Annotated in this window: 49 protein-coding genes, 2 tRNA genes and 1 pseudogene (1 of these 52 running past the window's edge); 31 read left to right on the forward strand and 21 right to left on the reverse strand. The window is 61.5% G+C overall.

The window, feature by feature from the left end; translation table 11 throughout:
• The 4 genes from CQ041_RS17640 to CQ041_RS17655 form a co-directional block, all read left to right on the forward strand.
• On the forward strand, nt 1-362 hold a 362-nt coding region (locus tag CQ041_RS17640; protein ID WP_146116875.1), incomplete at its 5' end, for a DUF4129 domain-containing protein.
• Entirely contained in the window at nt 359-1,516 is a 1,158-nt protein-coding gene (locus tag CQ041_RS17645) for a DUF4350 domain-containing protein (RefSeq protein WP_105523791.1), read from the forward strand. The genes CQ041_RS17640 and CQ041_RS17645, both read left to right, overlap by 4 nt.
• Nucleotides 1,513-2,508: a MoxR family ATPase gene (locus tag CQ041_RS17650; RefSeq protein WP_105523792.1), complete on the forward strand. Its 996-nt coding sequence runs from the start codon at nt 1,513-1,515 to the stop codon at nt 2,506-2,508. The genes CQ041_RS17645 and CQ041_RS17650 overlap by 4 nt, the downstream gene beginning before the upstream one ends.
• A 7-nt stretch (nt 2,509-2,515) precedes the next feature.
• A complete protein-coding gene (locus CQ041_RS17655; RefSeq protein ID WP_105523793.1) occupies nt 2,516-3,847 on the forward strand; it encodes a DUF58 domain-containing protein in 1,332 nt (443 codons plus the stop codon).
• A gap of 45 nt (nt 3,848-3,892) precedes the next feature.
• Here the strand turns inward: CQ041_RS17655 and CQ041_RS17660 are convergent, their stop codons facing one another.
• Together CQ041_RS17660 and CQ041_RS17665 are read right to left on the reverse strand one after the other, a co-directional pair.
• Nucleotides 3,893-4,252, reverse strand: coding sequence for a pilus assembly protein PilZ (locus CQ041_RS17660; protein WP_105523794.1), 360 nt, complete (start codon nt 4,250-4,252; stop codon nt 3,893-3,895).
• A 219-nt stretch (nt 4,253-4,471) separates the two neighbouring features.
• On the reverse strand, nt 4,472-4,846 hold the full coding sequence (locus CQ041_RS17665; protein WP_105523795.1) for a hypothetical protein: 375 nt from the start codon (nt 4,844-4,846) through the stop codon (nt 4,472-4,474).
• 174 nt (nt 4,847-5,020) lie between these two features.
• On the opposite strand from CQ041_RS17665, the gene pyk reads away from it, so the two are divergent.
• A complete protein-coding gene (gene pyk, locus CQ041_RS17670) occupies nt 5,021-6,472 on the forward strand; it encodes a pyruvate kinase (protein ID WP_105523796.1) in 1,452 nt (483 codons plus the stop codon).
• A 162-nt stretch (nt 6,473-6,634) separates the two neighbouring features.
• Here pyk and CQ041_RS17675 read toward each other — a convergent pair whose 3' ends face one another.
• Entirely contained in the window at nt 6,635-7,567 is a 933-nt protein-coding gene (locus CQ041_RS17675; RefSeq protein ID WP_105523797.1) for an iron-sulfur-binding ferredoxin reductase, read from the reverse strand.
• A gap of 217 nt (nt 7,568-7,784) precedes the next feature.
• Here CQ041_RS17675 and CQ041_RS17680 point away from each other — a divergent pair, with 217 nt between their 5' ends.
• The 5 genes from CQ041_RS17680 to CQ041_RS17700 all read left to right on the forward strand — a co-directional run bounded on the left by CQ041_RS17680 (nt 7,785) and on the right by CQ041_RS17700 (nt 14,951).
• Nucleotides 7,785-9,308: a fumarate hydratase gene (locus tag CQ041_RS17680; RefSeq protein WP_016971118.1), complete on the forward strand. Its 1,524-nt coding sequence runs from the start codon at nt 7,785-7,787 to the stop codon at nt 9,306-9,308.
• 152 nt (nt 9,309-9,460) lie between these two features.
• The gene (locus CQ041_RS17685) at nt 9,461-11,227 is read left to right on the forward strand and encodes an ATP-binding protein (RefSeq protein ID WP_105523798.1); all 1,767 of its coding nucleotides are present in this window, start codon (nt 9,461-9,463) and stop codon (nt 11,225-11,227) included.
• On the forward strand, nt 11,221-12,546 hold the full coding sequence (locus CQ041_RS17690) for a sigma-54 dependent transcriptional regulator (protein WP_105523799.1): 1,326 nt from the start codon (nt 11,221-11,223) through the stop codon (nt 12,544-12,546). The genes CQ041_RS17685 and CQ041_RS17690 overlap by 7 nt, the downstream gene beginning before the upstream one ends.
• 293 nt (nt 12,547-12,839) lie before the next feature.
• Nucleotides 12,840-14,159 carry an MFS transporter gene (locus tag CQ041_RS17695; RefSeq protein ID WP_105523800.1) on the forward strand — a complete coding sequence of 440 codons (1,320 nt, stop codon included), beginning with the start codon at nt 12,840-12,842 and terminating at the stop codon, nt 14,157-14,159.
• Nucleotides 14,160-14,318: 159 nt separating this feature from the next.
• On the forward strand, nt 14,319-14,951 hold the full coding sequence (locus CQ041_RS17700) for a flavin reductase family protein (protein ID WP_105523801.1): 633 nt from the start codon (nt 14,319-14,321) through the stop codon (nt 14,949-14,951).
• A 66-nt stretch (nt 14,952-15,017) separates the two neighbouring features.
• On the opposite strand, the gene CQ041_RS17705 is transcribed toward CQ041_RS17700, so the two are convergent.
• Both CQ041_RS17705 and CQ041_RS17710 read right to left on the reverse strand, forming a co-directional pair.
• A complete protein-coding gene (locus CQ041_RS17705) occupies nt 15,018-15,263 on the reverse strand; it encodes a hypothetical protein (protein ID WP_105523802.1) in 246 nt (81 codons plus the stop codon).
• A 41-nt stretch (nt 15,264-15,304) separates the two neighbouring features.
• A complete protein-coding gene (locus tag CQ041_RS17710; RefSeq protein ID WP_105523803.1) occupies nt 15,305-15,646 on the reverse strand; it encodes an antibiotic biosynthesis monooxygenase family protein in 342 nt (113 codons plus the stop codon).
• Between the two features lie 326 nt (nt 15,647-15,972).
• Between CQ041_RS17710 and CQ041_RS17715 the strand changes: the two genes are divergently transcribed.
• Nucleotides 15,973-16,902, forward strand: a complete 930-nt coding sequence (locus tag CQ041_RS17715) for an AraC family transcriptional regulator (RefSeq protein ID WP_105523804.1) — start codon at nt 15,973-15,975, stop codon at nt 16,900-16,902.
• A gap of 41 nt (nt 16,903-16,943) precedes the next feature.
• On the opposite strand, the gene CQ041_RS17720 is transcribed toward CQ041_RS17715, so the two are convergent.
• The 4 genes from CQ041_RS17720 to edd form a co-directional block, all read right to left on the reverse strand.
• Complete coding sequence (locus CQ041_RS17720; protein ID WP_105523805.1) at nt 16,944-18,413, reverse strand: ATP-binding protein; 1,470 nt, start codon at nt 18,411-18,413, stop codon at nt 16,944-16,946.
• Nucleotides 18,403-19,137 carry a response regulator gene (locus tag CQ041_RS17725; RefSeq protein ID WP_105523806.1) on the reverse strand — a complete coding sequence of 245 codons (735 nt, stop codon included), beginning with the start codon at nt 19,135-19,137 and terminating at the stop codon, nt 18,403-18,405. The genes CQ041_RS17720 and CQ041_RS17725 overlap by 11 nt, the downstream gene beginning before the upstream one ends.
• Nucleotides 19,138-19,248: 111 nt before the next feature.
• Nucleotides 19,249-20,205: a glucokinase gene (locus tag CQ041_RS17730; protein WP_105523807.1), complete on the reverse strand. Its 957-nt coding sequence runs from the start codon at nt 20,203-20,205 to the stop codon at nt 19,249-19,251.
• The gene (gene edd, locus CQ041_RS17735) at nt 20,202-22,028 is read right to left on the reverse strand and encodes a phosphogluconate dehydratase (protein ID WP_105523808.1); all 1,827 of its coding nucleotides are present in this window, start codon (nt 22,026-22,028) and stop codon (nt 20,202-20,204) included. The genes CQ041_RS17730 and edd overlap by 4 nt, the downstream gene beginning before the upstream one ends.
• 221 nt (nt 22,029-22,249) lie before the next feature.
• On the opposite strand from edd, the gene gap reads away from it, so the two are divergent.
• The 8 genes and pseudogenes from gap (at nt 22,250) to CQ041_RS26870 (ending at nt 31,193) form a co-directional block, all read left to right on the forward strand.
• Nucleotides 22,250-23,251: a type I glyceraldehyde-3-phosphate dehydrogenase gene (gene gap, locus CQ041_RS17740; RefSeq protein ID WP_105523809.1), complete on the forward strand. Its 1,002-nt coding sequence runs from the start codon at nt 22,250-22,252 to the stop codon at nt 23,249-23,251.
• Nucleotides 23,252-23,441: 190 nt separating this feature from the next.
• Nucleotides 23,442-23,960 (forward strand): RNA polymerase sigma factor, encoded by a 519-nt coding sequence (locus tag CQ041_RS17745; protein ID WP_105523810.1) that lies wholly within the window; start codon nt 23,442-23,444, stop codon nt 23,958-23,960.
• A gap of 61 nt (nt 23,961-24,021) precedes the next feature.
• Nucleotides 24,022-24,990, forward strand: coding sequence for a FecR domain-containing protein (locus tag CQ041_RS17750; RefSeq protein WP_105523811.1), 969 nt, complete (start codon nt 24,022-24,024; stop codon nt 24,988-24,990).
• Between the two features lie 115 nt (nt 24,991-25,105).
• Nucleotides 25,106-27,676 carry a TonB-dependent receptor gene (locus tag CQ041_RS17755; protein WP_105523812.1) on the forward strand — a complete coding sequence of 857 codons (2,571 nt, stop codon included), beginning with the start codon at nt 25,106-25,108 and terminating at the stop codon, nt 27,674-27,676.
• A 134-nt stretch (nt 27,677-27,810) separates the two neighbouring features.
• Nucleotides 27,811-28,419, forward strand: a complete 609-nt coding sequence (locus CQ041_RS17760; RefSeq protein ID WP_105523813.1) for a biliverdin-producing heme oxygenase — start codon at nt 27,811-27,813, stop codon at nt 28,417-28,419.
• 97 nt (nt 28,420-28,516) lie between these two features.
• Nucleotides 28,517-28,918 carry a YbaN family protein gene (locus CQ041_RS17765; protein WP_105523814.1) on the forward strand — a complete coding sequence of 134 codons (402 nt, stop codon included), beginning with the start codon at nt 28,517-28,519 and terminating at the stop codon, nt 28,916-28,918.
• Nucleotides 28,919-29,195: 277 nt separating this feature from the next.
• Nucleotides 29,196-30,335: pseudogene (locus CQ041_RS26865) on the forward strand (HAMP domain-containing protein); the annotation flags it as partial.
• Between the two features lie 102 nt (nt 30,336-30,437).
• A complete protein-coding gene (locus CQ041_RS26870) occupies nt 30,438-31,193 on the forward strand; it encodes a methyl-accepting chemotaxis protein (protein ID WP_371923025.1) in 756 nt (251 codons plus the stop codon).
• 47 nt (nt 31,194-31,240) lie between these two features.
• Here the strand turns inward: CQ041_RS26870 and CQ041_RS17775 are convergent, their stop codons facing one another.
• Nucleotides 31,241-31,798 (reverse strand): NAD(P)H nitroreductase, encoded by a 558-nt coding sequence (locus tag CQ041_RS17775; protein WP_105523816.1) that lies wholly within the window; start codon nt 31,796-31,798, stop codon nt 31,241-31,243.
• Nucleotides 31,799-31,937: 139 nt separating this feature from the next.
• Here CQ041_RS17775 and CQ041_RS17780 point away from each other — a divergent pair, with 139 nt between their 5' ends.
• The 5 genes from CQ041_RS17780 to CQ041_RS17800 all read left to right on the forward strand — a co-directional run bounded on the left by CQ041_RS17780 (nt 31,938) and on the right by CQ041_RS17800 (nt 39,803).
• Nucleotides 31,938-33,365: a di-heme oxidoredictase family protein gene (locus CQ041_RS17780; RefSeq protein WP_105523817.1), complete on the forward strand. Its 1,428-nt coding sequence runs from the start codon at nt 31,938-31,940 to the stop codon at nt 33,363-33,365.
• Nucleotides 33,366-33,396: 31 nt separating this feature from the next.
• Nucleotides 33,397-34,461, forward strand: coding sequence for an imelysin family protein (locus CQ041_RS17785; protein ID WP_105523818.1), 1,065 nt, complete (start codon nt 33,397-33,399; stop codon nt 34,459-34,461).
• 2 nt (nt 34,462-34,463) lie between these two features.
• The gene (locus CQ041_RS17790; RefSeq protein WP_105523906.1) at nt 34,464-35,561 is read left to right on the forward strand and encodes a DUF1513 domain-containing protein; all 1,098 of its coding nucleotides are present in this window, start codon (nt 34,464-34,466) and stop codon (nt 35,559-35,561) included.
• An 82-nt stretch (nt 35,562-35,643) separates the two neighbouring features.
• Nucleotides 35,644-36,774: an efflux RND transporter periplasmic adaptor subunit gene (locus tag CQ041_RS17795; protein WP_105523819.1), complete on the forward strand. Its 1,131-nt coding sequence runs from the start codon at nt 35,644-35,646 to the stop codon at nt 36,772-36,774.
• A 2-nt stretch (nt 36,775-36,776) separates the two neighbouring features.
• Nucleotides 36,777-39,803, forward strand: a complete 3,027-nt coding sequence (locus CQ041_RS17800) for a multidrug efflux RND transporter permease subunit (RefSeq protein ID WP_105523820.1) — start codon at nt 36,777-36,779, stop codon at nt 39,801-39,803.
• Between the two features lie 102 nt (nt 39,804-39,905).
• Here the strand turns inward: CQ041_RS17800 and CQ041_RS17805 are convergent, their stop codons facing one another.
• From CQ041_RS17805 to CQ041_RS17855, 10 genes are all read right to left on the reverse strand, one after another.
• The gene (locus CQ041_RS17805; RefSeq protein ID WP_105523821.1) at nt 39,906-40,133 is read right to left on the reverse strand and encodes a hypothetical protein; all 228 of its coding nucleotides are present in this window, start codon (nt 40,131-40,133) and stop codon (nt 39,906-39,908) included.
• Entirely contained in the window at nt 40,130-40,849 is a 720-nt protein-coding gene (locus tag CQ041_RS17810; RefSeq protein ID WP_105523822.1) for a lipopolysaccharide kinase InaA family protein, read from the reverse strand. The genes CQ041_RS17805 and CQ041_RS17810 overlap by 4 nt, the downstream gene beginning before the upstream one ends.
• 4 nt (nt 40,850-40,853) lie before the next feature.
• A complete protein-coding gene (locus CQ041_RS17815; RefSeq protein ID WP_105523823.1) occupies nt 40,854-41,534 on the reverse strand; it encodes a class I SAM-dependent methyltransferase in 681 nt (226 codons plus the stop codon).
• 186 nt (nt 41,535-41,720) lie between these two features.
• Nucleotides 41,721-42,995, reverse strand: coding sequence for a HAMP domain-containing sensor histidine kinase (locus CQ041_RS17820; protein WP_105523824.1), 1,275 nt, complete (start codon nt 42,993-42,995; stop codon nt 41,721-41,723).
• Entirely contained in the window at nt 42,985-43,668 is a 684-nt protein-coding gene (colR, locus tag CQ041_RS17825; RefSeq protein WP_049711697.1) for a two-component system response regulator ColR, read from the reverse strand. The genes CQ041_RS17820 and colR overlap by 11 nt, the downstream gene beginning before the upstream one ends.
• Before the next feature lie 563 nt (nt 43,669-44,231).
• On the reverse strand, nt 44,232-45,878 hold the full coding sequence (groL, locus tag CQ041_RS17835; RefSeq protein WP_105523826.1) for a chaperonin GroEL: 1,647 nt from the start codon (nt 45,876-45,878) through the stop codon (nt 44,232-44,234).
• A 50-nt stretch (nt 45,879-45,928) separates the two neighbouring features.
• Nucleotides 45,929-46,225, reverse strand: coding sequence for a co-chaperone GroES (gene groES / locus CQ041_RS17840; RefSeq protein WP_071496483.1), 297 nt, complete (start codon nt 46,223-46,225; stop codon nt 45,929-45,931).
• 247 nt (nt 46,226-46,472) lie between these two features.
• Entirely contained in the window at nt 46,473-46,949 is a 477-nt protein-coding gene (locus CQ041_RS17845; RefSeq protein ID WP_105523827.1) for an FxsA family protein, read from the reverse strand.
• Between the two features lie 66 nt (nt 46,950-47,015).
• Nucleotides 47,016-47,747 (reverse strand): HugZ family protein, encoded by a 732-nt coding sequence (locus tag CQ041_RS17850; protein ID WP_105523828.1) that lies wholly within the window; start codon nt 47,745-47,747, stop codon nt 47,016-47,018.
• 105 nt (nt 47,748-47,852) lie between these two features.
• A complete protein-coding gene (locus CQ041_RS17855; RefSeq protein WP_105523829.1) occupies nt 47,853-48,860 on the reverse strand; it encodes a DUF481 domain-containing protein in 1,008 nt (335 codons plus the stop codon).
• 154 nt (nt 48,861-49,014) lie between these two features.
• Between CQ041_RS17855 and CQ041_RS17860 the strand changes: the two genes are divergently transcribed.
• From CQ041_RS17860 to CQ041_RS17880, 4 genes are all read left to right on the forward strand, one after another.
• Nucleotides 49,015-49,377, forward strand: a complete 363-nt coding sequence (locus tag CQ041_RS17860; protein WP_105523830.1) for an MGMT family protein — start codon at nt 49,015-49,017, stop codon at nt 49,375-49,377.
• A gap of 43 nt (nt 49,378-49,420) precedes the next feature.
• On the forward strand, nt 49,421-50,953 hold the full coding sequence (locus tag CQ041_RS17865; RefSeq protein ID WP_105523831.1) for an AmpG family muropeptide MFS transporter: 1,533 nt from the start codon (nt 49,421-49,423) through the stop codon (nt 50,951-50,953).
• 211 nt (nt 50,954-51,164) lie between these two features.
• Nucleotides 51,165-52,880: a proline--tRNA ligase gene (locus tag CQ041_RS17875; RefSeq protein WP_105523833.1), complete on the forward strand. Its 1,716-nt coding sequence runs from the start codon at nt 51,165-51,167 to the stop codon at nt 52,878-52,880.
• 20 nt (nt 52,881-52,900) lie between these two features.
• A complete protein-coding gene (locus CQ041_RS17880) occupies nt 52,901-53,854 on the forward strand; it encodes a hypothetical protein (protein ID WP_105523834.1) in 954 nt (317 codons plus the stop codon).
• Nucleotides 53,855-53,922: 68 nt separating this feature from the next.
• Here the strand turns inward: CQ041_RS17880 and dinB are convergent, their stop codons facing one another.
• Entirely contained in the window at nt 53,923-54,981 is a 1,059-nt protein-coding gene (gene dinB, locus CQ041_RS17885; protein WP_105523835.1) for a DNA polymerase IV, read from the reverse strand.
• A gap of 279 nt (nt 54,982-55,260) precedes the next feature.
• Here dinB and CQ041_RS17890 point away from each other — a divergent pair.
• From CQ041_RS17890 to mprF, 3 genes are all read left to right on the forward strand, one after another.
• Nucleotides 55,261-55,337 (forward strand) — tRNA-Met (locus tag CQ041_RS17890).
• A gap of 198 nt (nt 55,338-55,535) precedes the next feature.
• Nucleotides 55,536-55,612: transfer RNA gene (locus tag CQ041_RS17895), tRNA-Met, on the forward strand.
• Between the two features lie 279 nt (nt 55,613-55,891).
• Nucleotides 55,892-57,671: the 5' portion of a bifunctional lysylphosphatidylglycerol flippase/synthetase MprF gene (gene mprF, locus CQ041_RS17900; RefSeq protein WP_105523836.1), read on the forward strand. The gene runs 863 nt beyond the window's last position; the window shows 1,780 of its 2,643 coding nt (coding positions 1-1,780); its start codon is at nt 55,892-55,894; the stop codon falls past the right edge of the window.

Genomic DNA, 57,671 nt, shown 5'->3' on the forward strand with positions numbered 1-57,671 from the left:
CTCCCCCACCCACCCAACTCTTTGGCCTGAACCTGGGCACCGACACCTTGCCGGATGACATCGCCAGCGTCGTCGAGCAGCTATGGTCGACCCAGCCGCGTGAAGCCCTTGGCCTGCTCTATCGCGGTTTGCTCAACCGGCTGCTGAACGATTTCAACTTGCCACTCACAAACGCCGACACCGAAGGCCAGGTCTTGCAGCGCGTGCATCAACTGCAGCAACCTCAACTGGTGGCGTTCAGCGCCGAGCTGACCCACCACTGGCAAAACCTCGCCTATGGCCACCGACTTCCCGCGGCCTCCGCCCAGCAAAAGCTGAGCGATGACTGGCGCGCCCTGTTCAACTCGAAGGCCATCACATGAACAGGCTTTGGATTGGGATAGGGATGTTGCTGGCGTGCCTGTTGGCAGCAGGCGGCTTTGTCGTCTGGAGCAAAGCCATTCCCTATGACGAAGTCGTGGAACGCGGGCCCTCTCCCGAAGCACAGGCCAATCCCTACCTGGCGGCCGAACACTTCCTGCGCCGGCAAGGCCTTGCGGTCGAACATGCCAGCAACCTTGAGCGCCTGGCGACTTTGCCACCCAAGGGCAACAGCTTGTTGTTGCTGGGTGAACGCAGCTATATGTCATCCCGTCAGGTCGAGCAACTGCTCAACTGGGTCAAGTCCGGCGGCCATCTGCTGCTGGTCGCCGAAGCCCTGTGGGATGAAGAGGCCGGTAAGAGCGGTGACCTGTTACTTGACCGCCTGCCTATCCACCAGACCCTGAGCGACGAACCTGAAGAACCGGCGCCAACACAGAAGAAGAAAAAACCGGACCTCACCAAGCTCTACGTCGACAATGAAACGGCCCCGGCCTACTTCAGCTTCGATACCGACTTCAACCTCACCGACCCTACGCATCTGGCGCAGTTCTCGGCCAATAGCGCAACGTCCAGCCACCTGATGCAACTTGACCTCGGCAAGGGACGGGTGACAGTGATCACCGACAGTGACCTGTGGAAAACCCCGGCCATCGGCAAGCACGACAACGCCTGGCTGCTGTGGTACCTGAACCAGGGCACTGCCGTGACCTTATTGTTCAATAGCGATTTCGACAATCTGCTCACCCTGCTGCTGCGCTATTTCCCTCAGGCGCTGGTCGCACTCTTTGCCTTGGTCATCCTGGTTATCTGGCACGCCAGCTTGCGGAGCGGTCCCCTCCAGCCTCCCGCGCCGAAGGCACGTCGCCAGTTGCAGGAACACCTCAAGGCCAGCGCCGACTTCCTGCTGCGCCGCAGTGGCCACGCCACGCTGTTGCAAGCCTTGCAGCGCGACATTCTGCGCGCCGCCCGCAAACGCCACCCGGGCTTTGAACACCTGGGCAGTGACGAACAGTGGCGCGCGCTTGAGCACCTGACGCGCCAACCCTCTCACGTCATCAGCCAGGCCCTTGGCCCCATCCCGACGAAACGGCTTTCCAGCGCCGATTTCAGCCGGCAGGTGGCTTGTCTGCAAACCCTCAGGAATGCCCTATGACTGATTTTCCAAACACCACTGCCCCCGCCAGCGACACCCTGCAACGTGCCAGCCAGCAGGCCCAGGCCCTGCGCGCGGAGTTACGCAAGGCGGTGATCGGCCAGGACCGGGTGATCGACGAAGTGCTGATCGCACTGATCGCTGGCGGCCACGTGCTGCTCGAAGGGGTTCCAGGTCTGGGCAAGACGTTGTTGGTTCGCGCATTGGCACGCTGCTTCGAGGGCGACTTTGCGCGGATCCAGTTCACCCCCGACCTGATGCCCAGCGATGTCACCGGTCACGCTGTCTACGACCTGCGTACCGAACAGTTCAAGTTGCGCAAAGGACCGGTTTTCACCCATCTGTTGCTTGCTGACGAAATCAACCGTGCCCCCGCCAAGACCCAGGCGGCGCTGCTGGAAGCCATGCAGGAACGGCAAGTCACCCTCGAAGGCGAGGCGCTGCCTATCGGCCAACCGTTCATGGTGCTCGCGACCCAGAACCCTATCGAACAGGAAGGGACATATCCCCTGCCGGAAGCCGAGCTGGACCGTTTCATGCTCAAGGTACGCATGGACTACCCCGATGCCCTGCAGGAGCTGGATATGGTGCGCGAAGTCACGCGCTCATCCCAGGCCGACATGCTGGAGGTGCAACCACTGCGCACGGTGTTGCAGGCTGAAGATGTGGTGCAGTTGCAGCAAGTCGCCAGCGATCTCGCCCTCGATGAACACGTACTCGACTATGCCGTGCGCCTAGCAAGGGCCACCCGTAGCTGGCCGGGACTCGCCATCGGCGCCGGCCCACGGGCGTCGATTGCGCTGGTACGCAGTGCCCGTGCGTGCGCCTTGCTGCGCGGCGGCGAGTTCGTCACCCCGGATGACGTCAAGGGATGCGCCCTGGCCGTGCTTCGCCACCGCGTGCGCATCGCTCCAGAGCTGGATATCGACGGGCTTGAGGTCGATCAGGTACTCAAGCAACTGCTCGATCAGATTCCGGCCCCAAGGCAATGAGCTGCCGATGAAACCGAACCGTCTGCTGTTGATCTGGCTAGGCTTGCTGCTGGGTGTGAATACCCTGTTGGGCGCAGCTGCCGCGTTGCAGTACAAGGTACCCGACACCTTGTATTCGGTGGCTTGGGGCCTGCTCCTGGCACTGATGCTGCTCGCCCTGCTGGACGCTCTGCGACTGCGCCGTATTCCAACCCCGCGAGTACGCCGGCAGATGCCTGGTAGCCTTGCCCTTGGGCACTGGTGCGAGGTACGCCTGACGCTGGAGCATGATTACCCTCAGCCAATGACGGTGCAGGTGTTCGATCACGTCCCGGATGGGCTGGGTGTGGAAAACATGCCTCAGAACATCGCGCTCAAACCTGACGAACACAGCGAGTTGGGTTATCGCCTGCGCCCCTCGCGGCGCGGGCATTTTCGTTTCAGCCGCTGTGAAATCTACCTGCCCAGCCCGCTGGGAATGTGGTCCTCGCGGCGTTTTATCCAGGCCGAGGATGTCACCCGTGTGTACCCGGACTTTGCACGCCTTGCCGGTGCACAACTGCTGGGTGTGGATAACTGGCTAAGCCAACTGGGCGTGCGTCAATACCCGCGGCGCGGGTTGGGGCTGGAGTTTCATCAATTACGCGAGTTTCGCGATGGCGACAGCCTGCGGCAGATTGACTGGAAGGCCACCGCGCGACAGCGTACGCCCATTGCCCGGGAGTATCAGGACGAACGCGACCAGCAGATCCTGTTCATGCTGGATTGCGGCCGACGCATGCGCAGCCAGGATGGTGAGTTGTCTCACTTTGACCACGCGCTCAACGCTTGCCTGCTGCTCGGCTACGTTGCCTTGCGTCAGGGTGACGCGGTGGGGCTGAGCACCTTTGCCGGCGACCAACCGCTCTATCTGCCACCGGCCAAGGGCACCAGCCAGTTGAACGTGCTGCTCAACGCAGTGTATGACCTGGACACCACCCGGCGCGCCGCCGACTACCAGGCCGCCGCGAGCCAGCTACTGGCCCGACAAAAGCGCCGCGCATTGGTGGTCGTGGTCACAAACGTGCGGGACGAAGATGATGAGGCACTGCTGACCGCCGTCAAGCGCATAAGCCGTCAACACCGGGTACTGGTGGCCAGTTTGCGTGAGGAGATCCTCGACCACCTGCGCCACTCCCCTGTGCAAACCGTGTCCGAAGCGCTGGCCTACAGCGGCACGGTCGATTACCTCAATGCCCGCGATGAACTGCATGACCGATTGAGCGCACATGGCGTGGCGGTGCTGGACAGCGTGCCATCCGAGCTGGGCGCAGACTTGGTCACCCGCTACCTGGGTTGGAAGAAAGCAGGCGTGTTTTGAACCGGTGAGGAGCAACGCCCATACCGGCTCGACCACGCAGGAGAATCAGGCCGAAGCCTGCAAGGGATCAAAACTGAAGTAATGCAAGAGGGCGTTGATCAGGTACCCGTACTCGTCGCAAGCCTGCAGTACGCGGAATCCGGAATCGTAATGCTGCGGGTTGATGTCCTCCTGGCTCCACAGGCAGGTCGCCGTAAAGTCGACAGGGTGGTAAGTGCCGTCAGCCTTGGGAATCTTCACGCGCAGTTCAAAATCGACATTCACCATCATGGGCAACTGGCTGATCAACATCAGCCCGTCTTGCGAAACATTGCCCAGGAAACCTAAAGGTTTGTCGGTGAGCCGGTTGAATACTTGCAGGAAACAAGAAAGCTGATGCCGCTCGATCCGTCGCTCGGTAAACATAGTGAGATCGTCATCCTTTGGCCAGGACTCTGGCCGCGCCAGTGATTCGGAACGGGCGACAACGGCCCGCTCTCCCTGGATATCGGTGTGACAACACAGTGCCACTAGACCGCTGCCGAATCCGGGTCCCTCATACGTTCGAACAGAAACTTGTACAAACGAACATTTAAAGGATAGCCCAAGACTGGCAGCGGGCCAGCTATGAAATGACGAATATCATCACAAAGATGCAGGACGCGGCGGGATGGTGCTTGCGCCGCGGTAGTAACCCAGCTGTTGCAGGGTGTCGAGCCTGGCGCGAGCGCGGTAGGCGTACTCACTCGACGGGAATTGGTTGATGATGAATTGGTAGGTCTGTGCGGCGTCGACAAACAGTTTCTGGCGCTCCAGGCATTGACCTCGCAACATCGAAACTTCCGGCTGCACATAGCGCCGCGTGCGGCTTTCACGGTCGACCTGGGACAACTCCAGGGTCACGCGCTCGCAATCACCAACCTTGTAGGCACGGTAAGCGTTGTTCAAATGGTGGTCCATCGACCAACGGGTACAGCCGACAACACTGACGGCCAGGGCAGCAATGAGCAAAATTCGCATTAGGGTTCTCCTGTCTTGTGCAGTGTATCGACCCCTTGGCAAAAATCTTCAAGGTTGTTCGTCATGACGCCGCAACGAAAACAAGTCAATCGTCGATAAGTAGTGCAAACGAACAATGACTACAACGAAAGAGCATAGTAGCCTTCCCCAGCGCTTGAACTCAGGAGTCTGTGCATGTCCGTCCGTCGTACCAAAATCGTCGCCACCCTTGGCCCGGCCAGCAACTCGCCGGAAGTCCTCGAACAGCTGATTCTGGCTGGTTTGGACGTTGCCCGTCTGAACTTCTCCCACGGCACCCCGGACGAGCACAAGGCTCGCGCCAAGCTGGTGCGTGACCTGGCCGCCAAACATGGCCGCTTTGTCGCACTGCTGGGTGACCTGCAAGGCCCGAAAATCCGTATCGCCAAATTCGCCAACAAGCGAATCGAGCTGAAGATCGGTGACACCTTCACCTTCTCCACCAGCCACCCGCTGACCGAAGGCAACCAGCAAGTCGTGGGTATCGATTACCCGGACCTGGTCAAGGACTGCGGCGTCGGTGACGAGCTGCTGCTGGATGACGGCCGCGTTGTGATGCGCGTCGACACCGCGACCCCGACCGAACTGCATTGCACCGTGATCATCGGCGGCCCGCTGTCCGACCATAAAGGCATCAACCGTCGTGGGGGTGGCTTGACCGCACCGGCCCTGACTGAAAAAGACAAGGCTGACATCAAGCTCGCCGCCGAAATGGAAGTGGACTACCTCGCCGTGTCCTTCCCGCGCGACGCTGCCGACATGGAATACGCCCGTAAACTGCGTGACGAAGCCGGCGGCACCGCTTGGCTGGTGGCGAAGATCGAACGCGCCGAAGCCGTGGCCGATGACGAAACCCTCGACGGCCTGATCAAGGCTTCCGACGCGGTCATGGTTGCCCGTGGCGACCTGGGTGTGGAAATCGGCGACGCCGAACTGATCGGTATCCAGAAAAAGATCATCCTGCACGCACGCCGTCACAACAAAGCGGTGATCGTGGCGACCCAGATGATGGAGTCGATGATCCAGAACCCGATGCCGACCCGCGCCGAAGTGTCCGACGTGGCCAACGCCGTGCTCGACTACACCGACGCCGTGATGCTCTCGGCCGAAAGTGCTGCTGGCCCGTACCCGCTGGAAGCGGTGCAAGCCATGGCGCGTATCTGCCTCGGCGCTGAAAAGCACCCGACCAGCAAGACCTCCAGCCACCGCATCGGCAAAGAGTTCGAAAGCTGCGACCAGAGCATCGCGCTGGCCGCCATGTACACCGCCAACCACTTCCCGGGCGTGAAAGCGATCATCGCCCTGACCGAAAGTGGCTACACGCCGTTGATCATGTCGCGCATCCGTTCCTCGGTGCCGATCTACGCGTTCACCCCGCACCGCGAAGCCCAGGCTCGCGCAGCGATGTTCCGTGGCGTGTACACCATTCCGTTCGATCCGGCTTCGCTGGCACCGAACGAAGTCAGCCAGGCCGCCATTGATGAGCTGGTCAAGCGTGGCGTCGTGGAGAAAGGCGACTGGGTCATCCTGACCAAGGGCGACAGCTACCACACCACCGGTGGCACCAATGGCATGAAGATCCTGCACGTGGGCGACCCGCAGGTCTAAGTGACACGCTGAAAAACAAAAAGCCCCGCCCTGTGAATGGCGGGGCTTTTTGCATTTCAGAGTGACCTGCCGGCTCTCAGGGCCTCATCGCGGGCAAGCCCCGCCAGCCCAAGAGTCAGCGCCAGCTGATATCAGTGCTGCAGCGGCTGTAGAACCCGGCGCTCAACCACGTGGCAGGAACACATCGGCCAGCAGTTGATTGCGCGGCAGGCCCGCCAGGAACAAGCGCTTGGAAAACGCCTCGACACTGGCCGGGTGCCCGCAAAGCAACGCCAGCGTCTGCCGCGAAACCACCCGCAGTTGCGCCAATGCCTGGGTCGCCTGCGCCGCCGTCCACAGCTCCACCGTCACGTTGGGATGCTGTGCGGCCAGTTGCGCCAGGGGGTCGGCCAGGTAATGCCCGTCCGCATCATGGGCCAGATGAATCACACGAATGGCGCCCTGATGGTCCTGGCGCAACGCCTCGCGCAACACGCCCCACAACGGGCCCAGCCCCGTGCCCGACGCCAGCAGCCACAACGGCCGGGCTTGCCAGTCCGGGTCATAGTGCAGCGCGCCGCCGCGCAGTTCGCCCAAGCGTAAACAGTTGCCAACCTGCAATTGTCGGGCAAGCGTGCTGAACTCACCGGGTAACCGACAATCGAGGTGAAACTCCAGAAACCCATCCTCCTGCGGCAGGCTCGCCAGGGAATACGGCCGCGCCACCTGCCCCGCCCACAACACCAGATGTTGCCCCGCGCGATAACGCAGGCCACGCTCCGGTTGCAGGCGCAGGCGCAGCACCGACGGGCTCAGCCAATCGGCACCGACCACCTCGGCCGCCAGACCGTCGCGAGCGGGGTCAAATGCGTCAACCCGCAGGTCGCCGCTGACCTGGCACTGACACGCCAGACGCCAACCATCCTGGCGTTGCGCCGGGCTCAGCGCATCCGGCTGCCGGTCAGTAACTTCGCCGTCACATCGCACCAGGCAGGCATGGCAACTGCCGGCGCGGCAACTGTAGGGCACGGCCACACCCGCCTGGTTCAAGGCATCCAGCAGGTTACTGCCGGTGGACACCGACCAATGGCGTTCGCCGACGTACAGTTCAGGCATATAAAGGTCTCAATCACCGGGGACGCGCACAGGGAATCATGCCTGCGACAGTTTGACCATAGTCGGGTGTATCGGCCACCGCGCCGGGTTATACTGCCGCGCCTTTTTAGCGTCGCGCCTGCACCATTTTGGCGTGCCTTGGAAAGGTGGCTTCAGCCGACCGATGCAACACTGAAGCCACCTTTATTGAATGTTCCCTTATAGAGGAGCGCGACTCATGACCGTGATCAAGCAAGACGACCTGATTCAGAGCGTTGCCGACGCCCTGCAATTCATCTCCTATTACCACCCCGTTGATTTCATCCAGGCCATGCACGAAGCCTACCTGCGCGAAGAATCGCCAGCGGCCCGTGACTCCATCGCCCAGATCCTGATCAACTCGCGCATGTGCGCCACCGGCCATCGCCCGATCTGCCAGGACACCGGTATCGTCACCGTGTTCGTGCGCGTGGGCATGGACGTCCGTTGGGATGGCGCCACCATGGGCCTGGACGACATGATCAACGAAGGCGTGCGTCGCGCCTACAACCTGCCGGAAAACGTCCTGCGTGCATCCATCCTCGCCGACCCGGCAGGCGCGCGTAAAAACACCAAGGACAACACCCCGGCGGTCATCCACTACTCCATCGTCCCGGGTAATACCGTGGAAGTGGACGTGGCGGCCAAGGGCGGCGGTTCCGAGAACAAGTCGAAAATGGCCATGCTCAACCCGTCCGACTCGATCGTTGACTGGGTGCTCAAGACCGTTCCGACCATGGGCGCCGGCTGGTGCCCACCGGGCATGCTCGGTATCGGCATCGGCGGCACCGCCGAGAAAGCTGCGGTGATGGCCAAGGAAGTGTTGATGGAATCCATCGACATCCACGAGCTGAAAAAACGCGGCCCGCAGAACCGCATCGAAGAGATGCGCCTGGAGCTGTTCGAGAAGGTCAACCAACTGGGCATCGGCGCCCAGGGCCTGGGTGGCCTGACCACCGTGCTCGACGTGAAGATCATGGACTACCCGACCCACGCCGCCTCCCTGCCGGTGTGCATGATCCCCAACTGCGCCGCCACCCGTCACGCGCACTTCGTGCTCGACGGCTCGGGCCCGGCGTCGCTGGAAGCGCCACCGCTGGACGCCTACCCGGAAATCGTCTGGGAAGCCGGCCCGTCGGCCCGTCGCGTCAACCTCGACACCCTTACCCCGGAAGAAGTGCAGAGCTGGCAGCCGGGCGAAACCGTCCTGCTCAACGGCAAGATGCTCACCGGTCGCGACGCCGCGCACAAGCGCATGGTCGAGATGCTGAACAAGGGCGAAACCCTGCCGGTGGACCTCAAGGGTCGCTTCATCTACTACGTCGGCCCGGTTGATCCGGTGCGCGAAGAAGTGGTTGGCCCGGCGGGCCCGACCACCGCGACGCGGATGGACAAGTTCACCCGTCAGATCCTCGAACAAACCGGCCTGTTGGGCATGATCGGCAAATCCGAGCGCGGCCCGACCGCCATCGAAGCGATCAAGGACCATAAAGCCGTGTACCTGATGGCCGTCGGCGGCGCCGCTTACCTGGTGGCGCAAGCCATCAAGAAGTCCCGCGTTGTCGCCTTCGCCGAGCTGGGTATGGAAGCGATCTACGAGTTCGACGTCAAAGACATGCCGGTCACCGTTGCCGTGGACAGCAAGGGCGAATCCGTCCATATCACTGGCCCTGCCATCTGGCAGAAAAAAATCAGTGAGAGCCTGGCGGTAGAAGTGCAGTAAGCACTTTCCCGGCAAAAAAATGTGGGAGGGGGCTTGCCCCCGATCGCGCAGTATCAGTCAACACATTCGGTGACTGACACTGCGCTATCGGGAGCAAGCCCCCTCCCACAATGGTATGGTGCACTCCCCTCACTGCACCTGCTCATCCCCGTATGATCGTGATCCCCCGCCCCCTGCGCCTGACCTTCTATTCCCTGTTGATCATCGCCGGTGCGGTGCTGGCTGCCGCCCTGGCTACCCGTCATGCCGAACGCCAGGCGTTGGTAGACGACGCCGCTCGCGCCAACCAGCAATTAGCGCTGTACGCCAATTCCCTGCACACCTTGATCGAACGCTACCGCGCCCTGCCCGCGGTACTGGCGCTGGACTCGGAGATGATCAGCGCGTTGAAGGGCCCGCTGGACGCTGTCACCCAGGACGTACTCAACCGCAAGCTGGAGCGCATCAACGGCGCGGCGCAATCTTCCACGCTTGAGCTGATGGACCGCACCGGCCTGGCCGTGGCCGCCAGTAACTGGAACCTGCCCAGCAGTTACGTTGGCCACAACTACGCGTTTCGCCCTTATTTCAGCCAGACCCTGAGCCAGGGCACCGGTCGCTTTTACGCGGTGGGAGTGACCACCGGCGTGCCGGGGTACTTCCTCTCCAGCGCCGTGCTCGATGAGCACGAGCAGTTCCTCGGCGCCATGGTGGTCAAGCTGGAGTTCCCGGAGCTTGAGCGCGAATGGGCCCAGGGCAATGACTTGCTGCTGGTCAGCGACGCCCGGGGCATCGTGTTTATCGCCAATCAACCCGGATGGCGTTATCGCAACCTGCGGCCGCTGTCCGCCAACGATCTGGCAGAGCTCAAGGCCACCCGCCAATATGACAAGAAGCAACTGCAACCTCTGGACACCCAGGCGTTGCAACGTTTCGACGACAACAGCCACTTGGTACGCGTCAATGGCCCCGACGGCAATGCCAATTACATCTGGGAATCCCTGCCGCTCAAAGCCGAAGGCTGGACCTTGCACCTGTTGCGCAAGCCGCAGTTTGCGTTTGAGGACCAGCGCAATGCCGGCCTTGCCGCCGCCGGATCCTGGCTGGCGCTGGTGTTTCTGGCGCTGTTCCTGAACCAACGCTGGCGCCTGGCCAGGATGCGCCAACGCAGTCGCGCAGAGCTTGAGCAACTGGTGGAAGAACGCACCCAGGCCCTGCGCACGGCCCAGGACGGACTGGTGCAATCGGCCAAGCTGGCAGCACTGGGGCAGATGTCCGCCGCGCTCGCGCACGAGATCAACCAGCCACTGACCGCCCAGCGCATGCAGCTGGCGACCTTGCGCCTGTTGCTCGACCACGGTCGTGTCGACGATGCCTACAAGGCCCTGACCCCGCTGGACGAAATGCTCACGCGCATGGCCGCGCTCACCGGCCATCTCAAGACCTTCGCACGCAAGAGCCCCAGCGGCCTGCGCGAACGGCTGGATCTGGCCAGGGTGGTCGACCAGTCCCTGCACTTGCTCGACGCGCGACTGCGTGATGAAGGCATTGGCGTGGTGCTGGACCTGACCCGACCGGCGTGGGTACGTGGCGACGCGATCCGCCTGGAACAAGTGTTGATCAACCTGCTGCGCAACGCCCTCGACGCCATGACCGACAAACCGCGCAAACGCCTTGAAATCCGCCTGCACGCCGACCAACAGTTGTGGCGATTGAGCGTCAGCGACAGCGGCGGCGGGATTGCCGAGGACCACCTCACCAGTGTGTTCGACCCGTTCTTCACCACCAAGCCGGTGGGTGACGGGCTCGGTTTGGGGCTGGCCGTGTCCTACGCTATCGTGCACGAACTGGGCGGACGCCTGACCGCCGGCAACCAGGGCGACGGTGCCGTGTTCACCCTCACCCTGCCTATCGCGCTGGAGACACCCGAGCCATGTTGAATGCGGTGATTGTGGTCGATGATGAAGCGAGCATTCTTACGGCTGTCGAACAGTGGTTGAGCCTGTCTGGGTTTGACGTGCAGGTGTTCAGCCGCGCCGAAGAATGCCTGGCGCAATTGCCCAGGGACTTTCCCGGGGTGATCCTGAGCGACGTGCGCATGCCCGGTCTCGGTGGCCTCGAACTGCTGGCCGAGGTGCAGCGCCGCGACGCCGACCTGCCGGTGATCCTGCTCACCGGCCACGGCGATGTGCCGATGGCGGTCGAAGCCATGCGTGACGGCGCCTACGACTTTCTGGAAAAACCCTTCAGCCCCGATGCCCTGCTCAACAGCCTGCGCCGAGCCTTGGATAAACGCGGGCTGATTCTGGAAAACCGGCGCCTGCATCAACAGGCCGACCAGAAGGCCCAATTGGAATCCAGCCTGCTCGGCGTTTCCCGCAGCTTGCAGACCCTGCGCCGCCAGGTGCTGGATCTGGCGAGCCTGCCGGTCAACGTACTGATCCGGGGCGAAACCGGCAGCGGCAAGGAGCTGGTCGCGCGCTGCCTGCATGATTTTGGCCCGCGGGCGAAAAAAGCTTTTGTGGCGCTCAACTGTGCGGCCATCCCCGAGCAGTTGTTTGAAGCCGAGCTGTTCGGCCACGAAAGCGGTGCGTTCACCGGCGCTCAGGGCAAGCGCATCGGCAAGCTGGAATATGCCCACGGCGGCACGTTGTTCCTCGATGAAATCGAAAGCATGCCGCTGGCCCAGCAAGTCAAACTGCTGCGGGTGCTGCAGGAGCAGAAATTGGAACGGCTGGGGTCCAACCAGAGTATCGCGGTGGATTTGCGCATCATCGCCGCCACCAAGCCGGACTTGCTGGAAGAGGCCCGCGCCGGACGCTTTCGCGAAGACCTGGCTTATCGGCTGAACGTGGCACAACTGCGCCTGCCTGCGCTGCGCGAGCGCCGCGAAGATATTCCGCTGCTGTTCGATCACTTTGCCTACAGCGCCGCTCAGCGCATGGGCCGCAACGTCGAGCCGATGAGCGGCGCCCAACTGGGGCGACTGCTCAGCCATGACTGGCCAGGCAATGTACGTGAACTGGCGAACTTCGCCGAACGCCAGGTGCTTGGCCTCGGCGAGCCGGAGCCGGAGGCGATCGAGCCAGGGCAGTCGTTGGCGGCGCAGCAGGAGGCGTTCGAAGCGCATTGCCTGAAAGGCGCGTTGACCCGGCACAAAGGCGATATCAAGGCGGTGCTGGCGGAGCTGCAACTGCCGCGGCGCACGTTGAATGAGAAGATGCAACGGCATGGGTTGGTGCGAGAGATGTTTCTCTAGGCCAATTTTTTATCGCCTGACAGGCCGCCATCGGGGGCAAGCCCCCTCCCACATTCGACCGAGTTCCAAATGTGGAATACGGTCACGTGTGGAAGGGGGCTAGCCCCCGATGAGGCCGGCCGCCATAAGCGGATTTCCGCTCATCACCCTGTAATCATCAGCAACATTCCGCTCAAAAAAATCTTCCAACCCTTCTAGGCCGGGCCTTCGTCCACCTGGCACAGCTCCTGCTATAGCCCAGCAAGGCTGCGCACGCGCCGCTCCACAAAAACAATTAGATGAAGGATCCTTCAATGGATAACTCCAACGCCCTGCCTCTGGGGTCGGCGGCCGCGCCGACGAAAGAGCGCACCACCTCCAGCCGCATCAAATCGATTTTCAGTGGTTCCGTCGGCAACATGGTCGAGTGGTACGACTGGTACGTGTATGCAGCCTTTTCACTGTACTTCGCCAAGACCTTCTTCCCGAAGGGCGACACCACCGCCCAACTGCTCAACACCGCCGCAATCTTCGCCGTGGGCTTCCTGATGCGTCCGATCGGTGGCTGGCTGATGGGCCTCTACGCCGACAAGGTCGGGCGTAAGAAAGCCTTGATGGCCTCGGTCTACCTGATGTGTTTCGGCTCGCTGCTGATTGCGCTGAGCCCGGGTTATGAAATCATTGGTATCGGCGCGCCGATCCTGCTGGTATTCGCCCGCTTGCTGCAGGGGCTGTCGGTGGGTGGCGAATACGGCACCTCCGCTACTTACCTCAGCGAGATGGCCACCAAGGAGCGCCGTGGTTTCTACTCCAGCTTCCAGTACGTGACCCTGATCTCCGGCCAGCTCATCGCCCTCGGCGTGCTGATCGTGCTGCAACAACTGCTGACCACTGAACAACTGTACGCCTGGGGCTGGCGCATCCCGTTCGCCATCGGCGCCCTGTGCGCGGTAGTGGCGCTGTACCTGCGTCGTGGCATGGAAGAAACCGAGTCGTTCACCAAGAAGGCAAAAGCCAAGGAAAGCGCCATGCGCACCTTGATGCGCCATCCCAAGGAACTGATGACCGTGGTCGGCCTGACCATGGGCGGTACGCTGGCGTTCTACACCTACACCACCTACATGCAGAAATACCTGGTGAACACCGTCGGCATGAGCATCTCCGACTCCACCACGATTTCAGCCGCGACCCTGTTCCTGTTCATGTGCCTGCAACCGATTATCGGCGGGCTGTCGGACAAGGTCGGCCGTCGTCCGATCCTGATCGCCTTCGGTGTGCTCGGCACCCTGTGCACCGTGCCCATCCTCACCACCCTGCACACCATCCAGACCTGGTGGGGTGCGTTCTTCCTGATCATGGCGGCACTGATCATCGTCAGCGGCTACACCTCGATCAATGCGGTGGTGAAGGCTGAATTGTTCCCTACCGAAATCCGCGCCCTGGGCGTCGGCCTGCCGTATGCCCTGACCGTGTCGATCTTCGGCGGTACCGCTGAATACATCGCGCTGTGGTTCAAGAGCATCGGCATGGAAACCGGCTACTACTGGTACGTGACCGGGTGTATTGCGGTGTCGTTGCTGGTGTACGTGACCATGAAGGACACGCGCAAGCACTCGCGTATCACCACCGACTAACTCTATGGGCTTCAGTGGGAGCTGGCTTGCCGGCGATAGCATCATCTCGGCGCACCTGAAAAACCGAGGTGCCTGCGTCGCGGGCAAGCCCGGCTCCCACACAACCATGCTTCCACTTTGGTTATGATGTCTGCTCCGAAATCGAGAGCAGAACCGGCCATGTCCGACGATATCCATTTTTACGAACCCGCCAACGGCCACGGCCTGCCACACGATCCGTTCAACGCTATCGTCGGCCCACGGCCGATCGGATGGATCTCGTCCCACGACAGCGAAGGCCGCCTGAACCTGGCGCCCTACAGCTTCTTCAATGCGTTCAACTACATCCCGCCGATCATCGGGTTTTCCAGTGTCGGGCGCAAAGACAGCCTGAACAATATCGAGCAGACCGGCGAGTTCGTCTGGAACCTGGCAACCCGCCCGTTGGCCGAGCAGATGAACCAGAGCTGCGCAGCGGTTTCGCCCGAGGTCAATGAGTTCGAATTGTCCGGCCTGACGCCAGTGGCTTCAAAGATCGTGGGCGTGCCGCGTGTGGGCGAGAGCCCGGTGTCGTTTGAATGCAAGGTCACGCAGATCATCCAACTGCAACGTGCTGACAAAGCGTTGGTGCCGAGCTGGCTGGTGCTGGGTGAAGTGGTGGCGGTGCATATCGCCAAGTGGCTGCTCAAGGATGGCATCTACGACACGGCCGCTGCCGAGCCGATCCTGCGCGGTGGCGGGCCGGCGGATTATTTCCAGCTGGGGCCAGAAGCGCTGTTCAAGATGTACCGCCCAGGTGCCACTCGCCCCTGACTGAAATGCGATTAAAACTGTGGGAGGGGGCAAGCCCCCCTCCCACATTCGAACGAGTAGTATTTTTTAGAATGTGGCGGGTGCCCAGGAAAGCTGGCCTTCTTCATCCACATCTACTAGCCGCTCCAACTGCAACGTTGCCGCATCATCGGCATCGGATGCCGTCTTGAACCTCTGCCCATCAAGAATCTTGTGAAACCTTGGCGCCCCCATGCCATCCAGTGCCTTGACGGCGACGGCGGCGCTGTAGCCGCCCTCCCCCGGTACGACGGCGGAAACGGCTTCGTGGTGGGCAAATTGTTTACGTGCCATGTTGCAGGTCCTGGCCAATGGAAAGTCGGCCATTCTAAACCCTAACCCGCCAGTTGCAGGTACTCACCATAGGCATTGACGGCCGATGCGTCGGTAAAGGTCTGGAAATCCATGCTGCGGACCACCATGTCGTTCAACAACTCGGTGAAGATCACCAGGGCCGGCGAGTTGAAATAGGCGCTCATGGCCTGCTCGCTGCTCCAGAAACCCGAGACCAGCCACACATCGTCGTCAACCTGGGACTGCTGCAACGAAAACTGCAGGCAGCCAGACGCTTGGCGACCCGGTTCGATCAAACTGCTCAAACGTGCACCGAGTTCGGTGCTGCACCCGGTGCGGGCGCGAATAAAGGCCATATGGCTCGCGGGAATGGGGGTGGACATGTTCGACTCTCCCGTTGAGAAGTGATGCTCGGCAAGCACTGTGAGGGCGTGTTGCCACAGGATCAAAGATACCGGTGCAGTTGCCAGCGCGGTTAGTCGATTCCTGCCGGCTTATTGCACAATCCTGCCAGAAGCATAGTGAGGACGATGGCAGCGCCGGCCCACGCCGAACGCCAAGGCCTTGTATCAGGCACAAGACGGCCGCTGCCCTTGCCTGATTCACGACGAGGCGCAGGATCAGGCAAGGATTGTGCAGAATCGACATAACACTTTTGCACACCCACCGTTAAGCTGGGCCCATCAGAAAAGCCTGCAGAGGACGCCCCATGTCGTCGCCCGAAAAAACGCCCGCGCCCCTCGACGCCGAAATGGAAAAACAGCGCGCCGAACTGGCCAGCATCATTCATCGTCACACTTGGGAAGAGGGTTCCTACGGGACCGCCATCTCCTCGCTGTACCTCAACCGCCACAACACGCCACGGGACTTCATGCCGGTGCTGGTGGAGCCGGCGCTGTGCATCCTGGCCAGTGGCAGCAAGGAGGTGCGCCTGGCGGACGAGATCTTCGCCTACGACCCGCTCAATTACCTGGTGTTTTCGGTCGCCATGCCAGTAGCCGGGCGGATCATCGAGGCCACCCCGGAAGACCCGAACCTGTCGATACGCATCAACATCGACCCGGCTCAGCTCACGGCCTTGATTGCCGAGGCCGGCCCCATGGGTGTGCCGTCGCGGCCCACGTCCCGTGGCATGTACGTCGACCGCATCGACCATCAACTGCTCGACGCCGTGCTGCGCCTCGCACGCCTGCTGGACTCGCCCAAAGACGTCGCCATGCTCGCGCCGTTGATCAACCGGGAGATTCTCTATCGCCTGTTGCGGGGGCCACAGGGCTATCGCCTGTATGAAATTGCCGTGGCCAACAGTCAGAGCCATCGGGTGAGCCAGGCGATCACCTGGTTGAACCGCAATTATGAACAACCCCTGCGAATCGATGACCTGGCCAAGGAAGTGAACCTGAGCGTGTCGACCTTGCACCACCGCTTCAAGGCGATCACCGCCATGAGCCCGTTGCAATACCAGAAGCAACTGCGCTTGCAGGAAGCGCGCAGGCTGATGATTGCCGAAGGCCTGGAGGCGTCGGCGGCCGGGTATCGCGTGGGGTATGAAAGCCCGTCGCAGTTCAGCCGCGAGTACAGCCGGTTATTCGGTGCGCCGCCCCTGAGAGATTTGGCCAGACTGCGCCAAAGCATCTGACCCACCGATAACCAAAGTGTGGGGCTGGCTTGCCTGCTGATTCAGTCCAGCCCGCGGGGTAGTTGCAAGGTCACCCGCAACCCACCCTCACGCAAATTCTGCAAACTCACTTCCCCGCCATGGCTGTGGGCGATGTTGCGCGCAATCCCCAACCCCAGCCCATAACCCTGCTGCTGCCCGGCCAGGCGGAAGTGCGGCTCGAAGACCTGCTCCAGCCGCTGCTCCGGCACCCCCGGGCCTTCGTCGTCCACATGCAGGATGAATTGCACGCCATCGTCCTCGATGTGCAAATGGGCGTTCTGCCCGTACTTCAAGGCGTTGTCGATCAGGTTGCCGATGCAGCGCTTGAGCGCCAGCGGTTTGCCTGGGTAAGGGGTGAGCGCGCGACCGTGCTGGGTCACCCGGCCATTGCCGTTCGGCGCCAGGTAAGGTTCCACCAGGCAGTCGAGCACGTGGTTCAGATCCACCGGTTCGATGTTTTCGTGGATATCGGTGTCTTTCACGCATTGCAGCGCGCCCTTGACCAGCAACTCCAGCTCATCCAGGTCGCGGCCGAATTTGTTTTGCAGGTTGTCGTCTTCCAGCAATTCCACCCGCAGACGCAGGCGCGTGATGGGTGTGCGCAGGTCGTGGGAAATCGCGCTGAACAGCTGGCTGCGTTCGGTGAGGTAGCGGCTGATGCGTTCACGCATGGCATTGAAGGCACGGCCCACCTCCACCACTTCACTGCCGCCACCTTCAGCCACCGGTTCAACATCGGCGCCCAGGGACATGTCCCGCGCCGCCCGCGCCAGGCGCTTGAGGGGCCGGCTTTGCCAGTGCACCAACAGGCCGATGAACAGCAACAGGAAGCCGCTGGTCAGCACGATGAACCACACTTGCTGGGACGGCAGGCCCTGTTCTTCGAGGCTGGTGTAGGGTTCGGGCAGCAACGAGGCGATGTACAGCCATTCGCCGGGGGCCAGCTCGATCTGGGTCACCAGCACGGGCGGGTTCACCGGTTCCAGGGTCAATGCGTAATGAGCCCAGGAGCGCGGCAACTCATCGAGCTTGAGGCCGGCATTGAAGATGCGCAGGTCTTCGGCGCTGACAAATTCCACCGAAATATGCACGTCGGCGCCGAGGGTCTGGCGCAGCACTTCGTCCACGGCCACCAGCACGGCTTGCTTGCGTGGGGTTTCGGGCAACACTTCCATGTCCAGCGGACGGTCGTTGAGGGTCACGACAAAACGCGTCCCGCCCATGCTGCGCAGCTGGTCCAGCACCAACGGACGATAGGCCACCGGCAACGAGCGGAAATAACTCACGCTGGCGGTCATCGAATGCGCCAGGCTGCGGGCACTGGTAACCAGACCTTCAAGCTGAGTGGCGCGCAGCTGCGAGACCCAGATCACGCTCGACAGCGCTTGGGCGAACAGCACCGCCAGCAAGGTCAGCAGCAGCATGCGCCCCAGCAGGGAGCGCGGTACCGGGAAGCGGCGGCGACGTTCGCTCAGGTGGTCAGTGGGCATTGCCGGCAACCACGCTGGCTGCCAACTGATAACCGCTGCCGCGCACGGTGCGGATCAACCGCGGAGGCTTCTCGGTATCGCGCAGGCGTTGACGCAGCCGGCTGACGGCCATGTCGACGATCCGGTCGAGCGGCATCAGGTCACGGCCACGGGTGGCATTGCCGATGGTGTCGCGGTCGAGAATCTGCTGCGGGTGGTCGAGAAACAATTTGAGCAAGGCAAAGTCGGCGCCGGAGAGGATCACTTCCTCGCCATCCACGTGAAACAGGCGGTGGCTGATCATGTCCAGGCGCCATTCATCGAACACCAGCACATCGCTGCTGCCCCGCTGCTCCTGGCCGAACTGGGCGCGGCGCAACAGCGCCTTGATCCGCGCTTGCAACTCGCGGGGGCTGAAGGGCTTGCCGATGTAATCATCGGCGCCCAGCTCCAGGCCGATCACACGGTCGGTTTCATCGGAGCTGGCAGTGAGCATGATGATCGGCACTTGAGCCTGGCGCGGGTGTTGGCGGATCCAGCGGCAAAGGCTGAAACCGTCTTCGTCCGGCAACATCACATCAAGGATGACCAGGTCGCACGGCGCCTCGGTCATCGCTTGGCGGAACCCCGCGCCATCCGCCACGCCACGCACCTGGAAGCCGGCGCGGCTGAGGTAGGTCTGCAGCAATTCGCGGATTTCCTGATCGTCGTCGACGAGGAGAATGGATTTACTGATTACGCTCACGGGGCCTCCTTGTTGTTATGGCGAAGCTTAAGTCATTGGGTGCCCTTGAGGCCTTCATCGGGGGCAAGCCTCCTCCCACAGGGGGCTTGCTCCCGACAGGGCCATCACTGTCTACGCAAAAGCCTGTTCCAGAGCCACACCCGCCCCGGTCAACCCGGAATACGGCGCGGTCACCAACCACACCGGAATCCCCTTGAAGTAGTCACTCATGCAACCTTTGTCCGCGAAGCTTCTGGCGAACCCGCTGGCGATAAAGAAGTCGGCAAACCTCGGTATCACCCCACCCACGATATACACGCCACCGCGCCCGCCGGTGGTCAGCACGTTATTACCCGCCACGCGGCCCAGCCAGATGCTGAACTGGTCCAACACTTCCATCGCCACCGGATCACCTGCCAGCCCCGCTGCCGTGATGGCTTCGGGCGTATCCAGCACCGGCGTGTGCCCGTCCACCGCACAAATCGCGCGATACAGACGCGGCAAGCCGCCGCCGCTCAGGGCGGTCTCGGCGCTGACGTGACCGATTTCAGCATGAATGTGCTGCCACAGCTGGGTTTCGCGCGGGCTGCTCAGGGGCAGGTCGACATGGCCGCCCTCCCCCGGCAATGCGGCCCAACGGCCGCTGCCAAGGTCCAGCAGGGTGCCGACGCCCAGGCCGGTGCCCGGGCCGATCACCACCGCCGGGCGCAACGGTTCCGGCGTGCCTGCGCAGACCACGCGGAATTCGTCGGGCTTGAGGCGGGTCATGCCCAGGGCCATGGCCGAGAAGTCGTTGACCAGCAGCAACTCATCCACCTGCAACGTCTGGCAAAACGCGGTCTTGCTCAAGCGCCAGTGGTTGTTGGTGAACTTGAATTCATCACCGCTCACGGGACCGGCCACCGACAGGCATACCAGGCCGATGGCGCCGATTTCCAGGCCTTCTTCCTTGAGATACACCTTGATGGCGTCCTCAGGACTGGCGTGATCCACCGTGGCCAGCACGCGAATCGAATGCAGTTCCTGGTCCCGCCACAACGCAAACCGGGCGTTGGTTCCACCGATGTCACCGACCAGCGCTAACTTCACTTAAGCGTCTCCAGGGCAGAGGTAAAGGCGCTGGCGCCTTGCTCTGCGGAGCTTGCGGCCAAGCGCATAAATGCAAACAGCTCGCGACCGGCCCCCACGTTATTGCCCAACAGGCCCGTGGCAGGCGCGCGCGCTGCAAATTCTTCGGCGTCCACCTTAAGCTCAAGAGTGCCCTTCACGCCATCGACGCGAATGATATCGCCATCACGCACCCGCGCCAGCGGCCCGCCGCTCTGGGCTTCGGGGTTGACGTGGATCGCGGCGGGAATCTTACCCGAGGCGCCGGACATGCGCCCGTCTGTTACCAACGCGACTTTGAAACCACGGTCCTGCAACACGCCGAGGAACGGCGTCATCTTGTGCAGCTCCGGCATGCCATTGGAGCGCGGGCCCTGGAAGCGCATCACGGCGACGAAGTCTTTTTCCAACTGGCCGGCCTTGAACGCGTCGGCCAGGTCTTGCTGGTCCTGAAACACGACTGCCGGCGCTTCGACGATCTGGTGCTCGAGGGCAACCGCCGAAACCTTCATCACCCCACGCCCGAGGTTGCCTTCCATCACGCGCAGGCCGCCTTCCGGCGAGAACGCACGGGCCACCGGGCGCAGGATGCTTTCGTCGAGGCTCTCGATGGGGCCGTCGCGCCAGATCAGCTCGCCGTCCACTAGGAACGGCTCCTGGGTGTAGCGGCTCAAGCCTTTGCCGGCCACGGTGTTGACGTCTTCGTGGAGCAGGCCGGCTTCAAGCAGTTCGCGGATCAGGAACGACATCCCGCCCGCCGCCTGGAAGTGGTTGATATCCGCCTTGCCGTTTGGATACACGTGGGACAGGGTCGGTACCACCTCGGAGAGGTCGGCCATGTCGTCCCAGGTCAGGATGATGCCCGCCGACATGGCGATCGCCGGCATGTGCAGCGTGTGGTTGGTGGACCCGCCGGTGGCGTTGAGGGCGATGATCGAGTTGACGATGGACTTCTCGTCGACGATCTCGCCGATCGGCATGAAGCTACCGTTGGCCTTGGTCAGGCGCGTGACCTGGTGCGCAGCTTCGCGGGTCAGGGCATCGCGCAGCGGCGTGTACGGGTTGACGAACGAGGCACCCGGCAAGTGCAGGCCCATCACTTCCATCAGCAACTGGTTGGTGTTGGCGGTGCCGTAGAACGTGCAGGTACCGGGGCTGTGGTAGGACTTCATCTCCGATTCCAGCAGCTCTTCGCGGGTGGCCTTGCCTTCGGCGTAACGCTGGCGCACGTCGGCTTTCTGCTTGTTGGAGATACCCGATGGCATCGGGCCGCCCGGTACGAAGATCATCGGCAGGTGGCCGTAGCGCAGGGCGCCCATCATCAGGCCGGGGACGATCTTGTCGCAAATGCCCAGCATCAACGCGGCGTCGAACATGTTGTGGGACAGCGCTACCGCCGTGGACATGGCAATGACTTCACGGCTGAGCAGGCTCAGCTCCATGCCCGGCTCGCCCTGGGTGACGCCGTCGCACATGGCGGGGGTGCCGCCGGCGAACTGGCCGACCGAGCCGACTTCACGCAGGGCTTTCTTGATTTGTTCGGGGAAATGTTCGTAAGGCTGGTGCGCCGAGAGCATGTCGTTATATGACGAAACAATTGCCACGTTGGCGGCATTCATCATGCGCAGACTATTTTTATCTTCAGTGCCGCAACCGGCCACGCCGTGGGCGAAGTTGGCGCATTGCAGCTTGCCGCGCATCGGACCGTCGGTGGCTGCACCGCGAATGAGCGCAAGGTAGGCCTCGCGGGTGGCGCGGCTGCGGGCGATAAGCCGTTCGGTGACCTCAAGGACGCGGGGATGCATGTATAGAACTCCAGGCTAACGGATGTGGCGACCTGAGTGTCTATGCTGATCAAACGCCCGCAGCGCATGGGATGGCAGGGAGTCGTTTGGATCATCGGACCAGTTGATTCAGGTCACTCGTTGTAGATTGAACAAAATATTGCCACTAAAAAGGCTTGTTTTCTATTTTTATGCGAATAATCTTGTAATTCTTACAACAAATCGACGACAGGCACTTTCCAATGACTCTTCGTATCGCAATCAATGGTTTTGGCCGTATCGGCCGTAATGTCCTGCGCGCACTGTATACCCAAGGCTACCGCCAGGATTTGCAGATCGTCGCCATCAACGATCTGGGCGACAGCTCCATCAATGCCCACCTGCTCAAATACGACACCGTACATGGCACATTCGAAGCAGAGGTCGCCCACGATCAGGAAAGCCTGACCGTCAATGGTGACCGGATCGCCGTCAGTGCCATTCGCAACCCGGCCGACCTGCCGTGGGCTGCCCACAAGATCGACGTGGTGTTCGAATGCACCGGCCTGTTCACCGACCGTGACAAGGCTGCCGCCCATATTACCGCCGGCGCGCGCAAGGTGATCATTTCTGCACCGGCCAAAGGTGCGGACGCCACCGTGGTCTACGGTGTGAACCATGACATTCTGCGCCAATCCCACCAGATCATCTCCAACGCCTCGTGCACCACCAACTGCCTGGCGCCGGTCGCCCAGGTACTGCACCGCGAACTGGGCATCGAAAGCGGCCTGATGACCACCATCCATGCCTACACCAATGACCAGAACCTGACCGACGTCTACCACACCGACCCATACCGTGCGCGTTCGGCCACCCAGAACATGATCCCGAGCAAGACCGGCGCCGCCGAAGCGGTCGGCCTGGTGCTGCCGGAACTGGCGGGCAAGCTGACTGGCATGGCGGTGCGCGTACCGGTGATCAACGTATCGCTGGTGGACCTCACGGTGACCCTGAAAAAAGAGGCAACAGCCGAAGAAGTCAACGCGCTGCTCAAGGAAGCCAGCCAACATTCGAAGATCCTCGGCTACAACACCCTGCCGCTGGTTTCCAGCGACTTCAACCACAACCCGTTGTCGTCGATCTTCGACGCCAATCACACCAAGGTCAGCGGCAAATTGCTCAAGGTACTGGCGTGGTACGACAACGAGTGGGGTTTCTCCAACCGCATGCTGGATAACTGCCTGGCGCTGTGCAACGCCGAGTAATCCAGCGGGAGTAGGCTTGTGGGGGGGCTTACCCGCGATAACATCACCTCGGTCTGACACTTAGACCGAGCCGCCTGCATCGCGGGCACGCCCGGCGCCCACAGGGATCTTCTCGACCCTGCAAAGTGGTACTTGCCATTTGCGTTGATGATAAGCATTATCATTTGCTGCAAATCGGTCTGGTATCACTGTGAGCCAATCTCGCTTCAACCATGTCTTTCTCACCCAGCGGCTGATTCTGCTGCGCACCTTGCAGCGCATGGTGAATAACCCCAGCACCGCCGAGGACCTGCTGCAGGAAACCTACCTGCGCGTCACCCGGGCGTTGAGCGAACGGCCCATCGACCACCTCGAACCTTTCGTCTACCAAACCGCGCGCAACCTGGCGCTGGACCACCTGCGTGCCCGCCGGATCCAGGCCCGCACACTGCAGGAAGATGTTCCGCTGGATGTCCTGCAAAGCGTCGCCGCCCCCACCAGCACGCCCGAAGAGGCTACCCAGGCCGAACAAATGCTCGAACACCTGAGCGTTAGCCTGGGCCAGTTGAGTCCCCGCCAGCAGCGAATTTTCATCCTCAGCCGCTTGCACGGTTGCAGCTACCAGGAGATCGCCGATCAGTTGGCGGTGTCCTTGAGCACCGTGCAAAAGGAACTGAAATTGATTATGGCCATCTGCGTAGGTGTGGCCGAAAGGTTGGATCGGCCTTAAGCTTCTACCGATTCAGCTGTAGGAAAGATCAACAGAACGTGGCGAAGACCCGAGGAACACCGTGAAGGACCCGAATAAACTGCGCCCCCATGAGCTGGCTCATGAGGTGTTGCAAGACACGGCCATGGACCAAGCCCTCGACTGGCTGATTACCCTGCAGTGCCCGCAGCCCGGGCAGCAAGCCGAATTCGAACGCTGGTTGGCCAGCGACCCGGCCCATGCCCAGGCCTTCACCAAGGCCCAGGCTGCCTGGGGCGGCGCGCCGGTGCACAGTGCCGCGGTGGCCCTCGCCGCGCCGCGCAAGCCGAGCGCCTGGCGTCGGGTCAAGCCTCATTGGAAACCCCTGGCGACCGCCGCCGTGTTGCTGGTCGGGCTGTTCAGCTTCAGCAACCTGCCGCTGCGCCTGCAGGCCGATCACCTCACGGTGGTGGGCGAACGCCAGCGCCTGCAGCTGGACGATGGCTCCAAAGTACTGCTCAACACCAACTCGGCATTCTCCAGCAGTATCAAGGATCACCAGCGCATCGCCCGTCTCTATCAGGGCGAAGCGTTTTTCGAAGTGCTGCCCACCCCTGGCCTGCCCATGCAAATCGATGCCGGCCCGGTACGCGCCAGCGTGCACGACACCGACTTTGCCGTGCGCTACCTCAATGGCGAGGCCCAGGTGCAGGTCCAGCGTGGCAATGTGGACCTGAGCAACACCTTCGATGATGCCCGCGTACGCCTGAGTGCCGGCCAGAGTATCCGCATCGGGCCCAAGGGCTTCGGCCCGCCGTCCACGTTGGATGCCAACAAGGAACTGGCGTGGGTACAAGGGCGCCTGGTGTTTGAAAACTGCCCGATGGGCGAAGTGCTCGCCGAGTTGCGCCGTTATTACCCGGGCTGGATCGTCAACAACAATGACCAGATCGCCAGCGTCGCTGTCACCGGCAACTACCGCCTTGACCAGCCGCTGGACGTGGTGCGCTCCCTGGCCCACATCACCTCGGCCAGGCTCTCGGAATACCCGGCACTGGTGATCCTGAACTAAATGAGAATTATTTTTACTCGATAGCCTTCGGCGGTACGTCTCGTCTTAGCCAATGCAACTGATTCCCATTTGTTTCAGTTTGCAACTATAAGATTCGTACTCCGGAGCGCTCTCGATGTCCCCTCGTTTCAACCGCCGGTCTTCTTTGCCCGTCCTGTCCATGCTGACCGCTGCCATCCTGCTGGCCGGCGCACCGGTCATGAGCGCCAGCGCCGCCGAGCCGGCCCCGCGCAACCACGGCAACTACAGTTTCAGCATCGAGCAGCAGCCGTTGGTTTCCGCGCTGAATGCCTTCACCCGTGTCACCGGTTGGCAAGTCGGCCTGCCGGCCCAATTGGCCCAGGGCGTCTCGTCCCCGGGTGCACGCGGCGCGCTGTCGCCGGAAACAGCCCTGGACCAGTTGTTGGTGGGGACCAACCTGAGCTACCGCAAACTGGGCGACAACACGATCGTGCTGGAGAAGCGCGCCGCCGGCAGCACCCTCAACCTGCAACAGGTGACCATCAGCGCCACCCGCCACGCGCAGGATGTGACCAGCGTGCCAAGCACCGTCAGCGTGCATGATCGCGAAGAACTCGACCGCCTCAACGTCGGCAACAGCCGCGACCTGGTGCGCTTCGAACCGGGTGTTTCGGTGGGTGGCGCCGGCACCCGTTCCGGCAATGCCGGCTTCAATATTCGCGGCATCGACGGTGACCGCATCCTCACCCAGGTCGACGGCGTTGAGGTGCCTGACCACTTCTCCAACGGCCCCTATGCGCAAACCCGCCGCAACTACGTCGACCCGGAAATCGTCAAGCGTGTCGAAATCCTGCGCGGCCCGGCCTCGGCCCTGTACGGCAGCAGCGCCATTGGCGGCGCCGTCAGCTACTTCACCCTCGACCCGGACGACATCATCAAGCCCGGCAAGGACGTCGGCGCCCGCCTCAAGACCGGCTACAGCTCCGCCGACGAGAGCTGGCTGACCTCCGGCACCGTCGCCGGCCGCGTGCAGGACGTCGATGGCCTGTTGCACCTGAGCCAGCGCAACGGCCACGAGACCGAGACCTACGACGGCAACAACGTCACCGGCCTGAACCGTACCGGCGCCAACCCGGAAGATGCGCAAACCACCAACGTGCTGGCCAAGCTGGGCTGGAACTACGGCGACGACAACCGCCTGGGCTTTACCTACGAGAAGTACAAGGACGACCGCGACACCAACCAGAAAAGCGCGGTAGGCGGCCCCTACAACACCGGGTTCAACAGCAATCTCTACCGTGCACGCGTGGGCAATGACACCATCACCCGTGAACGTTTCGGCCTGGAAAACAGCGTGGCGGTCGACACGCTGTTTGCCGATCGCATCAAGACCAGCCTCAACTACCAGATCGCCAAGACCGACCAGACCACGGCCGAAAACTACGTGTCGGGCGCACGCAATCTGCTGCGCGAGCGCGAGACGCTCTACCAGGAAAAACAGTGGGTGTTCGATGCCCAACTGGACAAGGCGTTCGCCATCGGTGACACCGACCACCGGGTGACCTACGGCACCACCCTCAAGCAGGCCAAAGTCACGGGTTCGCGCACGGGCAGCGCAAGGTGCATGACCGTCAGCGCCTTTTGCCCGGCCGTTGGCGGCCCGAGCACCAACCCTGCGGACCGAGTCGTACCGGCCAGCGACTTCCCGGACCCGACCATCAACACCTACGCACTGTTCGCCCAGGACCAGATCAGCTGGGGCAACTGGACCTTCCTGCCCAGTGTTCGTTATGACTACACCCAGCTCAAGCCCAAGCTGACCGAGGACTTCCTCAACACCACCGACCCCAACCGCGTCTACGCCCACGACGACAGCGACAAGACCTGGCACCGCGTCTCGCCCAAATTCGGCCTGACCTACGCCCTCACCGACCACTACACCTGGTTCGGCCAGTACGCCGAAGGTTTCCGCACGCCGTCAGCCAAGGCGTTGTACGGACGCTTTGAAAACATCCAGCAAGGGTATGTGGTCGAGCCCAACTCGGACCTCAAGCCGGAGAGCAGCAAGAGCTTCGAAACCGGACTGCGCGGCAACTTCGAATCGGGCAACTTCGACGTGGCGGTGTTCTATAACAAGTACCACGACTTCATCAACGAAGACGCCGCGCTGCTGACCCCCACCGGCGTTGCGTTCAAGGCCGGCAACATCAAGCGCGCCATCATCCAGGGCGTGGAAGCCAAGGGGCGCCTGAACCTCGACACCCTCGGCGCACCGCAGGGCTTGTACACCCAAGGGTCGGTGGCCTACGCCTACGGTCGCAACCAGGACACTGGCGAGCCGATCAACAGCGTCAATCCGCTCAAGGGCGTGTTCGGCCTGGGTTACGACCAGGACAACTATGGCGCGCTGGTGAGCTGGACCCTGGTCAAGAAGCAGAACCGCGTCGACAGTGCGACCTTCTTCTCGCCCGACGGCGACACCACCAAGGCACCGTTCAAGACCCCGGGTTTCGGCATCGTCGACCTGACCGGTTTCTACAAGGTCACCCACGACATCACCGTCAACGGCGGCGTCTACAACCTGACCGACAAGAAGTACTGGAACTGGGATGACGTGCGCAGCTTCGACAGCATCGGCGAAGCCGGCGTGACCGCCCCGGCCAACATTGACCGCCTGACCCAACCCGGCCGCAACTTTGCGATCAACGTGGTCTGGGATATCTGACGACAACCGCCTCACCCCGGCGAAACTTCATCGACGGGGTGAGGATTTTTTACTGTGCCCCGTCTTCTTGTTCGTCTAGTTGATAACAGCTCTCTTCAGGGCAACAAGGCGCTCCCCTTCTCAAGGACTTATTCATGACCGCTTCTCCTACCGCAGAACGCCCAAGTTTGCGCTCCCAGCGCCTGAACCAGGTCACCCACGCGCCGCACAGCAAGCTCGATGCCCTGGTCAAGGCCCACGCGCCGTTTGAAACCCAGGCCAACTTCGCCCGCTTCGTGGTGGCGCAATACCTGTTCCAGTCGGAACTGGTGGCCCTGTACAACGATGCCGAGCTGATCAAGATCATCCCGGACCTGGCCGACCGCTGCCGCGCCGACGCCGCCAAGCTCGACTTGGCCGACCTGGACACCGAAGTGCCTGCACCGGTGGCCGGCGCGGTGAACAACCCTACCCAGGCCGAAGCCCTGGGCTGGTTGTTCGTGTCCGAAGGTTCCAAGCTGGGCGCTGCCTTCCTGATCAAGCGCGCAGTGGGCCTGGGCCTGAGCGAAACCTTCGGCGCCCGCCACCTGGGCGAACCGGCCGGTGGGCGTGCTGACGGTTGGAAGCGCTTTACACGCACCCTCGACGGCCTGGAATTCAGCGCTGAAGAAGAAGCCGCGGCAGAAAAAGCGGCGGTCGACGCATTTGTGCGCTTCACCGTACTGCTGGAACAGGCGTACGCTAGCGCCCCTGAACTGGCCTGATACCTATAATTGGAATGCATTCCAATGTGGGAGGGAGCTAGCCCCTCCCACACTTGACCCGGTTCCAACCTAACTTTTTCTCAGTCTGTATACCCTCATGACCGGCAAACCCCAATCCACCTCGAAAATCGCGCAGATCCTGTTCGGCCTGCTGGCCTACGTCAGCTTGGGCATCGGGTTGGTGGCGATTGTCATACCGGGTTTGCCCACCACCGAATTCATCCTGCTCGCCGCCTGGGCCGCCACCAAAAGCTCGCCGCGCCTCAGCGCCTGGCTGGAAAACCACCGCCTGTTCGGCCCGATCCTGTCCAACTGGCGCAATGGCAAGATCATTGCGCGCCGAGCCAAGGTCAGCGCCACGGTGAGCATGTTGCTGTGCGCCGTCCTCATGCTGGTGATGCTCGACCATGGCTGGCCGATCTACCTGGCCATCGTAGGAATGGGCCTGGGCAACCTGTGGATCTGGTCGCGTCCCGAGCAACGCCCACAGCCCGCATGACACGGCGTGCAGGGGTTTGCCTACCGCTCATCGACTGCCTCTCATGAAACGCCTACCTGCGCCGATGCTCAAGACATAGCGCCGAAGGGACTTGGCCGTGCTGTGCACATCAACCAGTCCCTTCGCGAGTGAGCCTATGTTCGACACCCTCTCCATCCGCCTGAAAATCGTGCTGCTCTCCGGGCTGTGCCTGCTGGGGGTGATTGCGCTGGTCATCGGCGTCAATCTCTACCAAACGGACCAGAACGACCGGTTGATCAGCGATTCAAGCTCGCGGATGCTCACCCGCAGCGTGCAGAACCTGCTGCAATCCAGAGCCGCCGAGCAAGCGGTGCAGTTGCAGAAGACCTTTGGCGAAAACCTGCTGGCGGTGACCACCCTCGCCGATCAGGTCAAGGACCTGCGCAACCTGGCGACCAAACGCGGCCTGGAACCCGGCGCATTGCGCGAAGAGCTCAACCAGAGCGTCAAGACCGCCTTCGAGCGCAATCGCAAGGCGCTGGGCATCTGGCTGTCGTTCGAACCCAATGGCCTGGACGGCCGGGACAGCGAATTCGTCGACGACAAAGCACGCGTCTCCAATGAAAAAGGCCGCTTCTCTACCTACTGGAGCCGCGCCGGCGGCGCAGGCGTGAACACCATCATGGTCGAGGACGACCTGACCAAGACCAGCCTCAACCTCAGCGGCACGCCCTACAACATTTGGTATACCTGCCCGCGGGACACGCGCAATGTATGCCTGCTGGACCCATACGCCGACGAAGTCGCCGGTAAATCGATGCTGATGACCACCATATCCCTGCCGCTGATCGTCGACGGCAAGGTCATCGGCGTGGTCGGTATCGACATCGCCCTCGACACCCTGCAAGCCACCGCCGATGCGGCACAAAAAGAACTGTTCGACGGCGCTGCGCACCTGGAAATCATCTCCAGCACTGGCCTGATTGCGGCCTACAGTGGCGAGTCGGGCCGCGTCGGCAAGAACCTGGTCGATACCCTCGGCGCCGAAGGCAAGGACATCGTGCAACTGCTGGGCAACGGCACCCGCACCTTGCGAGAACAGGATGACACCATTCGCACGGTGTACCCGGTCAAGCCGATCCCGGAGGCCAAGTCGTGGGGCGTGCTGATCAAACTGCCCAAGCACGTGATGCTCGCCGATAAGGTCAAACTTCAAGCAGTGCTCGACGAAGCCCAGGCCACCGGCACCCTCCAGGCCTTGCTGGTGGGTGCTGCCGCGGCCTTGCTCGGCCTGCTGCTGATCTGGCTGACCGCCACCGGTGTGACCCGTCCGATCAACAGTGTGGCCGCGATGCTCAAGGACATTGCCAGCGGCGACGGCGACCTCACCCAACGCCTGGCCTACAACAAAAAGGACGAGCTGGGCGAGTTGGCGAACTGGTTCAACCGGTTCCTCGACAAGCTGCAACCGACCATCGCGCAGATCAAGCAAAGCATCACCGAAGCGCGTGGCACGGCTGATCAGTCCTCGGCCATCGCGCGCCAGACCAGCGAGGGCATGCAGGTGCAGTTCCGTGAAATCGACCAGGTGGCCACCGCGTCCAATGAGATGAGCGCCACTGCCCACGATGTGGCCAACAGCGCCTCCAACGCCGCCAGCGCGGCACGCGGCGCGGATCAGTCGGCGCGTGAGGGTTTGTCGATCATCGAGCAGAGTACCCGGGATATCACGACTCTGGCCGAAGCAGTCAGCAAGGCCGTGGGTGAAGTCGAGGCGCTGGCGGTCAACAGCGAGCAGATTGGCTCCGTGCTGGAGGTGATCCGCAGTATCGCCGAGCAAACCAACCTGCTGGCCCTTAACGCGGCGATTGAAGCGGCGCGCGCCGGTGAAAGCGGGCGTGGTTTCGCGGTGGTGGCCGACGAAGTGCGCAACCTGGCCAAGCGCACCCAGGACTCGGTGGAGGAAATCCGCCACGTAATCGAACGCATCCAGAGCGGCACCCGTGGCGTGGTGGCGACCATGCATTCAAGCCAGAACCAGGCCCAGAATAATGCCGGGCAGATTCACCAGGCAGTGCAGGCGCTGGGCAAGATCAGCGAGGCGGTCACGGTGATCAGCGACATGAACCTGCAAATCGCCAGCGCCGCCGAACAGCAGAGCGCCGTGGCCGAAGAGGTCAACCGCAATGTTTCGGCGATTCGCACAGTCACCGAAACACTCACTGGCCAAGCCACCGAGTCGGCGGCGATCAGCAGCCAGTTGAATGCATTGGCCAGCCAACAGATGAAATTGATGGATCAGTTCAGGGTGTAACCCAATCCCCAAAACACCACCCCTCCCACATTTTGATCACATTGAAATTAAAGACCGGTCCAGGCGCTGACTGCCGGTTCTTCCTTCGGCGCGGTACGCGGCGGATTCTGCGGCGTACCCAGATAAAGGAAGCCGATCACTTCCTCGTCTGCCGTCAGCCCCAGGCCCTTGGCGACGTGAGCCGAGTAGGACAACTCGCCAGTGCGCCACACCGCACCGATCCCCTGGGCGTAGGCCGCCAACAAAATCCCATGGGCCGCACAGCCTGCCGCCAGCAGTTGCTCGGATTTCGGCACCTTGAAGTGCTCCTGCAACCGCGCAATCACCACCACCACCAACGGCGCACGCAACGGGCCGTTCTGGGCCTTGTCGATCGCGGCTTGCGGGGCGTCGGCATCTTGCAGGCGGGCGGCCTCGGCCAGCAGCGCGCCCATCTGCTCGCGGGCAGCGCCTTCCACGGTCAGGAAACGCCAAGGGCGCAACTGCCCGTGATCCGGCGCACGCATGGCGGCGGCGAACAGCAGGTCGCGCTGCTCTTGGGTCGGTGCCGGCTCCAGCAAGCGCGGCACGGAAACACGGTTGAGCAAAGCGTCGAGAGCCTGCATTGGCCACCTCCAGAAAAAAATGTGTGGCCATTCTAGCGGGAATGCGTCGCCGCCTACCAAACGATAATTGCTCTTATTCCTTGCGCCCTGCCCTGTTAGACTTTGCGACCTTATTTTTGCCCTTCGTTCAGGAAACGCGATGTTCCGTTGGTTTGTTCGCCTGTCCGCTGCGTCACTGGCCTTGTGCCTGACCGCCTGCGATGACGCGCCCAGATTCACCAAGGCCGAGCCGGGTGAGTCACGGGCGGGCGGCGCTGCGACGGTCAACAAGCGCGACCAGAACGCGTTTTCCCTGCCCTCGGCCAACCTGTCCCCCACCCGTCGCGTGGACTTCAGCGTTGGCAACAGCTTCTTTCGCAGCCCCTGGGTGATCGCACCGTCCACCACCACTGCCCGTGACGGGCTGGGCCCGCTGTTCAACACCAATGCGTGCCAGAACTGCCATATCAAGGACGGTCGCGGGCATCCGCCGTCGCCGGATGCGGCGAATGCAGTGTCGATGCTGGTGCGCCTGTCGATTCCTGATCAGCCTGCCTATGCCCGGCTTATCCAACAGAATGGCGTCGTGCCCGAGCCGGTGTACGGTGGGCAACTGCAAGACATGGCGGTACCGGGCGTGGCCCCTGAAGGCAAGGTGCGGGTCGCGTACACGCCCTTCAACGTGACGTTCAAGGACGGCACCGTGGTCGAACTGCGCAAGCCGCAGTTGCACATCACCCAGCTGGGCTATGGCCCGATGCACCCGGATACGCGATTTTCGGCGCGCATCGCCCCGCCGATGATCGGCCTGGGGCTGCTCGAGGCCATCAGCGATGCCGATATCCTGCGCAATACCGACGCGAAAACCGCCGACAAGGAAGCCATCGTCGGCCGCGCCAACCAGGTGTGGGATGATGCCCAGCAAAAAACTGTACTCGGGCGTTTTGGCTGGAAAGCCGGGCAGCCGAACCTCAATCAACAAAATGTTCACGCGTTTTCAGGTGATATGGGCCTCACCACCCGCCTGAGGCCTTTTGATGACTGCACCGCCGCCCAGGTCGCCTGCCAACAGGCGCCCAACGGCAACGGCCCGGATGGCGAGCCGGAAGTCAGCGAGAACATCCTGCGCCTGGTGCTGTTCTACACGCGCAACCTTGCTGTGCCAGCGCGGCGCGACGTCAACACGCCGCAAGTGCTCGCCGGCAAGAACCTGTTTTTCCAGGCGGGTTGCCAGGGTTGCCACACGCCGGCGTTCACCACGGCCGCCAACGCCGCTGAACCTGAACTGGCCAACCAGGTGATCCGCCCGTACAGCGACCTGCTGTTGCACGATATGGGCGAAGGCCTTGCCGACAACCGCAGCGAATTCAAGGCCGGTGGCCGCGACTGGCGCACCGCGCCGTTGTGGGGCATTGGCCTGACGCAAACCGTGAGTGGCCATACCCAGTTCCTGCATGACGGCCGCGCCCGCAACCTGCTGGAAGCCGTGCTCTGGCACGGCGGTGAAGCACGCGCGGCGCAGCAGCATGTGTTGTCCTTTAATGCCGAACAGCGCGCTGCGTTGCTGGCGTTCCTGAATTCTCTATAAGCTTCGCCCCAATTACAGAAGGGAGCTCGACATGTTCCGTCCCAAGTTGTTGTTCACCAGCCTGGCCGCCCTCGCCCTGGGCGCCTGCTCACCGCAAGACCCGCAGGCCGTGACCTCGGCGGCTATCGCCAAACAGGTGATCCTGCCGACCTACAGCCGTTGGGTCGAAGCTGACCGTCAACTCGCCGTGAGTGCGCTGGCCTACTGCCAGGGCAAGGAAAGCCTGGACACCGCGCGCGCCGACTTCCTCCACGCGCAAAAGGCCTGGGCGGAACTGCAACCGCTGCTGATCGGCCCGCTGGCCGAGGGCAACCGTTCGTGGCAGGTGCAGTTCTGGCCGGACAAGAAGAACCTGGTTGGCCGTCAGGTTGAACAGCTGGTGACCGCCCAGCCGCAGATCGACAGCGCCGCACTGGCCAAGTCGAGCGTGGTGGTGCAAGGCCTGTCCGCCTACGAATACATCCTTTACGACGCCAAGACCGACATCGCCGACGACGCGCAAAAAGCCCGTTATTGCCCGCTGCTGGTCGCCATTGGCGACCGCCAGAAGGCCCTGGCCGAAGAGATCCTGGCGAGCTGGAACAGCACCGACGGCATGCTCGCGCAGATGACCAAGTTTCCGAACCAGCGCTACGCTGATTCCCACGAAGCCATCGCCGATCTCCTGCGCGTCCAGGTGACCGCTCTGGACACCTTGAAGAAGAAGCTTGGCACGCCAATGGGCCGCCAGACCAAGGGCATCCCGCAGCCGTTCCAGGCCGATGCCTGGCGCAGCCAATCGTCGCTGCAAAGCCTCGAAGCCAGCCTCGCCGCCGCGCAGACCGTGTGGGTCGGCGTCGACAACAAAGGCCTGCGCGGCCTGCTGCCGTCCGATCAGAAGCCGTTGGCCGACAAGATCGACGCCGCCTATGCCGCGTCCCTGAAACTGTTTGCCAGCAACCAGCGCAGCCTCAACGATCTGTTGAGCGACGACGCCGGGCGCCAGCAGCTCAACGATATCTACGACAGCCTCAACGTCGTCCACCGCCTGCATGAAGGCGAGCTGGCCAAGGCGCTGGGCATCCAACTGGGCTTTAACGCCAACGACGGTGACTGATGATGCTCAGGCGACAGGCTTTGGCGGTTGGCAGCGTACTGCTCAGCGCCCTCACCTTGGGTGGCTGGACGCTGTTCAAAAGTAAAGACAAGGGCCCGATGCTGCTGTCGGCGCGCGATGATGCCGACGGCAAGCACTATGCCGTGGGCTTTCGCCTGGACGGCAAGCAGGTGTTTGCCACCCAGGTCGGCCAGCGTTGCCACGACATCATCAACCACCCGACGCTACCGATTGCGCTGTTTGTCGCCCGACGCCCGGGCACCGAAAGTTACCTGATCGACCTGCGTGATGGCACGCTGTTGCAAACCATCAGCGCCAAGGCCAATCGCCACTTCTATGGCCACGCGGTTATCCACAAGAGCGGCGACTGGCTGTACGCCACCGAAAACGACACGTCCGACCCCGGCCGTGGCCTGCTCGGTGTGTATAAGTTCGAAGGCGAACGGTTGGTGCATACCGGTGAGATGCCTACCCACGGCATCGGTCCGCACCAGGTGTCGTGGATGCCCGACGGCGAAACCCTGGTGGTCGCCAACGGCGGTATTCGCACCGAGGCGGAAAGCCGCGTGGAGATGAACCTCAACGCCATGGAGCCGAGCCTGGTGCTGATGCAGCGCGACGGCACGCTGATCAGCAAGGAAACCCTCGGGCAGCCGATGAACAGCGTGCGCCACATGGGGATCGCCAGCGATGGCACCGTCCTCACCGGGCAGCAGTTCATGGGGCCGTCCCAGGAGCGTTCCGAATTGCTCGCGATCAAGCGGCCGGGGCAGCCTTTCGTGGCGTTCCCGGTGGCCGACGCGCAGCTGCAGGCCATGGGGCATTACACCGCCAGTGTCGCCGTGCACAGCGAATTGCGCCTGGTGGCGCTGACCGCTCCGCGGGGCAATCGCTTTTTTATCTGGGACATGGACAGTGGCGAGTTGCGTCTTGACGGGCCTCTACCCGACTGTGCGGGTGTCGGCGCGGTCGAGGATGGGTTTGTCGTGACGTCCGGCCAGGGCCGCTGCCGATTCTACGATTGCCGTCAAAAACAGTTGGTAGCCACGCCGTTGGAGCTGCCCGCAGGCCTCTGGGATAACCACCTGCACCTGATCTGATCCGCACTACACTCTGTAGGAGCGAGCCTGCCCGCTCCTACACTAAAAATCGTCTGTCCCAGTTTTTCCAAGGAACCGGAATATGCTGCGTCGTCGCATGCTGATCATGTTGGGTGTCGTCCTGTTGATCATCCTGGTGCTGGGGGGCTACAAAGCCTTTTCCATCTATCAGCAGATCCAGGGCTTCTCCAAACCCAAACCGCCGGTGAGTGTAGCCGTCGCGACTGCGGCCGAGCAGCTGTGGCAGCAGCGCCTGCCGTCGGTGGGTACGCTCAAGGCCTTGCAGGGGGTCAACCTGAGCCTTGAGGTGGCCGGCACCGTCAAGGATGTGCAGTTCGAGTCCGGGCAGAAGGTCAAGGTCGGGCAGCCCTTGGTACAACTCGACAGCGCCGTCGAAACTGCCCTGCTGGAAACCGCCCAGGCCGACTTGGGGCTGGCCCAACTGGACTACGGACGCGGCAGCCAACTGGTGGGCAGCCAGGCGATCTCCAAGGGCGAGTTCGACCGTCTCTCGGCACAGTTGCAAAAGAACAAGGCGACGGTCAACCAGCTCAAGGCATCGCTGGCCAAGAAGCACATCGTCGCGCCGTTCAGCGGCACCATTGGCATTCGCCAGGTGGACGTCGGCGATTACCTCGCCAGTGGCACGGTGATCGCCACGTTGCAGGACCTGAGCAGCCTCTACGTGGACTTCTATATTCCCGAGCATTCGGTGCCCAAGATCGCACTCGGCCAGAGTGTGCAGGTGCAAGCGTCGGCCTGGCCCGGCGAGTCATTCCCCGGCCGCATCAGTGCGATCAACCCCAAGGTGGAGGACACCACGCGCAACGTGCTGGTGCGCGCGACCCTGGCCAACCCCGACAACAAGCTGCTGCCCGGCATGTTCACCAGCCTCGACGTGCTGCTACCCAACCCGACCGCGCACATCGTGGTGCCTGAAAGTGCGATCACCTACACCCTCTACGGCAATTCCGTGTACGCCGTGGCCGAGAAAAAAGCCGAAAACGGCGAGCTGGAAAAAGACGCCGACGGCCAGCCGGTACTGATCGCCGAGCGCCGTTTTGTCGAAACGGGTGACCGCCGAGGCGGCCTGGTGCTCGTGAGCAAGGGCCTCAAGGCCGGCGAGCAGGTGGTCAGCGGCGGCCAGCTCAAGCTGGACAACGGCACGCCCATTGCGCCCAGCCCGGACAAAAACCTGCCGGCAGGGCACTGAGCATGAAGTTCACAGACGCCTTTATCCGTCGGCCGGTGCTGGCCATGGTGGTCAGCCTGTTGATCGTGTTACTGGGCTTCCAGGCCTACAGCAAGTTGCCGCTGCGCCAGTACCCGAGCATGGAAAACGCCTTGATTACCGTGACCACCGCCTACCCCGGTGCCAACGCCGAGACTATCCAGGGCTACATCACCCAACCCTTGCAGCAAAGCCTGGCGAGCGCCGAGGGTATCGACTACATGACCTCGGTGAGTCGCCAGAACTTCTCGGTGATCTCGATCTACGCGCGTATCGGCGCCAACAGCGACCGCCTGTTCACCGAGTTGCTGGCCAAGGCCAACGAGGTGAAGAACAAACTGCCTCAGGACGCCGAAGACCCGGTGTTGAGCAAAGAGGCGGCGGACGCCTCGGCGCTGATGTACATCAGCTTCTCCAGCCAGCAATTGAGCAACCCGCAGATTACCGACTACCTGTCGCGGGTGATCCAGCCCAAGCTCGCCACCCTGCCGGGGATGGCCGAGGCGGAAATCCTCGGCAACCAGGTGTTTGCCATGCGCATCTGGCTCGACCCGGTAAAGCTGGCAGGCTTTGGCCTCAGCGCCAGCGACATCACCGATGCGGTGCGCCGCTACAACTTTCTCTCCGCCGCCGGTGAGGTGAAAGGCGAGTTCGTGGTCACCAGCATCAACGCCAACACCGACCTCAAGTCCGCCGACGCCTTTGGCGCCATCGCGGTAAAAACCGACGGTGACAGCCGCGTACTGCTGCGGGATGTGGCGCGGGTGGAAATGGGCGCGGAAAACTACAACGCCATCAGTTCGTTCGGCGGCACGCCATCGGTGTACATCGGCATCAAGGCCACGCCCAGCGCCAACCCGTTGGACGTGATCAAGGAAGTGCGCAAGATCATGCCGGAGCTGGAATCCCAGCTGCCGCCCAACCTCCAGGCGGAAATTGCCTACGACGCCACGCTGTTTATCCAGGCGTCCATCAACGAGGTGGTCAAGACCCTGTTCGAAGCCGTGCTGATCGTGATCGTGGTGGTGTTCCTGTTCCTCGGCGCCCTGCGTTCGGTGGTGATTCCGGTGATCACCATCCCGCTGTCGATGATTGGCGTGCTGTTTTTCATGCAACTGATGGGCTACTCGATCAACCTGCTGACCCTGTTGGCGATGGTGCTGGCCATCGGTTTGGTGGTGGACGATGCGATTGTGGTGGTGGAGAACATCCACCGGCATATCGAGGAAGGCAAGACGCCACTGGACGCGGCGCTGGAAGGCGCGCGGGAAATCGCCCTGCCGGTAGTGTCGATGACCATCACCCTGGCGGCGGTGTATGCGCCCATCGGGTTCCTGGAAGGGCTCACGGGTGCACTGTTCAAGGAGTTCGCGCTGACCCTGGCCGGGGCGGTGATCATTTCCGGTGTGGTGGCCCTGACCCTGTCGCCGATGATGTGCGCGCTGCTGTTGCGGCACGACGAAAACCCGTCCGGCCTGGCCCATCGCCTCGACCGCATTTTCGACAGCCTCAAGCGTCGTTACCAGAGCCTGTTGCACGGGACCCTCAACACGCGGCCCGTCGTGATCGTGTTTGCCCTGATCGTGCTGTGCCTGATCCCGGTGTTTCTCAAGTTCACCCAGTCGCAACTGGCGCCGGATGAAGACCAGGGCATTATCTTCATGATCGCCAGCGCGCCGCAGCCCACCAACCTGGAATACCTCAATACCTACACCGACGAGTTCATCAAGATCTTCAAGGAGTTTCCGGAGTACTACTCCTCGTTCCAGATCAATGGGTTCAATGGCGTGCAATCGGGCATCGGCGGTTTCCTGCTCAAACCGTGGAACGAGCGTGAGCGCACCCAGATGCAGATCCTGCCCGAGGTGCAACGGCGCCTGGAACAGATTCCCGGCCTGCAGGTGTTCGGCTTCAACCTGCCGTCCCTGCCGGGCACGGGCGAAGGCTTGCCGTTCGGCTTTGTGATCAACACTGCCAACGACTATGAGTCGCTGCTGGAGGTGGCCAACCGCGTGAAAAAACGCGCGATGGAATCCGGCAAGTTCGCCTTCGTCGATATCGACCTGGCGTTCGACAAACCCGAAGTGGTGGTAGACATCGACCGCGCCAAGGCGGCGCAAATGGGCGTGTCGATGCAGGACCTCGGCGGCACCCTGGCGACCCTGCTGGCCGAGGCGGAGATCAACCGGTTTACCCTCGACGGGCGCAGCTACAAGGTGATCGCCCAGGTCGAGCGCGCCTACCGCGACAACCCCGACTGGCTGAACAACTACTACGTGAAAAACGCCCAGGGCCAATTGCTGCCGCTGTCGACCCTGATCACCCTCACCGACCGCGCCCGGCCACGGCAATTGAACCAGTTCCAGCAGCTCAACTCCGCGCTGATCTCGGGCTTCCCGATTGTCAGCATGGGTGAGGCAATCGACACCGTGCGCCAGATTGCCGTCGAGGAAACGCCACCGGGTTATGCGTTCGACTACAGCGGCGAGTCTCGGCAATTGGTCCAGGAGGGTTCCGCGCTGTGGGTCACTTTTGGCCTGGCGCTGGCAATCATTTTCCTGGTGCTGGCCGCGCAGTTCGAAAGCTTCCGTGACCCGTTGGTGATCCTGGTGACGGTGCCGCTGTCGATCTGCGGCGCGCTGATTCCGTTGTTCCTGGGTTGGTCGAGCATGAACATCTATACCCAGGTCGGGCTGGTGACCTTGATCGGTCTGATCAGCAAGCACGGGATCCTGATCGTGGAGTTCGCCAACCATCTGCGCCAGGACAAAGGCCTGACACCCCGCCAGGCGGTGGAAGAAGCGGCGGCGATACGCCTGCGGCCTGTGCTGATGACCACGGCGGCCATGGTGTTTGGCATGGTGCCGCTGATTCTCGCGACGGGGGCCGGGGCCGTGAGCCGGTTTGATATCGGCATGGTGATTGCGACGGGGATGTCGATTGGCACGCTGTTCACGCTGTTTGTATTGCCGTGCGTGTACACGCTGTTGGCCAAGCCCGACAAACCCTGAAAAGCCCGCTTTCCACCCTTGAACTCAACTCAACGGTGGATCGACGAACGCAAAAAAAAGGGCCTCGCATCGCAAGGCCCTTTTTCGGGGGGTTGAATCGTTTCAACTTTGAGGCCTCATCCCTTGAGACATGCCGAACATGAACAGCAACAACTCATGGTCGGGCTTGACCGCCGCGCTCGTCTTGGCGACACGCGGCAACAGGCATCGCCCGGCACCGTCCACCGCACTGAGCACCTGTGTGCGAGGTTGTTCCCAAGCGGCCAGGGCCAAGGCTGCAATGCCCAACGCCCCCGCCAGGAACACACCTCGTGCTATTTCTAGCTTCATCTGGTTAAACCCTTGATAGCGCTGCCAAACGCCGTCTCGTAAAAGTAGCTGAGTTTTGTCCAGTCAGTGCTGTTCCACGACGAATGGCGACGCAGTTGCTGCATGTCGTGGGATGCCGCCCGAGTGGCGGTCAGCCGTTGTCGACATTTTTCGAAGTCCAGCAGCGCCACGTCCACGTTCGCCGAGTCGCCCTCGCCCGTCACCCGCACGAAGACATGCTTGGCATACAGGCAACCGTGCTGCCAGCGCCCCTTGTGCATGCGCGCCAGGGTGCCAGCCAATTCCTTGAGGACGCGATCGTGGACCACTTCGCCGAAACGTTCACGACCGCCGGCCGCGTACCATTTTTCAATTTCTTCGAAGCCTTCCAGCGCAGCCGTCACCAACAAGGCTTCCCAACGGTGCTCAGCGCCACGGCGCGCCTCGCAGAACACCATCTCCGGCACGCCGACATCCAACAGGCGCAGGCCCTTGATGGCATCGCGTTCGCGCAACACGGTTGGGCGACCGAACGGGTGCAGCCAACTGCGGTAGATGTGGCCAATCTGGCGCTTGCTGTACAGCAGGCGGCCATTGGCGCTGGTCACGCGCTGCACGCCGCTTTCGCCACCACGGCGAACGTTGGGTTCCTCGACCCACTCGCCCTGCTGACGCCAGAAATAATCAAACCGATCTTCGGGAGCTACGTGACTGCCAACTACGCACTCAACTGCCATCCTGTTACCTCTTGCGCAATACATACACTCGCCACATGGCGTAGAGCGGTATGAAGTCCAGAGACTCCTGGACTCGGAAACCAGCCTCTTCGAATTCTGCTTCAACAGTAGCGGCCGGTAACACAAACCGATTTTGGTAACCGTCCTGCTCACTTTTATTACGACGCTTCCCTTCGAGACGCTTGCGCTTCCAGGCTTTGAAATTGCCATCCACCCACAGCGACAGAATCACACTGTCGCGCGTAACACGCTGAAACTCCCGCAATATCGACAAGCGGTGCGCGGGGTCACCAATGTGGTGCAACAAGCGCATGCAGAAAATGCTGTCCACCGAGTTATCCGGCAGATCGATGTCAAAGGCGGATGTCTGCAAAGGCCGTACCCGTTTCACCACATCGGCGGGCTGGGCCAGGGTTGCGACCTTCAACATCGAGGCCGAATTATCGGCACCGATGATCACACGGTTGGGTTTTTCGGCCAGCAATGGCCAGAAACGCCCGGCACCGCACGGCAGGTCCAGCACCAGGCCGGGCTCGCCCGCCATCGCCAGCGCACCGCGCGCCAACTGCTCGTCGCGCTTGTGAGACAGCCGACGGGCGAGTTTGTCCTGATGCTTGAGCAAATATTCGTGGGCGTGCTGATCGTCGTACTTTTCGGAAAATTCGAGCTTGATCGGGGTAGACATCAACGGATCTCCAGTTGCTGATGCCTACACCTTATTCAGCGTCCTGTGATCAACAGGTCAACTGGTTGTGAAAAACTCGTCCTGTCCAATTCCATACATTTCAAGACTTTACAGACACAACCAGTAGCATGGGGCCATCTTCGCCGAAAGACGGGGATGTCTGGCAGGATAACGGCAAGATCCAGGTCAGGCCTGGCTCAATTCGACATGAAAACGGCAGCCGTGGGGCTCCATGGTACTGAGGCTGACACTCCAACCCTGGTTTTCACAGATCCGCTGCACCAGCGACAAACCCAGCCCAAGACCGTCACCGCGCTTCTCACTGCCGCGCACAAAGGGCTCGAACATGGCTTCGCGCTTGTCTTCAGGAATACCCACGCCGCTGTCTTCCACGACGAAACCGCTGGGTTCCAGGGTCAACCGGATGAAGCCCTGTTCGGTGTAGTGAAGGGCGTTGCGCAGCAGGTTGCCCATCACCGCGTGCAGGAAGATGCTGTTGTAGCGCAGGTCCAACGGGCTGCCCGGCTGGTAAAGCAGCTCCAGGCCTTTGAGTTCGATCGGCGCGCGCCAGATACCGAGCAGATCGTCAGCCGCTTGGGTGAGCGTCACCTGCGGCGACATGGTGCCATCGTCGTGTTCGGCACGCGCCAGCATCAGGAAGGTCTGCACCAGTTCGCGCATCTCCTCACAGGCGCGGGCAATGCGCTGCACCTGATTGCGTCCGCGCTGGTCGATGGCTGGGTTTTCCAGCAGCAGTTCACAGGAACTGGCCAGCACCATCAACGGCGTGCGCAATTCGTGGCTGACATCACTGGTAAACAGTTGCTCGCGCAACAAGGCCTGGCGCAGACGCCCCAGGGTGGCATCGAAGGCAACCGCCAACTCGCCCACTTCATCCGCGGCGTAGTCCGGCGCCAGGGGCGGTGCCAGGCCCAGCAACTGGTCACGGTGCCGAACTTGACGGGCCAGGCGCACCACGGGTGCCATTACCTTGCGGGCCAATACCCAACCCAGAAACACCGCCAACGCCAGGCTGAGCACGAACCCCACCAGCACCACGGCGAACAGCACACGCTCGCGCTCTTCGAAATCGCTTTGGTCTTGCAGCAGGACATAGCGCCGGCCGTCGATGACCTCGACCATGGCGTGGTACGACAGCGCCTCGCGGAACACCTCGTGAAAGCCCGGTTCAAGATGACGCAGGTCCTTGGGCAGCTCGAAATCCCCGGGCCCGCCGCTGAAATAGAACAACTGGTCAGGCTCCGGACGGTGTCGCCAGTCCTCGACACTGTCCATCAACAGCAGGCGTTGCAGGTCGCCGCCCAGGCCCGCCGAAATCAACTTCTCCTCCACCAGGTGCACAGTCGCGACAATGCCCATCGCGAAGGCCCCCGCGACCAGCGCACTCATCAACGCAAAGGCGATGATGATCCGCTGGGCAAGGCTTTGCTTAAACTCCATCTCGACCCTCGGCCAGACGATAACCCACGCCATGCACCGTTTGCAGCAGCGGCTTGGCGAATGGTTTGTCGATCACCTGGCGCAGTTGGTGAACGTGGCTGCGCAGGCTGTCGCTGTCCGGGCAGTCGTCGCCCCACAGGGCTTCTTCGAGAATTTCGCGACGCAGTACGTGGGGGCTTTTTTGCATCAACACGGCCAGCAGCTTGAGGCCGACCGGGTTGAGCTTGAGCAGGCGCCCTTCACGGGTGACTTCGAGGGTGTCGAGGTCGTAGCTCAAGTCGGCGACTTGCAGGGTGCGGCGACCACCGCCCTGCGCCCGGCGCAACACGGCTTCGATACGGGCGGCCAGTTCCGACAGCGCGAACGGCTTGAGCAGGTAGTCATCAGCGCCGGACTTGAAGCCTTGCAGCCGGTCATCCAGTTGATCGCGGGCGGTGAGCATGATCACCGGCGTGTCGCGGCGAGCATCCTCACGCAGGCGTTTGCACAGGGTGTAGCCATCTATGCCCGGAAGCATGATGTCGAGCACGATCAAGTCGTAATGCTCGGTGGCCGCTAGGTGCAAACCCGACAAGCCGTCCTGCGCACAATCCACGGTATAGCCCTTGAGCCCCAGGTAATCGGCCAGGTTGGCCAGAATATCGCGGTTGTCTTCAACCAATAAAATTCGCATGGGCGGTGTCTCCGTACGCAATAACGGCCGTGTTGGCTCGCGCAGCTTAAGGCCAAGTGTGGCTCAGGGATAGAGCTGACAGGGGTGTCGATACAGGTTTTCAACCGATATTTCGGTTGAACGAGATTTTCACTATGAGTTCACGGATTGGTGACGGGGTTGGGGGGATAATTGACGGTTGGTAGATGCAGCGCCAGTGCGATATAGGCATTTGTTGCGCTCGACTTGTGGCGAGGGAGCTTGCTCCCGTGGCGGCCTGACAGGTCCCAAGTTTGATGGGTTGAAACCAATCAATATTACAGCGGGTCACTTTCGGAAGAGCGCCAAAAGTAACCAAAAACGCTTCGCCCCACCACTCGGTGCCTCGCCTAGGCTCGGCATGCCCTCTCTCCGGCCAGCGTGGTTAACGGGGCACCTTAGATCAAGATCGAAAGCCAAATCAAAAGCCAGAGCCAGAGCTTGGTGGTTGTTGGGGGGCAGTCGCGTTCGAGATCATCACCCAATAAAAAGCCCCGCCTGCATCACTGCAGGCGGGGCTTTTTCAGAGCGCGGGTAAGGCTGGCTTACATCATGCCGCCCATGCCACCCATGCCGCCCATGTCTGGCATACCGCCACCGCCAGCGCCTTCAGCCTTTGGCTTGTCAGCGATTGCAGCTTCGGTGGTCAGGATCAGGCCACCGATGGAGGCTGCGGCTTGCAGCGCGGAACGGGTTACCTTGGTAGGGTCCAGGATGCCCATTTCGATCATGTCGCCGTAGACGCCAGTCGCAGCGTTGTAACCGTAGTTACCTTTGCCGTTCTTGACTTCGTTGACCACAACGCTTGGCTCGTCGCCGGAGTTGGCAGCGATCTGGCGCAGTGGCGCTTCAACAGCGCGACGCAGTACGGCAATACCGACGTTCTGGTCAGCGTTGTCGCCGGTCAGGCCGGTCAGGGCTTCCAGAGCACGGATCAGCGCAACGCCACCGCCAGGTACCACGCCTTCTTCAACGGCTGCACGGGTTGCGTGCAGGGCGTCTTCAACGCGGGCTTTCTTCTCTTTCATTTCAACTTCGGAACCCGCGCCAACCTTGATCACTGCAACGCCGCCGGACAGCTTGGCCAGACGCTCTTGCAGTTTTTCACGGTCGTAATCGGACGAAGTTTCGGCAACCTGGGCGCGGATCTGAGTGATGCGAGCCTGGATATCCTGCTCAACGCCAGCACCGTCAACGATGATGGTGTTTTCTTTGGAGATGGTCACGCGCTTGGCACTGCCCAGGTTTTCCAGGGTAGCGCTTTCCAGGCTCAGGCCGATCTCTTCGGAGATAACGGTACCGCCGGTCAGAACGGCGATGTCCTGCAGCATGGCCTTGCGACGGTCGCCGAAGCCTGGAGCCTTGACGGCTGCGACTTTAACGATGCCACGCATGTTGTTCACAACCAGCGTCGCCAGGGCTTCGCCTTCAACGTCTTCGGAAACGATCAGCAGTGGGCGGCCGGCTTTGGCAACGGCTTCCAGTACTGGCAGCATTTCGCGGATGTTGGAGATCTTTTTGTCAACCAGCAGGATCAGCGGGCTGTCCAGCTCGGCAACCATGGTTTCTGGCTTGTTGACGAAGTACGGGGACAGGTAGCCACGGTCGAACTGCATGCCTTCAACAACCGACAGTTCGTTTTCCAGGCCAGTGCCTTCTTCAACGGTGATCACGCCTTCTTTGCCGACTTTTTCCATGGCTTCGGCAATGATGTCGCCGATGGAGCTGTCGGAGTTGGCGGAGATGGTGCCTACCTGAGCGATTGCCTTGGTGTCAGCGCATGGCTTGGACAGGTTTTTCAGCTCGGCTACAACAGCGATGGTCGCCTTGTCGATGCCGCGCTTGAGGTCCATCGGGTTCATGCCGGCAGCGACGGCTTTGTAGCCCTCGTTGACGATGGCCTGAGCCAGAACGGTAGCGGTGGTGGTGCCGTCGCCTGCGTCATCGTTGGCACGGGAGGCAACGTCTTTGACCAGCTGCGCGCCCATGTTTTCGAAACGGTCTTCCAGTTCGATTTCTTTTGCTACAGAAACGCCGTCCTTGGTGATGGTCGGAGCGCCGAAGCTCTTCTCGATGATCACGTTACGGCCTTTCGGGCCCAGGGTCGCTTTTACTGCGTCAGCCAGGACGTTGACACCGGTGAGCATTTTCTTGCGGGCGGAATCGCCGAATTTAACTTCTTTAGCAGCCATGATCGATAATCCTTAAATACTTTGGAGTAACGGGAAAATGAGCGGGGAAATTACGCTTCCAGTACGGCGAGAATCTCATTCTCAGCCATGACCAGCAGGTCTTCGCCGTCGATTTTCACAGTGTTGCTGCCGGAGTAAGGGCCGAATACAACCTTGTCACCGACTTTAACGGCCAGAGCACGCACTTCACCGTTTTCCAGGGTTTTGCCTGGGCCAGCAGCGACGATCACACCGTGGTTGGCTTTCTCGGCAGCCGAACCTGGCAGAACGATCCCGCCGGCGGTTTTCTTTTCTTCTTCGCTGCGACGGATTACGACGCGGTCGTGCAGAGGACGAAGCTTGCTCATTGTCGATCTCTCCTAATTGTGTTTGTCATCGGCCGGTGTCAGTACCGGCGGGTTGTATTCCGGCTGTGCCGGTCGCGCCTGCCCAGGCAGAACGCTGAAGTCTGTCCGGTGTCGCCACCAGAAACCTTGCGGTGACCGTTACATAAGGGCGCATAAGCTTATTACAAGGGGGCTCGTCGGAAATTTTTTGCAGTGACCGACGGGTAAAAGCAACACGGCACCCGAAGGTGCCGTGCCAATGAAGCGCTTACTTGCTGTCGCGGTGTTCGAACTCGCCTTCGATCACATCGCCTTCACGATCCAGCGCCTGGCGCGGAGCCGGGCCGCCGCGGGGTTGCAGGTCGTCGGCGAATGCACGCTGGCGAATCGCAGCCTCTTCGGCACGCTGGCGCATCTTGCCCGCCAGCAATTTGCGGGTGAACGGCAGCAGCAGGATCAGGCCGACCACATCGCTGACGAAACCCGGCAGGATCAACAAGCCGCCCGCCAGGGCCATCATCAAGCCTTCAAGCATGGTCTGGGCGGGCAGTTCGCCACGGTTCAGGCTTTCACGGGCACGCAGCGCCGTGGCCAGGCCGGCGACGCGCAGCACCAGGACGCCGAGCATCGAGCCGAGAATGATCAGCAACAGGGCCGGGAAAAACCCGATCGCACCGCTGACTTGAACGAATACGAACAGCTCCAGCACCGGAAACAGCAAAAAGAGCAATAAAAAAGGGCGCATCAAATGGTTCCTCAACGCAAGAATGCCTTGCCAGTCCACCTTAGATGACGTCGCCATTGTGTGAATTCAAGCATTGACCGCTGTTTTTTTCGGCCAGACTTCGGCATGGGCCAATGAAACCAGGGCTTCGCGTACTTGTGTCGGCGTATTGCAAGGCTCGGCAAAGGGCAACCAGTGCAATGATTGGCCGATCCGCAGGTGCATGCCTTCACTGTCGATGCCGACCAGTTGCGCAGGCTCGACGCTGGGCAAGCCGGCCAGTGCGACGTAATGGGCGATGGCCTTGGCGTGGTCGCTGTTCATGTGTTCGACCATGCTCAGTTCGGCCTTGCCGGCAAAGGGATTGACGAGGGTCAACTGGTCGACCCAGTGGATCGCACCGAACCCGCCGATATAACGATGGCGTACCGGCGTGAGGACCCAGAAGTCGAAGTCGTGGGCCTTGTGATAATTGGCTGAATCGGGGAAATAGCGGTAATAACGCTCAGCGGCAGCTTCAATCGCGGCGCCGTCAGCGAGTTTTTCGGCTTCGGCCAGGTAGGTCAGGCGGCCGACAGCCTGTACGTCATCCGCTTCACGCTCACCCACCAGCAGCGAACACTTGGGATCTTTCTGCAAATTATGGGTGTGCTGGGCAATGCGACTGATAAGGATCAGCGGGCGGCCCTGCTCGTCCAGGCAGTAGGGCACCACCGAACCGAATGGAAAGCCGGGCATGGCCTTGGACTGTGTGGAGAGAGCTCCACGGTATTCCTTGAGCAATAGCTCGCGGGCGTTCTTGGCAACCTGTGCGCTCACGTATGACTCCTCGGGTATTCAGCCGCCCATGGTTTATGGGAATGGATCTCAACGCAAGGTAATCAATATCGGCACAGGTTGCCAGGCAGCGTTTGTACGAACCCGTTACCAGGCCACGCCGAAGCCGGCGGTGTAGCGCGTCTTGCTCAGGTTGCTGTCTTCATCGCCACTGATGATGTCGCGCTCGGCCTTGAGGTTGAGGGACGCCCATTCAGTGACTTTGTAGCGCAGGCCCACTTCCGCATCCAGGGAGTAATCCACCGGCCCGTCGATTGGCCGGCCCAGTTCACCGTTGGTGAAGAACTCCACGGTCTTGCCCACCAGGTAGCGGTTGTAGTTCCACTTCATGGCCACAGAGTAGAAGTTGTCCTTGCCGCCCTCGGCGTATTCGTAGTCGGTGCGGTTGACCAGCGAGCCCAGGGAGAACGCGCCCAATTCATCGTCCCAGAACTGGTAGCCCGGGCCGGTACCGACGGTGCGTTGGCGGGCCAGGTCTTCAACCTTGTCGCGCTTGTAGGTCAAGCGACCCTGCCAGAACCAGTGCTCGGTGAGGAAGCGGTCCAGGTCATATTCCAGCGCCCAGTTGTCGGTGGTAGTGACGTCGTCCTGGACCTCGCGGTTGTACTCGCCCTGCCCGGTGTGACGCCATTTGCCATGGCGTGCGGTGGTCTTGAAATCGACGTCGTAGTCGTTGGTGTCGTTCTCGGCCTGCTTGTAATCCAGCGCCAGGTCGACATTACCTTTCCACACCAGGTCCTCGATCACAGGCTTGGGCTTGATGATCTGCTGGATGCTCGCCAATTCCACGGTCTTGGGTGCCTCGCCGTTGGCCAGCACCACTTTGCCGTCCTCCGCCGCCTTCAGGGACTTGGCCTTCTCGCCGGTGTAGGCATCCTGCTTGACCAACAATTCCTGGTCGCTTTCCAGGGTTTTGACCTGCTTCCAGTCCACCGGGATCGCACCGCCGTAATCGGTCTGGATCAGCAACTTGCCACCGTCGAAGACCTTGATCTTGCCAGTCAGGCGGTCACCGTTCTTCAACCAGACGGTATCGGCCAGCAAGGGCGTTGAGGCGCTGAAAACAGCGAGGCACAGCAGGGTTCTGGACAACATAAGCGGATTCAGGGCTCGGGTTTGGCGAAAAAAAGGGCATTATCGTGTTGGACAACGTCTTAGCAAGGACTGACTCAGGGATTGGGGTTGAGTTCCCCGTCGCCGTTCATGTTTACAGACGTTTCTTACAAAAATACCGACGTTCTCAACGGATATGCCCACAGTGAATCAACCTCCGGACACGCCGCAAAGCCCAGCCGAAATGCGCCGCACAGCGCTGTACCTGACCCTCGCGCAAATTCCCGCAGGCTGCGTGGTCAGCTACGGCGAGCTGGCACGGCTGGCCGGCCTGGGGCGTGCGGCGCGCTGGGTGGGCCGCACGCTGAGCCAACTGCCGGAGGGCAGCAAATTGCCCTGGCACCGCGTGCTGGGTGCCGGTGGTCGGATAAGTCTGCCCGCGGGCTCGGCCTCGGGCGATGAGCAACGGGCACGCCTGCGGGAAGAAGGCGTCACTGTCCGCAACAATCGCGTGGATATTCAGCGCCATGGCTGGCGCCCGGTAGAGCACAGCGGTTAGAGTGCGCGCTTTGTTTCCGCAAATCTGAGGCAGACTCCAGCCCATGCCCCGTAAAACCTGGCGCGCCGCGCTCGCTGCCTATGCCAGCCCCTCGACGTTGGTCCTGTTGTTGCTCGGCTTTGCCGCCGGCTTGCCTTACATGTTGGTGTTCTCAACCCTTTCGGTATGGTTGCGTGAGGCCGGTGTGGCCCGCGAGACCATCGGCTATGCGAGCCTGATCGGCCTGGCGTATGCCTTCAAATGGGTGTGGTCGCCGCTGCTCGATCAATGGCGCCTGCCCCTGCTGGGCAAGCTGGGACGACGTCGCTCGTGGCTGGTACTGGCCCAATCGCTGGTGATCCTCGGATTGATCGGCATGGGCTTCTGCGATCCGCAAAAACATTTGTCCTGGCTGATCGCCATTGCCGTGATCGTGGCTTTCGCCTCTGCCACCCAGGACATCGCGGTCGACGCCTATCGCCTGGAAATCGCCGACGACACTCGCCAGGCCGCGCTGGCCGCCAGCTACATGTCCGGTTATCGCATCGCCGCCCTGCTGGCCACGGCCGGTGCCTTGTTCTTTGCCGAGGGCTTTGGCTCCACCGGTTTCAACTACCAGCACTCGGCGTGGCTTGGCACCTATGCGCTGTTCGGCGTGCTGATGATCCCGGCGCTGCTGACCACCTTGTTCATGCGTGAGCCCAATGTGCCGCTGCGCACCCAATTGCAGGCCGGGCGTTACAGCTTCGTGCACCAGTTGGTGTCGGTGTTCGTGCTGATCGTGTTGCTGGTGTCCGTGCCGGCCATGTTCACCCAACTGTTCAACACCGATTTCGAAAGTGTGCTGTTCCACGGCGTGAGCCTGTGGGATCTGCTGATGGACGACCGCGCCTTCCTGCGTGCCCTTCTCTATATCACCCTGACCGCTTTGTGCCTCTCAGCCATGGGCCGCCGTGGTCTGGCGCCGGTGCTCACGCCGGTCAACGACTTCATCCTGCGGTACCGCTGGCAAGCACTGCTGCTGTTAGGGCTGATCGCCACCTATCGCATGTCCGATACCGTGATGGGCGTGATGGCCAACGTGTTCTACATCGACCAGGGGTTCACCAAGGACCAGATCGCCGGGGTCAGCAAGGTCTTCGGCCTGATCATGACCCTGGTGGGCGCCGGTATGGGCGGCCTGTTGATCGTGCGGTTCGGCATCCTGCCGATCCTGTTCATCGGCGGCATAGCCTCGGCCGGCACCAACCTGCTGTTCGTGGCGCTCGCCGACATGGGCCCGGATTTGCAGATGCTGATCTTCACCATCTCGCTGGATAACTTCAGTTCGGGCCTGGCGACATCGGCATTCGTGGCCTACCTGTCGAGCCTGACCAACCTCAAGTTTTCCGCCACCCAATATGCGCTGCTCAGCTCGATCATGCTGTTACTGCCACGGTTGATCGGCGGGTATTCGGGGGTGATGGTGGAGAAGTTCGGGTATCACAATTTCTTCCTGATCACCTGCATGCTGGGCGTGCCGACCCTGTTCCTGATTGCGCTGCACTGGTTCCAGGAGAACCGGCGGGCGCGGTTGAATCCACCGGTGGACGACTGACACACCTCGGTCCATGTGTGTGCTGGCTTGCCTGCGATAGCATCATCCTGATGCAACAGACACACCGCGCGGCTCCCATCGCAGGCAAGCCAGCGCCCACATAAGCCCGGTTCCGATAGAAACACCCCGCAACCTGATGCCTGTACTCCAGCGACAACCGCCCGTACAATCCAGAGTCATTTCAAGTCCAAGCAACCGACAACGGCCGACCATGCGTACCAGTCAATATTTGCTCGCCACACAGAAAGAAACGCCTTCCGACGCGGTTGTGATCAGCCATCAGCTGATGCTGCGCGCCGGCATGATCCGCAAACTGGCCTCCGGCCTGTACACCTGGCTGCCCATGGGCTTGAAGGTGATGCGCAAGGTCGAGGCCATCGTTCGCGAAGAGATGAACGCTGCCGGCTCTCTGGAAGTGTTGATGCCGAGCACCCAACCGGCCGAGCTGTGGCAGGAATCCGGACGCTGGGAAGAGTACGGCCCTGAGTTGCTGCGCTTCAAGGATCGTCATGGCCGCGATTTCTGCGCCGGCCCGACCCACGAAGAAGTCATCACCGACCTGATGCGCAACGAGCTGAGCAGCTATAAGCAACTGCCGCTCAACCTGTATCAGATCCAGACCAAGTTCCGTGACGAGATCCGCCCACGCTTCGGCTTGATGCGTGGCCGTGAATTCATCATGAAGGATGCCTATTCGTTCCACGCCGACCAGGCGTCGCTGCAGGTCACCTACGACCGCATGCACCAGGCCTACTGCAATGTGTTCACCCGCCTGGGCCTCAAATTCCGCCCGGTTGAAGCGGACAACGGCTCCATCGGCGGCGCCGGTTCCCACGAGTTCCACGTACTGGCCGAGTCCGGCGAAGACGATATCGTCTTCAGCAACGGCTCCGACTACGCGGCGAACATCGAGAAAGCCGAAGCCGTGCCACGGGAAACCTCGCGTCCGGCCGCGGCTGAAGAACTGCGCCTGGTGGACACCCCGGATACCAAGACCATCGCGGCCCTGGTGGAAAAATTCAATCTGCCGATTGAAAAGACCATCAAGACCCTGATCGTGCGCGCCGAAGAAGAAGGCAAGCTGATCGCCCTGGTGATCCGTGGCGACCACGAGCTCAATGAAATCAAGGCCGCCAACCAGCCTGGCGTCGCCAACCCGCTGGTAATGGCCACCGATGCCGAACTGCGCGACGCCATTGGTGCCGGCGCCGGTTCCCTCGGCCCGCTGAACCTGCCGCTGCCGATCATCATCGACCGCTCGGTCGAGCTGATGAGCGACTTCGGGATCGGTGCGAACATCGACGACAAGCATTACTTCGGCGTGAACTGGGAGCGTGACCTGCCGGTTCCGACCGTCGCCGACCTGCGTAATGTAGTCGCCGGTGACCCAAGCCCGGACGGCAAGGGCACCCTGGAAATCAAGCGCGGCATCGAAGTCGGTCACATCTTCCAGCTGGGCAACAAGTACAGCCAGGCGATGAACTGCAAAGTGCTGGGCGAGAACGGCAAGCCGGTCATCCTCGAAATGGGTTGCTACGGCATTGGCGTCTCCCGCGTGGTGGCCGCTGCCATCGAGCAGAACAACGATGCGAACGGCATCATCTGGAGCGACACCCTGGCGCCGTTCCAGATCGCCCTGGTACCGCTGCGTTATGAAACCGAGCAAGTACGCGAAGCCACCGACAAACTGTATGCCGAACTGACGGCTGCCGGTTTTGAAGTGCTGCTGGATGACCGGGACAAGAAAACCAGCCCGGGCATCAAGTTCGCCGACATGGAACTGATTGGCATCCCGCACCGGATCGTGGTCAGTGACCGCGGCCTCGCGGATGGCAACCTGGAATACAAGAGCCGGACCGAAGCCGAAGCCCAACCGTTGCCGGTGGCTGACGTGCTGTCTTTCCTTCAGGCGCGTATTCGTCGCTGAAAACCAGATCAAGAGAAGTCATGTTCAAGCGAAACACCAGAGCCCTGGGGGGCGCCGCCTTGTGCGGCGCCCTGCTGGTCAGCGGCTGCGCCAACCACATGTCGCAACGCAGCGAGCACGAGGAACGGGTCGAGCGCAAATTGCTCGATCACAGCTTGCAGATCGATGTGGGCGAACCCAAAGTGCTGGAACTGCCGCAACGCCGGGTACGGATTCACGAGCAAAAGACCTTTGAGGTCACCGAGTTCGAAGTCACCCGTCGTTACGACCGTTACACCCCCTACCAGCCCTGGCGCAAACTCTACGAGATGCCTTTGGGTGCCGTAGCCCTGGTGGCCGGCGCGGGCGCCAACGTGGTGAATATCTTCGCCCTTGGCAACCTGCCGACCAGCGTGACGCACGACTGGCTGATCTACGGCGTGGACGGTCTCAACCCGTTCATGAACGTGCAGTCCCATGGCCGTGCCCAGCAAAACCTGGCGGGCATCGACGAAGTCCAGCGCGACAAACGCACGGAATACTCGAGCCTGCCGTGGAGCGAGCGCCCGGTGCAGGTGACTGCTGGCAAACAGACCCATGAGTTGACCACTGACCGTAACGGCGTATTGCGCCTGAACCTGTTGGACAGCCCGTTTGCCGAGCAGGACCTGAACCGCGTCAGCACCTTGAAGATCAGCGTGCAGGATGGCCAGGACGACGTTCACTCGGACTCGACCCTGGCCGTCAGTGGCACCCTGCGCAACAAGTTGCTGGAGGCCCACGCCCTGATCTACGACGACCTGGAAGATGACGAGGTGAACCAGTGGGTGCACCGGGTCAAGCGCCTGTCGGAGCTGGGTCTGGAGGAAGAAGCCAGCGAGCTGGAACAAAGCCTCATCGAACTGACCCGCAATGATCCCGAGTTGCAGCAGGAATTCCTGCAGGCATTGACCAAGGATGCAGGGCGGCTCGTCGCAGACCCCGGCGCGCGCTGAGACCTCAAGCCTGCTGAAGATCTGAATGTGGGAGCGGGCAAGCCAGCTCCCACAGCCTTATCCGGTTTCTACCAGGAAAATTCGAGCTGTTCGTTGCCGTTGCTCAGGTCCAGCAAGCGCACCCCAATCCCCAACAACCGCACCGGCTTGCCGCCCCGGTTGAACGCCTGCGTCAGCAGTTGTTGATAACTTTCCAAATCCCGCCCTGCCCCCGCCTGCTCCAGGGTCGTCTGGGTAAAATCATGAAACTTCACCTTCACGAACGGCTTGCCCGCGCGGTAGCTACTGTCGATGCGCGCCATGCGCCCCGCCAGGGTTTGCATCAATTCGGGCAGTTTGGCCAGGCAACTTGAAAGGTCCGGCAGGTCCACATCGTAGGTATTTTCCACACTGATGGATTGGCGACGACTGTCGTTCTGCACGGCACGGTCATCGATCCCACGGGCCAGGCTCCAGAGTCGCTCGCCAAAACTACCGAACTCCCGCACCAGCGCCAGCTTGTTCCACTCCCGCAATTGCAGGCAGTCTTCAATACCCAGGCGCGCCAGCTTGTCGGCCGTGACCTTGCCCACGCCGTGCAACTTGCTCACCCGCAATTGGGATACAAAGTCTTCGATCTGGTCCGGAGTAATCACAAACAGCCCGTTGGGTTTCTTCCAGTCGCTGGCGATCTTGGCCAGGAACTTGTTCGGCGCTACCCCGGCCGACACGGTGATGTGCAACTGGTTGGAGACGCGGCGACGAATGTCCTGGGCGATGCGCGTGGCGCTGCCGCCAAAATGAGGGCTGTCGGACACATCCAGGTAGGCCTCATCCAATGACAGGGGCTCGATCAGGTCGGTGTAATCGCGAAAGATCGTCTGGATTTCCTTCGACGCTTCCTTATAAGCATCCATACGCGGCTTGACGATGGTCAGGTCCGGGCACAGCTTGAGTGCATGCCGCGATGACATGGCCGAACGCACGCCATAGGCCCGCGCCTCGTAGTTGCAGGTGGCGATCACGCCGCGCCGGTCCGCCGAGCCCCCTACCGCCAGCGGCTTTTGCGCCAGGCTCGGGTCATCGCGCATCTCGATGGCGGCGTAGAAGCAATCACAGTCGACGTGGATGATTTTGCGCTGCGTCATATAAACGGGGTGTGGATCAACGGATCGCCAGTATCGCATTCACCCCTGTATATAGCACCAGTAGTTTGAATCTTCCGTTTGAACGGTAGGAAAAGTCGGAGATGAATTTATTTTCTCAATCGAATTTGCCATCCCAATAGAGCTGAAAGCCTCGGCCTGACTGGCTCCGCGGGGTGTCGAACGCCCTGCGTGGAGCGCTAAGCGATTGAACCAGAAGCCCTTTTCCCGTAATCAGCGGTTGACACCCTGGCATTCCTCTGTAGAATGCCGACACACAGACGCGGGATGGAGCAGTCTGGTAGCTCGTCGGGCTCATAACCCGAAGGTCGTCGGTTCAAATCCGGCTCCCGCAACCAAACATCAAGAAAGGCTACTCGAAAGAGTGGCCTTTTTTGTGCGCGTCAGTTTTATCCCCCCACTGGCGGGTGCAAGCACGTTCGCGCCTGCAGGAATGCCGTTAACGCCTTGATTTCAGAATAATTCACAGTTATTTGACGCATTGTGACATTAACGGTTGACACCCCGCCGCTGGACTGTAGAATGCCGCCCACAGACGCGGGATGGAGCAGTCTGGTAGCTCGTCGGGCTCATAACCCGAAGGTCGTCGGTTCAAATCCGGCTCCCGCAACCAAACATCAAAAAAGGCTACTCGAAAGAGTGGCCTTTTTTGTATCTGTCGAAAAAGTTCTTCTGAAACAATGACATGGCATCTTTCATGAAACCGTACACGGTTTGTAGAGTCCATCTCGTTGCAAGCTATGCTCAATGCTCAAGCGCTGCCCTCTACGACCAATGGCCGCTGTCGCCGCTCCCGGTGATCCGCGTTAATATTTCAAATTATTTTGTCCATAGGGATTGGTAACTTGGCTGGATACCTCCATCCTGTCGCGCACAATCCACGAGGTGATTGATGCGCGCCAACTCGTCTGAAACACAAGACACCGTCACAGCAGAACAACCGATCACTCCCACCCGTTTGCGTTGGCTGGATCTGTTGAGCAAATACCGCCAACCCATCGGGCTGGCCGTTACCCTGCTGCTATTTGCAATCGCCCTGATCGCCTGCCGGCACTTGTTGCTGGAACTGGATCTCTACGCCCTCCACGACTCGATCCTGGAAGTGCCCAAGCCGTCGTTGCTTGGTGCATTTGCTGCGGCCGTCGCCGGCTTCGTCATTCTGCTGGGCTATGAATTTTCCGGGGCGCGCTACGCGGGCGTGAAATTGCCAGCCAAGACCCTGGCCCACGGCGGTTTCACCGCGTTTGCGATTGGCAATGCGATTGGCCTGTCGATGCTGTCCGGCGGTTCGGTGCGTTATCGCCTTTACGCGCGTCACGGCATCGGTGCGTCGGAAGTCGCGCGCATGACCGTATTCGCCAGCCTGGCGCTAGGTTGCGCCCTGCCCCCGCTGGCAGCGCTGGCGACCTTGAGCAACCTGCCCGCCGCGTCCACTGCGCTGAACCTGTCCGAAGGCCTGCTCGGCGGTGTTGCCGGAGCCGTGCTACTGCTGTCGGTTGCGCTGTGCATCGGCATCTACCGCCGCCGCTTGCCGGATCAGCCGTTTGCCGACAACCTGCTGGTCAAGGTCGGCCGCCGCACCCTGCGCCTGCCCGGCGCCCGCCTGACCTTCCTGCAACTGATCATCACCGCCCTGGACGTGGCCGCCGCCGCCACCGTCCTTTATATGCTGTTGCCGGAAGCACCGCCCTTCGGCCCCTTCCTGCTGGTGTACCTGCTGGCCCTGGCGGCCGGCGTCCTCAGCCACGTGCCCGGCGGCGTCGGTGTGTTCGAAGCGATCCTGCTGGCCGCCTTCGCCGACAAGCTCGGTGCCGCGCCATTGGCCGCTGCGCTGCTGCTGTATCGCATGATCTACGTGGTGCTGCCGCTGCTGATTGCCTGCATCTTCCTGCTGGTCAACGAGGCACAGCGCCTGTTCCAGACCCAGCAAAGCTTGCGGGTGGCCTCGGGTCTCGCCGCACCAGTGCTGGCCGTACTGGTTTTTTTGTCCGGCGTGGTCCTGCTGTTTTCCGGCGCCACGCCGGAGATCGATTCACGCCTGGAAAACATCGGCTTCCTGATTCCCCACCGCCTGATTGACGCTTCGCACTTCGGTGCCAGCCTGATCGGCGTGCTGTGCCTGTTGCTGGCCCAGGGCCTGCGTCGACGCTTGTCGGCGGCCTGGATGCTGACCATGGTGTTGTTGCTGACCGGTGCCCTGCTCTCGCTGCTCAAGGGTTTCGACTGGGAAGAAGCCAGCCTGATGACCATGACGGCGATCCTCCTGGCTATCTTCCGGCGCTCGTTCTATCGCGCCAGCCGCCTCACCGAACTGCCCTTCTCGCCGCTGTACCTGGTGGCAAGTGTCTGCGTGCTAGGCGCCTCGATCTGGCTGCTGTTGTTCGCCTATCAAGACGTGCCCTACAGCCACCAACTCTGGTGGCAGTTCACTCTCGACGCCAATGCGCCGCGCGGCCTGCGCTCGTTGCTGGGTGCCGCGGTGTTGCTGGTGATCGTCTCGCTGACCTGGCTGCTGCGCACCGCTCGCCCGGTGATCCACTTGCCCACCCCGGATGAGCTGGAGCGCGCGAGCAAGATCCTGATGGCGTCGTCCCAGCCCGACGGCGGCCTCGCGCTCACCGGTGACAAGGCGCTGCTGTTTCATCCCAATGATGAAGCTTTCCTCATGTACG

The sequence above is a fragment of the Pseudomonas sp. MYb60 genome (assembly GCF_002979555.1).
Lineage (GTDB): Bacteria > Pseudomonadota > Gammaproteobacteria > Pseudomonadales > Pseudomonadaceae > Aquipseudomonas.

Bases quoted from the DNA above. Each gene is read 5' to 3' on its own strand.
- CQ041_RS17645 (WP_105523791.1), top strand. From the start codon at position 359: ATGAACAGGCTTTGGATTGGGATAGGGATGTTGCTGGCGTGCCTGTTG.
- CQ041_RS17650 (WP_105523792.1), top strand. From the start codon at position 1,513: ATGACTGATTTTCCAAACACCACTGCCCCCGCCAGCGACACCCTGCAA.
- CQ041_RS17655 (WP_105523793.1), top strand. From the start codon at position 2,516: ATGAAACCGAACCGTCTGCTGTTGATCTGGCTAGGCTTGCTGCTGGGT.
- CQ041_RS17660 (WP_105523794.1), bottom strand. From the start codon at position 4,252: ATGTTTACCGAGCGACGGATCGAGCGGCATCAGCTTTCTTGTTTCCTG.
- CQ041_RS17665 (WP_105523795.1), bottom strand. From the start codon at position 4,846: ATGCGAATTTTGCTCATTGCTGCCCTGGCCGTCAGTGTTGTCGGCTGT.
- pyk (WP_105523796.1), top strand. From the start codon at position 5,021: ATGTCCGTCCGTCGTACCAAAATCGTCGCCACCCTTGGCCCGGCCAGC.
- CQ041_RS17675 (WP_105523797.1), bottom strand. From the start codon at position 7,567: ATGCCTGAACTGTACGTCGGCGAACGCCATTGGTCGGTGTCCACCGGC.
- CQ041_RS17680 (WP_016971118.1), top strand. From the start codon at position 7,785: ATGACCGTGATCAAGCAAGACGACCTGATTCAGAGCGTTGCCGACGCC.
- CQ041_RS17685 (WP_105523798.1), top strand. From the start codon at position 9,461: ATGATCGTGATCCCCCGCCCCCTGCGCCTGACCTTCTATTCCCTGTTG.
- CQ041_RS17690 (WP_105523799.1), top strand. From the start codon at position 11,221: ATGTTGAATGCGGTGATTGTGGTCGATGATGAAGCGAGCATTCTTACG.
- CQ041_RS17695 (WP_105523800.1), top strand. From the start codon at position 12,840: ATGGATAACTCCAACGCCCTGCCTCTGGGGTCGGCGGCCGCGCCGACG.
- CQ041_RS17700 (WP_105523801.1), top strand. From the start codon at position 14,319: ATGTCCGACGATATCCATTTTTACGAACCCGCCAACGGCCACGGCCTG.
- CQ041_RS17705 (WP_105523802.1), bottom strand. From the start codon at position 15,263: ATGGCACGTAAACAATTTGCCCACCACGAAGCCGTTTCCGCCGTCGTA.
- CQ041_RS17710 (WP_105523803.1), bottom strand. From the start codon at position 15,646: ATGTCCACCCCCATTCCCGCGAGCCATATGGCCTTTATTCGCGCCCGC.
- CQ041_RS17715 (WP_105523804.1), top strand. From the start codon at position 15,973: ATGTCGTCGCCCGAAAAAACGCCCGCGCCCCTCGACGCCGAAATGGAA.
- CQ041_RS17720 (WP_105523805.1), bottom strand. From the start codon at position 18,413: ATGCCCACTGACCACCTGAGCGAACGTCGCCGCCGCTTCCCGGTACCG.
- edd (WP_105523808.1), bottom strand. From the start codon at position 22,028: ATGCATCCCCGCGTCCTTGAGGTCACCGAACGGCTTATCGCCCGCAGC.
- gap (WP_105523809.1), top strand. From the start codon at position 22,250: ATGACTCTTCGTATCGCAATCAATGGTTTTGGCCGTATCGGCCGTAAT.
- CQ041_RS17755 (WP_105523812.1), top strand. From the start codon at position 25,106: ATGTCCCCTCGTTTCAACCGCCGGTCTTCTTTGCCCGTCCTGTCCATG.
- CQ041_RS17760 (WP_105523813.1), top strand. From the start codon at position 27,811: ATGACCGCTTCTCCTACCGCAGAACGCCCAAGTTTGCGCTCCCAGCGC.
- CQ041_RS17765 (WP_105523814.1), top strand. From the start codon at position 28,517: ATGACCGGCAAACCCCAATCCACCTCGAAAATCGCGCAGATCCTGTTC.
- CQ041_RS26870 (WP_371923025.1), top strand. From the start codon at position 30,438: ATGCAGGTGCAGTTCCGTGAAATCGACCAGGTGGCCACCGCGTCCAAT.
- CQ041_RS17775 (WP_105523816.1), bottom strand. From the start codon at position 31,798: ATGCAGGCTCTCGACGCTTTGCTCAACCGTGTTTCCGTGCCGCGCTTG.
- CQ041_RS17780 (WP_105523817.1), top strand. From the start codon at position 31,938: ATGTTCCGTTGGTTTGTTCGCCTGTCCGCTGCGTCACTGGCCTTGTGC.
- CQ041_RS17785 (WP_105523818.1), top strand. From the start codon at position 33,397: ATGTTCCGTCCCAAGTTGTTGTTCACCAGCCTGGCCGCCCTCGCCCTG.
- CQ041_RS17790 (WP_105523906.1), top strand. From the start codon at position 34,464: ATGCTCAGGCGACAGGCTTTGGCGGTTGGCAGCGTACTGCTCAGCGCC.
- CQ041_RS17795 (WP_105523819.1), top strand. From the start codon at position 35,644: ATGCTGCGTCGTCGCATGCTGATCATGTTGGGTGTCGTCCTGTTGATC.
- CQ041_RS17800 (WP_105523820.1), top strand. From the start codon at position 36,777: ATGAAGTTCACAGACGCCTTTATCCGTCGGCCGGTGCTGGCCATGGTG.
- CQ041_RS17805 (WP_105523821.1), bottom strand. From the start codon at position 40,133: ATGAAGCTAGAAATAGCACGAGGTGTGTTCCTGGCGGGGGCGTTGGGC.
- CQ041_RS17810 (WP_105523822.1), bottom strand. From the start codon at position 40,849: ATGGCAGTTGAGTGCGTAGTTGGCAGTCACGTAGCTCCCGAAGATCGG.
- CQ041_RS17815 (WP_105523823.1), bottom strand. From the start codon at position 41,534: ATGTCTACCCCGATCAAGCTCGAATTTTCCGAAAAGTACGACGATCAG.
- CQ041_RS17820 (WP_105523824.1), bottom strand. From the start codon at position 42,995: ATGGAGTTTAAGCAAAGCCTTGCCCAGCGGATCATCATCGCCTTTGCG.
- colR (WP_049711697.1), bottom strand. From the start codon at position 43,668: ATGCGAATTTTATTGGTTGAAGACAACCGCGATATTCTGGCCAACCTG.
- groL (WP_105523826.1), bottom strand. From the start codon at position 45,878: ATGGCTGCTAAAGAAGTTAAATTCGGCGATTCCGCCCGCAAGAAAATG.
- groES (WP_071496483.1), bottom strand. From the start codon at position 46,225: ATGAGCAAGCTTCGTCCTCTGCACGACCGCGTCGTAATCCGTCGCAGC.
- CQ041_RS17845 (WP_105523827.1), bottom strand. From the start codon at position 46,949: ATGCGCCCTTTTTTATTGCTCTTTTTGCTGTTTCCGGTGCTGGAGCTG.
- CQ041_RS17855 (WP_105523829.1), bottom strand. From the start codon at position 48,860: ATGTTGTCCAGAACCCTGCTGTGCCTCGCTGTTTTCAGCGCCTCAACG.
- CQ041_RS17860 (WP_105523830.1), top strand. From the start codon at position 49,015: ATGCCCACAGTGAATCAACCTCCGGACACGCCGCAAAGCCCAGCCGAA.
- CQ041_RS17865 (WP_105523831.1), top strand. From the start codon at position 49,421: ATGCCCCGTAAAACCTGGCGCGCCGCGCTCGCTGCCTATGCCAGCCCC.
- CQ041_RS17875 (WP_105523833.1), top strand. From the start codon at position 51,165: ATGCGTACCAGTCAATATTTGCTCGCCACACAGAAAGAAACGCCTTCC.
- CQ041_RS17880 (WP_105523834.1), top strand. From the start codon at position 52,901: ATGTTCAAGCGAAACACCAGAGCCCTGGGGGGCGCCGCCTTGTGCGGC.
- dinB (WP_105523835.1), bottom strand. From the start codon at position 54,981: ATGACGCAGCGCAAAATCATCCACGTCGACTGTGATTGCTTCTACGCC.